The organism is Salinicola halimionae (assembly GCF_003206065.1).
Classification (GTDB): Bacteria; Pseudomonadota; Gammaproteobacteria; order Pseudomonadales; family Halomonadaceae; genus Salinicola; species Salinicola halimionae.
This window is the reverse complement of sequence record NZ_PZJQ01000001.1, coordinates 1-56,325: the sequence shown is the minus strand read 5'-3', so window position 1 is coordinate 56,325 and position 56,325 is coordinate 1. Positions and strand designations below refer to the sequence as shown.

The 56,325-nt window shown below is 60.2% G+C and carries 58 protein-coding genes and 4 tRNA genes (1 of these 62 only partly in view); 7 read left to right on the top strand and 55 right to left on the bottom strand.

Annotated features, from left to right (window positions below; genetic code table 11):
• The 3 genes in view from DOM27_RS00310 to DOM27_RS00300 are tightly spaced (each overlapping or abutting the next) and all read left to right on the top strand, a layout consistent with a single transcriptional unit that may run on beyond the window.
• Positions 1-1,027, top strand: the 3' portion of a protein-coding gene (locus tag DOM27_RS00310) for an NAD(P)/FAD-dependent oxidoreductase (RefSeq protein ID WP_425353277.1). Its footprint begins 302 nt before the window's first position; only the last 1,027 of its 1,329 coding nucleotides appear in the window; its start codon lies beyond the left edge, outside the window; it ends in the stop codon at positions 1,025-1,027.
• A complete protein-coding gene (locus DOM27_RS00305; protein ID WP_110654084.1) occupies positions 1,024-1,806 on the top strand; it encodes a DUF1365 domain-containing protein in 783 nt (260 codons plus the stop codon). Before DOM27_RS00310 ends, DOM27_RS00305 begins: the two co-directional genes overlap by 4 nt.
• Positions 1,803-3,080, top strand: coding sequence for an SAM-dependent methyltransferase (locus tag DOM27_RS00300; RefSeq protein WP_110654083.1), 1,278 nt, complete (start codon positions 1,803-1,805; stop codon positions 3,078-3,080). The genes DOM27_RS00305 and DOM27_RS00300 overlap by 4 nt, the downstream gene beginning before the upstream one ends.
• 43 nt (positions 3,081-3,123) lie before the next feature.
• Here DOM27_RS00300 and DOM27_RS00295 read toward each other — a convergent pair whose 3' ends face one another.
• Positions 3,124-4,959 carry a putative bifunctional diguanylate cyclase/phosphodiesterase gene (locus tag DOM27_RS00295; RefSeq protein ID WP_110654082.1) on the bottom strand — a complete coding sequence of 612 codons (1,836 nt, stop codon included), beginning with the start codon at positions 4,957-4,959 and terminating at the stop codon, positions 3,124-3,126.
• A 233-nt stretch (positions 4,960-5,192) separates the two neighbouring features.
• On the opposite strand from DOM27_RS00295, the gene fabA reads away from it, so the two are divergent.
• Together fabA and fabB are read left to right on the top strand one after the other, a co-directional pair.
• Positions 5,193-5,708, top strand: coding sequence for a 3-hydroxyacyl-[acyl-carrier-protein] dehydratase FabA (fabA, locus tag DOM27_RS00290; protein ID WP_110654081.1), 516 nt, complete (start codon positions 5,193-5,195; stop codon positions 5,706-5,708).
• A 13-nt stretch (positions 5,709-5,721) separates the two neighbouring features.
• Entirely contained in the window at positions 5,722-6,939 is a 1,218-nt protein-coding gene (fabB, locus tag DOM27_RS00285; RefSeq protein WP_110654080.1) for a beta-ketoacyl-ACP synthase I, read from the top strand.
• A 135-nt stretch (positions 6,940-7,074) separates the two neighbouring features.
• Here the strand turns inward: fabB and DOM27_RS00280 are convergent, their stop codons facing one another.
• Both DOM27_RS00280 and DOM27_RS00275 read right to left on the bottom strand, forming a co-directional pair.
• A complete protein-coding gene (locus DOM27_RS00280) occupies positions 7,075-7,833 on the bottom strand; it encodes a lysophospholipid acyltransferase family protein (protein WP_110654079.1) in 759 nt (252 codons plus the stop codon).
• On the bottom strand, positions 7,830-8,744 hold the full coding sequence (locus DOM27_RS00275) for a sugar nucleotide-binding protein (protein ID WP_110654078.1): 915 nt from the start codon (positions 8,742-8,744) through the stop codon (positions 7,830-7,832). The genes DOM27_RS00280 and DOM27_RS00275 overlap by 4 nt, the downstream gene beginning before the upstream one ends.
• Positions 8,745-8,935: 191 nt before the next feature.
• Between DOM27_RS00275 and DOM27_RS00270 the strand changes: the two genes are divergently transcribed.
• The gene (locus tag DOM27_RS00270) at positions 8,936-9,817 is read left to right on the top strand and encodes an SMP-30/gluconolactonase/LRE family protein (protein WP_110654077.1); all 882 of its coding nucleotides are present in this window, start codon (positions 8,936-8,938) and stop codon (positions 9,815-9,817) included.
• 11 nt (positions 9,818-9,828) lie between these two features.
• On the opposite strand, the gene DOM27_RS00265 is transcribed toward DOM27_RS00270, so the two are convergent.
• The 7 genes from DOM27_RS00265 to DOM27_RS00235 all read right to left on the bottom strand — a co-directional run bounded on the left by DOM27_RS00265 (position 9,829) and on the right by DOM27_RS00235 (position 20,744).
• Positions 9,829-11,979 (bottom strand): OPT family oligopeptide transporter, encoded by a 2,151-nt coding sequence (locus DOM27_RS00265; protein WP_110654076.1) that lies wholly within the window; start codon positions 11,977-11,979, stop codon positions 9,829-9,831.
• Positions 11,980-12,196: 217 nt separating this feature from the next.
• Positions 12,197-12,685: a poly-beta-1,6-N-acetyl-D-glucosamine biosynthesis protein PgaD gene (pgaD, locus tag DOM27_RS00260; RefSeq protein ID WP_110654075.1), complete on the bottom strand. Its 489-nt coding sequence runs from the start codon at positions 12,683-12,685 to the stop codon at positions 12,197-12,199.
• Between the two features lie 13 nt (positions 12,686-12,698).
• Positions 12,699-13,985: a poly-beta-1,6-N-acetyl-D-glucosamine synthase gene (gene pgaC, locus DOM27_RS00255; RefSeq protein WP_110654074.1), complete on the bottom strand. Its 1,287-nt coding sequence runs from the start codon at positions 13,983-13,985 to the stop codon at positions 12,699-12,701.
• Positions 13,982-16,207 (bottom strand): poly-beta-1,6-N-acetyl-D-glucosamine N-deacetylase PgaB, encoded by a 2,226-nt coding sequence (gene pgaB / locus DOM27_RS00250; RefSeq protein WP_110654073.1) that lies wholly within the window; start codon positions 16,205-16,207, stop codon positions 13,982-13,984. The genes pgaC and pgaB overlap by 4 nt, the downstream gene beginning before the upstream one ends.
• The gene (gene pgaA / locus DOM27_RS00245) at positions 16,207-18,300 is read right to left on the bottom strand and encodes a poly-beta-1,6 N-acetyl-D-glucosamine export porin PgaA (RefSeq protein WP_157956677.1); all 2,094 of its coding nucleotides are present in this window, start codon (positions 18,298-18,300) and stop codon (positions 16,207-16,209) included. Before pgaA ends, pgaB begins: the two co-directional genes overlap by 1 nt.
• Before the next feature lie 415 nt (positions 18,301-18,715).
• Positions 18,716-19,330: a single-stranded DNA-binding protein gene (locus tag DOM27_RS00240; protein ID WP_110654071.1), complete on the bottom strand. Its 615-nt coding sequence runs from the start codon at positions 19,328-19,330 to the stop codon at positions 18,716-18,718.
• A 34-nt stretch (positions 19,331-19,364) separates the two neighbouring features.
• A complete protein-coding gene (locus DOM27_RS00235) occupies positions 19,365-20,744 on the bottom strand; it encodes an MFS transporter (protein ID WP_188113660.1) in 1,380 nt (459 codons plus the stop codon).
• A 160-nt stretch (positions 20,745-20,904) separates the two neighbouring features.
• On the opposite strand from DOM27_RS00235, the gene uvrA reads away from it, so the two are divergent.
• The gene (uvrA, locus tag DOM27_RS00230; protein ID WP_110654069.1) at positions 20,905-23,757 is read left to right on the top strand and encodes an excinuclease ABC subunit UvrA; all 2,853 of its coding nucleotides are present in this window, start codon (positions 20,905-20,907) and stop codon (positions 23,755-23,757) included.
• A 164-nt stretch (positions 23,758-23,921) separates the two neighbouring features.
• Here uvrA and rplQ read toward each other — a convergent pair whose 3' ends face one another.
• The 45 genes from rplQ to DOM27_RS00005 form a co-directional block, all read right to left on the bottom strand.
• Positions 23,922-24,308, bottom strand: coding sequence for a 50S ribosomal protein L17 (gene rplQ, locus DOM27_RS00225; RefSeq protein ID WP_110654068.1), 387 nt, complete (start codon positions 24,306-24,308; stop codon positions 23,922-23,924).
• Positions 24,309-24,391: 83 nt separating this feature from the next.
• A complete protein-coding gene (locus tag DOM27_RS00220) occupies positions 24,392-25,390 on the bottom strand; it encodes a DNA-directed RNA polymerase subunit alpha (protein WP_110654067.1) in 999 nt (332 codons plus the stop codon).
• A 79-nt stretch (positions 25,391-25,469) separates the two neighbouring features.
• On the bottom strand, positions 25,470-26,090 hold the full coding sequence (gene rpsD, locus DOM27_RS00215) for a 30S ribosomal protein S4 (protein ID WP_110654066.1): 621 nt from the start codon (positions 26,088-26,090) through the stop codon (positions 25,470-25,472).
• A gap of 12 nt (positions 26,091-26,102) precedes the next feature.
• Positions 26,103-26,489, bottom strand: coding sequence for a 30S ribosomal protein S11 (rpsK, locus tag DOM27_RS00210; RefSeq protein WP_009723883.1), 387 nt, complete (start codon positions 26,487-26,489; stop codon positions 26,103-26,105).
• Between the two features lie 36 nt (positions 26,490-26,525).
• The gene (gene rpsM / locus DOM27_RS00205; protein ID WP_110654065.1) at positions 26,526-26,882 is read right to left on the bottom strand and encodes a 30S ribosomal protein S13; all 357 of its coding nucleotides are present in this window, start codon (positions 26,880-26,882) and stop codon (positions 26,526-26,528) included.
• A 130-nt stretch (positions 26,883-27,012) separates the two neighbouring features.
• On the bottom strand, positions 27,013-27,126 hold the full coding sequence (rpmJ, locus tag DOM27_RS00200) for a 50S ribosomal protein L36 (RefSeq protein WP_031384759.1): 114 nt from the start codon (positions 27,124-27,126) through the stop codon (positions 27,013-27,015).
• A gap of 30 nt (positions 27,127-27,156) precedes the next feature.
• Positions 27,157-28,491 carry a preprotein translocase subunit SecY gene (secY, locus tag DOM27_RS00195; RefSeq protein WP_075563667.1) on the bottom strand — a complete coding sequence of 445 codons (1,335 nt, stop codon included), beginning with the start codon at positions 28,489-28,491 and terminating at the stop codon, positions 27,157-27,159.
• Positions 28,492-28,926 carry a 50S ribosomal protein L15 gene (gene rplO, locus DOM27_RS00190; RefSeq protein ID WP_110654064.1) on the bottom strand — a complete coding sequence of 145 codons (435 nt, stop codon included), beginning with the start codon at positions 28,924-28,926 and terminating at the stop codon, positions 28,492-28,494.
• A 3-nt stretch (positions 28,927-28,929) separates the two neighbouring features.
• Positions 28,930-29,112, bottom strand: coding sequence for a 50S ribosomal protein L30 (gene rpmD / locus DOM27_RS00185; RefSeq protein WP_075563669.1), 183 nt, complete (start codon positions 29,110-29,112; stop codon positions 28,930-28,932).
• 6 nt (positions 29,113-29,118) lie between these two features.
• Positions 29,119-29,619: a 30S ribosomal protein S5 gene (rpsE, locus tag DOM27_RS00180; RefSeq protein WP_075563670.1), complete on the bottom strand. Its 501-nt coding sequence runs from the start codon at positions 29,617-29,619 to the stop codon at positions 29,119-29,121.
• An 11-nt stretch (positions 29,620-29,630) separates the two neighbouring features.
• On the bottom strand, positions 29,631-29,981 hold the full coding sequence (rplR, locus tag DOM27_RS00175) for a 50S ribosomal protein L18 (RefSeq protein WP_075571381.1): 351 nt from the start codon (positions 29,979-29,981) through the stop codon (positions 29,631-29,633).
• Positions 29,982-29,990: 9 nt separating this feature from the next.
• Positions 29,991-30,521, bottom strand: a complete 531-nt coding sequence (gene rplF, locus DOM27_RS00170) for a 50S ribosomal protein L6 (RefSeq protein ID WP_110654063.1) — start codon at positions 30,519-30,521, stop codon at positions 29,991-29,993.
• A gap of 9 nt (positions 30,522-30,530) precedes the next feature.
• Positions 30,531-30,923: a 30S ribosomal protein S8 gene (gene rpsH, locus DOM27_RS00165; protein WP_075563673.1), complete on the bottom strand. Its 393-nt coding sequence runs from the start codon at positions 30,921-30,923 to the stop codon at positions 30,531-30,533.
• A 31-nt stretch (positions 30,924-30,954) separates the two neighbouring features.
• Entirely contained in the window at positions 30,955-31,260 is a 306-nt protein-coding gene (gene rpsN, locus DOM27_RS00160) for a 30S ribosomal protein S14 (protein ID WP_075563674.1), read from the bottom strand.
• A 10-nt stretch (positions 31,261-31,270) separates the two neighbouring features.
• Complete coding sequence (gene rplE / locus DOM27_RS00155; RefSeq protein ID WP_075563675.1) at positions 31,271-31,810, bottom strand: 50S ribosomal protein L5; 540 nt, start codon at positions 31,808-31,810, stop codon at positions 31,271-31,273.
• Between the two features lie 18 nt (positions 31,811-31,828).
• A complete protein-coding gene (gene rplX, locus DOM27_RS00150; protein ID WP_075563676.1) occupies positions 31,829-32,146 on the bottom strand; it encodes a 50S ribosomal protein L24 in 318 nt (105 codons plus the stop codon).
• Positions 32,147-32,160: 14 nt separating this feature from the next.
• Entirely contained in the window at positions 32,161-32,532 is a 372-nt protein-coding gene (gene rplN / locus DOM27_RS00145; RefSeq protein WP_035470387.1) for a 50S ribosomal protein L14, read from the bottom strand.
• A 54-nt stretch (positions 32,533-32,586) separates the two neighbouring features.
• Entirely contained in the window at positions 32,587-32,847 is a 261-nt protein-coding gene (gene rpsQ / locus DOM27_RS00140; RefSeq protein ID WP_075563677.1) for a 30S ribosomal protein S17, read from the bottom strand.
• A complete protein-coding gene (gene rpmC / locus DOM27_RS00135) occupies positions 32,847-33,041 on the bottom strand; it encodes a 50S ribosomal protein L29 (protein WP_075563678.1) in 195 nt (64 codons plus the stop codon). Before rpmC ends, rpsQ begins: the two co-directional genes overlap by 1 nt.
• A complete protein-coding gene (gene rplP, locus DOM27_RS00130; protein WP_071230712.1) occupies positions 33,041-33,454 on the bottom strand; it encodes a 50S ribosomal protein L16 in 414 nt (137 codons plus the stop codon). The genes rpmC and rplP overlap by 1 nt, the downstream gene beginning before the upstream one ends.
• Positions 33,455-33,468: 14 nt before the next feature.
• Complete coding sequence (gene rpsC / locus DOM27_RS00125) at positions 33,469-34,170, bottom strand: 30S ribosomal protein S3 (protein ID WP_075563679.1); 702 nt, start codon at positions 34,168-34,170, stop codon at positions 33,469-33,471.
• A gap of 11 nt (positions 34,171-34,181) precedes the next feature.
• A complete protein-coding gene (rplV, locus tag DOM27_RS00120) occupies positions 34,182-34,514 on the bottom strand; it encodes a 50S ribosomal protein L22 (RefSeq protein WP_035470378.1) in 333 nt (110 codons plus the stop codon).
• Positions 34,515-34,531: 17 nt separating this feature from the next.
• On the bottom strand, positions 34,532-34,807 hold the full coding sequence (gene rpsS / locus DOM27_RS00115; RefSeq protein WP_075563680.1) for a 30S ribosomal protein S19: 276 nt from the start codon (positions 34,805-34,807) through the stop codon (positions 34,532-34,534).
• Between the two features lie 22 nt (positions 34,808-34,829).
• The gene (rplB, locus tag DOM27_RS00110; RefSeq protein ID WP_110654062.1) at positions 34,830-35,657 is read right to left on the bottom strand and encodes a 50S ribosomal protein L2; all 828 of its coding nucleotides are present in this window, start codon (positions 35,655-35,657) and stop codon (positions 34,830-34,832) included.
• 15 nt (positions 35,658-35,672) lie between these two features.
• Entirely contained in the window at positions 35,673-35,969 is a 297-nt protein-coding gene (gene rplW / locus DOM27_RS00105) for a 50S ribosomal protein L23 (RefSeq protein ID WP_075563682.1), read from the bottom strand.
• Positions 35,966-36,571 (bottom strand): 50S ribosomal protein L4, encoded by a 606-nt coding sequence (gene rplD / locus DOM27_RS00100; RefSeq protein ID WP_110654061.1) that lies wholly within the window; start codon positions 36,569-36,571, stop codon positions 35,966-35,968. The genes rplW and rplD overlap by 4 nt, the downstream gene beginning before the upstream one ends.
• 14 nt (positions 36,572-36,585) lie before the next feature.
• Positions 36,586-37,224 carry a 50S ribosomal protein L3 gene (gene rplC / locus DOM27_RS00095; protein WP_110654060.1) on the bottom strand — a complete coding sequence of 213 codons (639 nt, stop codon included), beginning with the start codon at positions 37,222-37,224 and terminating at the stop codon, positions 36,586-36,588.
• 137 nt (positions 37,225-37,361) lie between these two features.
• Positions 37,362-37,673 carry a 30S ribosomal protein S10 gene (gene rpsJ, locus DOM27_RS00090; RefSeq protein WP_035470365.1) on the bottom strand — a complete coding sequence of 104 codons (312 nt, stop codon included), beginning with the start codon at positions 37,671-37,673 and terminating at the stop codon, positions 37,362-37,364.
• Between the two features lie 173 nt (positions 37,674-37,846).
• Positions 37,847-39,040 carry an elongation factor Tu gene (tuf, locus tag DOM27_RS00085; protein ID WP_110654059.1) on the bottom strand — a complete coding sequence of 398 codons (1,194 nt, stop codon included), beginning with the start codon at positions 39,038-39,040 and terminating at the stop codon, positions 37,847-37,849.
• Positions 39,041-39,069: 29 nt separating this feature from the next.
• Entirely contained in the window at positions 39,070-41,190 is a 2,121-nt protein-coding gene (fusA, locus tag DOM27_RS00080; RefSeq protein ID WP_110654058.1) for an elongation factor G, read from the bottom strand.
• Positions 41,191-41,208: 18 nt separating this feature from the next.
• On the bottom strand, positions 41,209-41,679 hold the full coding sequence (rpsG, locus tag DOM27_RS00075; RefSeq protein ID WP_110654057.1) for a 30S ribosomal protein S7: 471 nt from the start codon (positions 41,677-41,679) through the stop codon (positions 41,209-41,211).
• 115 nt (positions 41,680-41,794) lie between these two features.
• A complete protein-coding gene (gene rpsL / locus DOM27_RS00070) occupies positions 41,795-42,169 on the bottom strand; it encodes a 30S ribosomal protein S12 (protein WP_075571396.1) in 375 nt (124 codons plus the stop codon).
• Positions 42,170-42,339: 170 nt separating this feature from the next.
• A complete protein-coding gene (gene rpoC, locus DOM27_RS00065) occupies positions 42,340-46,566 on the bottom strand; it encodes a DNA-directed RNA polymerase subunit beta' (RefSeq protein WP_110654056.1) in 4,227 nt (1,408 codons plus the stop codon).
• A gap of 90 nt (positions 46,567-46,656) precedes the next feature.
• A complete protein-coding gene (gene rpoB, locus DOM27_RS00060; protein WP_110654055.1) occupies positions 46,657-50,733 on the bottom strand; it encodes a DNA-directed RNA polymerase subunit beta in 4,077 nt (1,358 codons plus the stop codon).
• Positions 50,734-51,001: 268 nt separating this feature from the next.
• On the bottom strand, positions 51,002-51,373 hold the full coding sequence (gene rplL / locus DOM27_RS00055) for a 50S ribosomal protein L7/L12 (protein WP_110654054.1): 372 nt from the start codon (positions 51,371-51,373) through the stop codon (positions 51,002-51,004).
• A gap of 95 nt (positions 51,374-51,468) precedes the next feature.
• Entirely contained in the window at positions 51,469-51,972 is a 504-nt protein-coding gene (gene rplJ / locus DOM27_RS00050; protein WP_110654053.1) for a 50S ribosomal protein L10, read from the bottom strand.
• A gap of 283 nt (positions 51,973-52,255) precedes the next feature.
• Positions 52,256-52,948: a 50S ribosomal protein L1 gene (gene rplA / locus DOM27_RS00045; protein ID WP_110654052.1), complete on the bottom strand. Its 693-nt coding sequence runs from the start codon at positions 52,946-52,948 to the stop codon at positions 52,256-52,258.
• A gap of 2 nt (positions 52,949-52,950) precedes the next feature.
• A complete protein-coding gene (rplK, locus tag DOM27_RS00040) occupies positions 52,951-53,382 on the bottom strand; it encodes a 50S ribosomal protein L11 (RefSeq protein WP_110654051.1) in 432 nt (143 codons plus the stop codon).
• Between the two features lie 114 nt (positions 53,383-53,496).
• Positions 53,497-54,030, bottom strand: a complete 534-nt coding sequence (gene nusG / locus DOM27_RS00035; RefSeq protein WP_110654050.1) for a transcription termination/antitermination protein NusG — start codon at positions 54,028-54,030, stop codon at positions 53,497-53,499.
• 8 nt (positions 54,031-54,038) lie between these two features.
• Complete coding sequence (secE, locus tag DOM27_RS00030; protein ID WP_110654049.1) at positions 54,039-54,407, bottom strand: preprotein translocase subunit SecE; 369 nt, start codon at positions 54,405-54,407, stop codon at positions 54,039-54,041.
• A gap of 72 nt (positions 54,408-54,479) precedes the next feature.
• Positions 54,480-54,555: transfer RNA gene (locus tag DOM27_RS00025), tRNA-Trp, on the bottom strand.
• A gap of 152 nt (positions 54,556-54,707) precedes the next feature.
• A tRNA-Thr gene (locus tag DOM27_RS00020) sits at positions 54,708-54,782 on the bottom strand.
• A 20-nt stretch (positions 54,783-54,802) separates the two neighbouring features.
• Positions 54,803-54,876: transfer RNA gene (locus DOM27_RS00015), tRNA-Gly, on the bottom strand.
• Positions 54,877-54,933: 57 nt separating this feature from the next.
• A tRNA-Tyr gene (locus DOM27_RS00010) sits at positions 54,934-55,017 on the bottom strand.
• Between the two features lie 201 nt (positions 55,018-55,218).
• Positions 55,219-56,196: a biotin--[acetyl-CoA-carboxylase] ligase gene (locus tag DOM27_RS00005; protein WP_110654048.1), complete on the bottom strand. Its 978-nt coding sequence runs from the start codon at positions 56,194-56,196 to the stop codon at positions 55,219-55,221.
• Positions 56,197-56,325: the final 129 nt, after the last annotated feature.

Below are 56,325 nucleotides of genomic sequence, written 5' to 3'. Positions count from 1 at the left end.
CAACGGCCATACGCTCGCCAGCCTGTTCGCCCAGCGCCGTAATCTGCTGAGCCCCCGCTTCTACCGGCTGCTGAAGGACATCGTTCGTTTCAACCGCCGCGCCAGCCATGATTTCCAATCCGAGCGCCTGCCGGAAACACTCACGCTGGGTGACTATCTGGCCAGTGGCGGTTACGGCGAGGATTTTCACCGCCGCTATCTGCTTCCCATGGGCGGCGCGATCTGGTCCGCCAGCGAAGCCAGCATGCGCGATTTTCCGGCGCGGTTTTTTGTGCGCTTCTTTCATCATCATGGCTTGCTATCACTGACCGATCGCCCGCAGTGGCGCACGATCGCGGGCGGCTCCCGGACCTATATTGATCCGCTAGTCGCGCCCTATCGTGAGCGGGTTCATCTCGAAACGCCCGTCACGGGTCTTCACCGCGACGCCGAGGGCGTGACGCTCGCGACCGCTGCCGGCGAACGGCGCTTCGATCAGGTCGTGTTCGCCTGCCACAGCGATCAGGCTCTGCGCATTCTCGATGCGCAGGCCAGCGATACCGAGCGAGAAATCTTGAGTGCGATCGGTTATCGCCGGAACAGTGTCGTGCTGCACACCGATATCGCCATGCTCCCGCGACGGCGGAGAGCCTGGGCCAGCTGGAACTATCGTCTCGATGGCCGCAATGCCGATGCCTGCGTGCCAGTCACCTACAACATGAACATCCTCCAACAGCTGAACAGCGACACCACCTTCTGCGTGACGCTCAACGATGACGACAGCATCGATCCCGCTCATGTGCTAGGTCGATTCGAATATGCACACCCCCAGTTCACCTTTGCTGCGCAGCAGGCGCAGGCTCGCCACGACGAGATATCCCGAAGCGCCCGGCGCACCCACTTCTGCGGCGCTTACTGGCGCAACGGTTTTCATGAAGACGGCGTCTGGAGCGCCCTGCGCGTGGTCGAATCCATCGACGGCAACACGCCACAGGCGGCGTCGGCCACCTCGGCTGCAACGGCCGAGCGCCAAGGTGAAACCGCATGAGCAACCCCTGTTTCCATAGCCGGCTCGCGGTAGGACATCTGCGGCATCGGCGGTTCCTGCCTCGTTGGCACGCCTTTGATTACCGCGTGTGGATGCTGTGGCTGGATCTCGATGAATTGCCGGCGCTGCTGACTCGCACCCCAGGATTCGGCACCCGGCGCAGCGCACCGGCCCGCTTCCGGCGCGAGGATTATCTGGCGCCCCATGAGCTGCCGTTGGCCGACGCCGTACGCGCCCGCCTGAGCGCCGAGCTGGGCAGCGCACCGGACGGACCGATTCGCATGCTGAGCCAGATCCGCCTGTTCGGCATGCTGTTCAACCCGTTGACGCTGTATTACGCCTACGATCGGCAAGACAGACTGCAGGCCATTCTAGGCGAAGTCACCAACACGCCCTGGCGCGAACGCCAGGTCTACGCCTGCTGGGTCGATCCCGATCGACATTCGCAGCAGGCCACTTTCGACAAGCGTCTGCATGTCTCGCCGTTCAATCCGATGGAGATGCGCTATTACTGGCGTTTCAACACGCCGCGCTCCCACACGCCGAATAGTCGGCTGATGATGCACATGGAAACGTGGCACGCAGAGGCGCGCCACTTCGACGCCACCCTGACCCTGACACTCAAGCCGGCGACACGCCGTGCGCTGGTGACAGAGCTGATCAAGCATCCCGGCATGACGCTCAAGACCATCGTCACCATTCACTGGCAAGCGCTCAGGCTCTGGCTGAAGCGCACGCCGATTCACGACCATCCCGGACGGGAGACACCTTCGTCATGACGACCGCCCGCTCTTCGGCCGCTCAACGTAATCCGGAAGCGCCACGCCTGTCGCGCTGGCTTCGTCCCCGTCTGATCAAGGCGCTCGATGCGCTCGAAGGTGGCCGGCTCACATTGCGTGAGGGCAACGAGATCCTCGAGCTGGGCCAGCCGACACCCGATACTCCTGCGATCCAGGCCGAGATCATCATTCACGATGCCGACGTCTGGCGCCGCTTCGCCTTCGGCGGCACAGTGGGCGTTGCCGAGGCCTACATGGACGGCGCTTGGGAAGTCGATGATCTGGTCGGACTGATTCGGCTGTTCGCACGCAATGTCGAACGGGTCAATGACCGCATGGAGAACGGCACCGCCCGGCTCAGCCGTTGGGCACTGGCCGCTCTCTACACGCTGCAGCGCAACACCACCCGACGCTCGAAACGCCACATCGCAGCGCACTACGACCTGGGAAACGCGCTATTCGCCACGTTCCTGGATCGCGAACACTGGATGTATTCGAGCGCCCTGTTTCCCCATCCGCAGGCCTCGCTGGAGGAGGCGTCGACGCACAAGCTCGACGTCATTCTCGACAAACTCGCACTCGAGCCTCATCACCACCTATTGGAGATCGGCACCGGCTGGGGAGGATTGGCGATTCATGCTGCGAGGACCCGAGGCTGTCGCGTCACCACCACGACCATCTCCGAAGAGCAGTATGCCTATACCGCGGCCCGCGTGCGCGAGGCCGGGCTCGAAGACCGGATCACGCTGCTCAAGGACGATTACCGAAATCTCGAAGGACGCTTCGATCGGCTGGTCTCGGTCGAAATGGTCGAGGCCGTGGGCCATCAGTACCTGGGCACCTATCTGAGCTGCGTCGACCGGTTGCTGACGCCGGACGGCCTGGCGCTACTCCAGTGCATCACCATTCGCGACCAACGCTTTGAGGCAGCCAAGCGCGAGATGGATTTCATCAAACGCCATATCTTCCCCGGCGGCTTTCTGCCTTCCCACACCGCCCTGCTCAATGGCTTGAGTCGAAATACCCAACTCAATCTGCTCGATCTCGACGAGATCGGTCTGCACTATGCGCGCACGTTGCGCGAATGGCGCCTGCGTTTCGAGTCCAGTCTCGAGCAGGTCCGGAAGCTGGGCTATGACGAGCGTTTCATTCGCATGTGGCGTTACTATCTCTGCTACTGCGAGGGCGGCTTTCTGGAGCGCGCGATCGGTACCTGCCACCTGTTGCTGGCCAAACCCGGCGCCCGCCGTGCCCCCTTGACCGGTGGCGTGTGACCGCGACTGATGGGCTGGGATCCGCTTACTGCCGATTACCCGGTCAGGAGTAGACGCTTTCCACTGCCTGTCGAAGCCGGTTCTCCACCTCGCCAGCCGGTTGCGGTCGCGCGTAGAGGTAGCCCTGTACGTGGCGGCACCCTCTTGCCAGCAGAAAGTCCCGTTGTTCGATGGTTTCTACGCCTTCGGCGATCACATCGAGATGCAGACCCTGGGCCATCGCCAACACCGCCGAGGTGATCGCGGCATCGGCATGGTCGTGCGGCAGCGCGCGAATGAATTCCCGGTCGAGCTTCAGCTTGTCGATCGGCAGGCGCTTGAGATAAGCCATCGACGAGTAACCGGTACCGAAATCGTCGATCGCGATTTGCAATCCCTGCCGCCGTAGCGCTTCGAGGCGCAACGAGATATCGCCGGCGCGCTCGTCGAGTAGTACCGATTCGGTCAGCTCCAGGCCCAGCAGCCGCGCCGGCACTCGATACTGATTCAATGTCGAGATCAGGTGGGATTCCAGGTCGCCTTGAATCAACTGTAGTGCCGATAGATTGACCCAGATGGGGACCACTTCGAGCCCCTGACCTCGCCAGGTCGCTAGCTGTGCCACGGCCTGGTCGATGACCCAGCTTCCCAACGCTGGCATCAACCCATGGCGTTCCGCCAGCGGAATGAACTCGCTGGGCAGAATCAGCCCGTGTTCGGGGTGATGCCAACGCAGCAGTGCTTCCATACCCACCATTCCGCCATCGTCGAGACGATGCTGGGTCTGATAATAGACCTCCAGCTGGGAGCCCTGGGCCAGGGCCTGGCGTAGTTCGTTGAGGATGGTCAGTTGGCGGTCGGCTTCGATTTCCAGCGAAGGGCGAAAGCGTCGATCATGATTCCGACCGTGGCGCTTGGCACTATAAAGCGCGGATTCGAGCCTCTGAAACAGCACGTTGGGGTCGTTACCATCTTCGGGTGCCCGACAACTGCCGATGGTCAAGCCCAGGTGTAACGAGCTCTCGTCGATTTCGAAGGGTTCGCTCAAGTGGTCGCGCAGGCTGGCCACCCACTTTTCGTGATCGTCGTAGGTCGTGGTACGAATGACCATGAATTCGTCGCCGCCCAGACGCCCGACGATGCCACCGGCCACCTGAGCTGCCAGGCGCTGACCGAAGCGAGACAGCAGGCGATCCCCGCTATCGAAGCCCAGATTATCGTTGATCGCCTTGAAGGCGTCGATGTCGATCAGTGCCAGGTCCAGCCCTTCTCCTGCACGCAGATGGCGAAGCCGTGAGGCCAGCAGATCATGCAGACGCCGCCGGTTGGGCAGGCCAGTCAACGGATCCTCGAAACCGATGCGGCGTAGATCCTGCTCCCGAGCCTTGTGTCGGCTGATGTCGGTGAATATCCCCACATAATGGGAAATCTTCCCCTTTCCATCGCGACAGGCCTGGATCCGCACCCACTCGGGGTACTGGTCGCCGTGCTTGCGCTGGTTCCAGATTTCGCCTTCCCAGTGGCCAGTGGTTTTCAGCGTCTGCCAGTAGCGATCGTAGAACGCCTTGTCATGGCGGCCCGCAGAGAGCGCGGACGGATCGAGTCCCCGAATTTCGTCGAGGGTATAGCCGGTGATCTGAGTGAAGGCGGGGTTGATGGTCACGATACGATTAGCCGCATTGGTGATCATCACTCCCTCCTGGGAGAGCTCGAGGGCCTGCTCGCTCAAGCGCCTCAGCTGATGTTCGCGTCGGATCTGGCGCCAGCCATCGGCCACGCCAACGGCCACGACCGCCACTGCAGCCAGCCGGAGGGTGAGCAGTGGCAATACACTAGCGGCAGCCAGCGCCGCTACTGCCAACCAGATCAGCGGTCGATTCAGCGTAAAGTAAGGCCACATAGCTCGTCGTTTATCGTCGTTATCGTTTGCCTGGCGGCTGTTGCGGAGATCCCTGTCCCGTTTGGCATCATGCCCCGGAGACATTCGCTAGAGCAAGCGTGACACGGATCATTGCGCCGTAGGTCGCACACGACTAGGCTGCAGCCGACGTGCAATCAATGCCCGCAGCCATTAGACTGGCCGCGCCTCGGAAGCCACGAGGTAAACTCTTTTTCGATTCTCGGAATGCGCCAGTGACCAGACAGCACTCTTTCAGCCAAGACGATCTGCTGAAATGCAGCCGGGGGGAACTGTTCGGCCCCGGTAACGCTCAGTTGCCCGCTCCCAACATGCTGATGCTCGATCGCATCACGCGGATCAATGAGGATGGCGGCAAACACCACAAGGGCGAAATTATCGCCGAACTGGATATCCACCCTGACCTGTGGTTCTTCCAGTGCCATTTCCCCGGCGATCCGGTCATGCCCGGCTGCCTCGGACTGGATGCCATGTGGCAGTTGGTCGGCTTTCATCTGGGCTGGCTGGGCAATCCTGGCCGCGGACGCGCGCTGGGCTGCGGCGAGGTCAAGTTTTCCGGGCAGATCCTGCCAACCGCCGGTCAGGTTTCGTACCATATCCAGATCAAGCGCGTGATCACTCGAAGTCTCGTGCTGGGCATCGCCGACGGTACGCTGTCGGTCGACGGCCAGGACATCTATCAGGCCAATGATCTGCGTGTTGGCCTGTTCACCAATACTGAGAAATTCTGAGCGGGAGGCTTCCATGAAACGAGTGGTAGTCACCGGCCTGGGAATCGTTTCCTGCCTGGGCAACGACGCCCAACAGGTGCTCGATTCTCTGCGCCAGGGGCGCTCCGGTATTCGCTTCAAACCGGAATATGCCGAACTCGGTTTTCGTAGTCAGGTCGCCGGTGTGGTCGATATCGATATCGAGGCCCTGGTCGACCGCAAGCAGCTGCGCTTCATGGGCGATGCGGCGGCCTACGCCTATATCGCCATGCAGCAGGCGATCGATGATGCCGGCCTCGAAGCCAGCGACGTCTCCAATCCGCGGACCGGCCTGATTGCGGGCTCCGGCGGTGCGTCCAGCGCCAACCAGGTCGAAGCGGCCGATGTCATGCGCGAGAAAGGCCTGCGTCGCGTCGGCCCTTACCGGGTGACCCGAACCATGGGCAGCACGGTATCGGCCTGCCTGGCGACGCCGTTCAAGATCAAGGGCATCAACTACTCCATCTCATCCGCCTGCGCTACGTCGGCCCACTGCATCGGTAGTGCCGTCGAACAGATCCAGCTCGGCAAGCAGGATGTGGTTTTCGCCGGCGGCGGCGAGGAAGAGCACTGGACGCTGTCGTGCCTGTTCGACGCGATGGGGGCGCTGACCACCCACTACAACGACACCCCGGAAAAGGCCTCGCGTCCTTACGACGTGGATCGTGACGGCTTCATCATCGCCGGCGGTGGCGGCATGCTGGTGGTCGAAGAGCTCGAACATGCCAAGGCTCGCGGTGCCAAGATCTATGCCGAGATCACCGGCTATGGTGCCACGTCCGACGGCCACGACATGGTTGCTCCTTCCGGCGAAGGCGCGGCGCGCTGCATGCGTCAGGCGCTCGCCGGATTGGAAGGCAAGGTCGACTACGTCAACACCCACGGCACCTCGACGCCGGTGGGCGACGTGGCCGAGCTCAAGGCCATTCGCGAAGTGTTCGGCAACAGCACGCCGGCAATGAGTTCGACCAAGTCGCTGACCGGACATTCGCTGGGCGCCACCGGCGTGCAGGAAGCGGTCTACTCATTGTTGATGATGCAGAACCGGTTCGTCTGCGCGTCGGCCAATATCGATACGCTCGACGAGCAGGCCAACGGCTTCGATATCGTCCGCCAGCGGCGCGACGATGTCGACATCAGACGGGTGCTTTCCAACAGCTTCGGCTTCGGTGGCACCAATGCCTGTCTGGTGCTGGATCGCTTCGAGGACTGAGGGCGAGGCACTGTCGTTATCGATAGGACTGTCGTTGCCAATAAAAAAGGCGCCCCGCGGGGCGCCTTTTTCGTGACTCTCTCATGCGCACCTCATCATGCACACCACGTCATGCACACCTCGCGTCCTATCGTCTCAGGAAGGCAGCTCGGCCGGCGCGGCCTTTTCCGGCAAGGGCGGACGCGGGACTTCGGATATCTCGTCCAGCGTGCGCTCGATCCAGGCTTCCATCTCGGCCATCACCTCTTCCGGCCTGCGGCCGATAGTGGCGATCGGCTCACCCACGACCACATTGAGCACGCCGGGCTGTTTGACCCAATGGCGCCCCCAGCGCTCGCCAGCATTGTGGGCGACGGGCAGAACCGGCACTCCCGTACGACAAGCGATCACCGCGCCGCTCTTGTTGAAACGACGGCGCTGTCCCGGCGGTACCCGCGTACCCTCAGGGAAGATCAGAACCGACAGCCCCTCCTCCAGACGCTGCCTGCCGTGAGAAAGCACCTGACGCATCGCGGCCGAGGGCTTCGAGCGATCCAGAGGAATCGGCTTCAGCAAACGCACGCCCCAACCGAATAGAGGGATGCTGAGCAGCTCCTTCTTGAGCACGGTACAGATCGGTGTCTTCAGCAACTGCAGGTAGACGGTCTCCCATTCGCTCTGATGGTTGGCCAATACCACGCAGGGGCCTTCGGGCACCCGTTCGCGCCCCTGCACGTGATAGCGAACGCCGCAGGTCAGAGCTAGCCAACCGACGATAAACCGATTGTGCCAATTGAATAGCTGGAATCGCGCGCGTACCGGCAGGGCGAAGCCAATGGGCAGCATCAATAGGCCGGAAACCAGAATCGCCAGAAAATAACCGATGTAGAAGATCACACTGCGAAGGACTTTCATGCGCGGACCGTTTCTCCCCTGCTGCTGTCTCGACTGCCATCATCGGAATCATCGTGCTCAGGATAGTGCTGCTGACACCAGGCATCGAGCATCAAGCCAAGCTCCAGTCGCCAGGATTTCTGGTGAATACCGAAGACATCGAGCAGTCGCCGACAATTGAGCACTCGCCGCAATGGCGTATCGTGGTGCTGATTGAGCGCCTGCAGCTTGCCAAGCTCCATGGACGCTCCCACACCTTCGAGGCGCGTTTCCAACTGAGTCCGGACGACGGAGCAGAAAGTAAATACGCTGACCGGTTCCGTGCCGCAGAGATGATAGGTACCCCAGGTAACCGCGCCACTCTCGAGTTGCAGCAGCACGCCTGTCAGCGCGCGCGCAACGGCCATGACCGAGGTCGGACAGACCACCAGATCCTGAGGCGCTCGAACCGACTCGCCGCGCATCAGCGCCTCCATCAAGTCACTCAACCAGGCATCTTCGCCTTCGCGGCCAAACAGTGGACCCAGACGCAATATCAGATGCAGGGGATGACGGCGCACTCGCTCGCCAACAGCGACCAGGCGGCGCATTGCCGTGTCGCGCGGCCGCGGCAGAATATCCTCGTCGATCGGGCCTTCCGCGCCATCCTCGTATAGCGCGTCCGAGACGCACCAGACCAGCGGAATCTGTAGCGCTTGGCACGCTTCGAGCAGCGCTTCGACCTGATCGGCATGGCGATACACTACCGCCGGCTCGCAGCGACCAGGGTCCGCCAGCGGTGGCACGATCACCGCATCCGGCGGCATCGCCGCCAGATCCTCGATATCGATTATCTCGGGCGCCGGCACATAGGCGATATCACTACGCTGCGCCGCGGTGTCGCGCAGCGCCAGATTCAGGCAGTGCTCCGCTTGCAACACCAGACACTTCACGATGGCACCTCGACACGCCTCATCGCTTTGGAATCCTTACTCATTGAGAACGATATTCCCATTGCCGACACCCGCACTATGATAGTGAAGGCGGTGACAACGGAAGCATTGAACATCACAGCCTCGATCGTGACAGAGATCGATACCGGCAGACACCACCGACACTTCGCTAGCCCATGGAGAGAGCCATCATGCACAAGGACGCCACCGTTGCCTGGAAGATTGGCGCCGAACTCGGCGAGGGCCCCATCTGGTCCGACAGCCTTCACGCCCTGCTGTTCGTCGACATTCGACAAGCCAGACTGCACGCCTATCATCCCGACGACGGCGAACGTCAGAGCTGGGACCTCGATGAGGCCTGCTGCTGGCTGCTGCCGCGTGAGGGCGGCGGCTTCGTTGCCGGCCTGCTTTCCGGCGTGGTCGAGCTCGAATTCGACGAAGACGGCCCCCGCGTCGGTAAACGCCTGACGCCGATCGAATGGCTCCCGGCCGGCGATCGCCTCAACGACGCCGGAAGTGATACCCACGGTCGGCTATGGTTCGGCTCCATGGACGACGCCGAGACCGAGGTTCGCGGTCATCTGTTCCGCCTCGATAGCCGCGGCCTGATCGAGATGGACAGCGAATACCACGTCACCAACGGCCCCGCCATCAGCCCCGACGGTGGCACACTTTATCATAACGACAGCGCGCGCCAGATCGTGTTCGCCTTCGATCTCGACGCCGAGGGCGAACTCTCGAATCGACGCGAGCACATTCGATTGGCGCCAGGCGCCGGCTATCCGGATGGCATGACCTGCGACCGCGAAGGCGGGCTATGGGTCGCGCTATGGGATGGCGGTCGGATCGCGCGCTATCACGCCGATGGCTCGCTCGACCGCGAGGTCGAGTTACCCGTCTCCCGACCCACGTCCTGCATTTTCGGCGGCAAGGCAATCGATCGCCTGTTCGTCACCTCGGCGGCAACCGGCTGCGACGACGAGCCGCTGGCCGGGGCGCTGTTCGAGGTCGACGTCGAGATCGGCGGCATGGCCACCACGCCGGTGGTCATGCCTAATGACTCTACCCTATAGCGCGGGCCGGATCAGCCGGCCTTCGGCGCCGCCAGCACGCGCCGGTAGAAACCGAAGCAAACGGCGACGAACACCGCCAAACCCAGCCACTGGGCGATAGTGGCGAAGTCGTCACCGACCAGCGCCAGCGGTGCTGGTGCTCCGCTCAGCCCAATGATGCCGGCAAGTAGCACGCCGACCAGACTCTCGCCGACGATCAGCCCAGAGGCGAGCAGCACACCGCGGCGGCGCGGTAGCTCCGAGGCACGCTCGACATCGTCGCCTCGCGCCAGCGCACGGGCTCGCAGTCGGCGGTCGATCAGCCAGCCCAGCACAGCCCCGATCACCAGCGGCATGTTGATGCTCGGCGGGAGATAGATACCGATGCCCACGGCCAGCACCGGCAAACGCGCAATGCCGCCCCGCTTGCGCAGCCACTCGTCGACGCCGATCAAAACGGCACCGATCGCCAGACCGATGACGATCATCGTCCATTCGAGATCGTGGGAAAACACTCCGCGCACGATGGCCGTCATCAGTGACGCCTGTGGCGCCGCCAACGCCTGGCCGGGTTCCATTCCCTCGCGCGGCATGGCTCCGACAAAGCCATAGGCGTTGTAGAGCAGCGACAGCACCGGCGGAACTACCATGGCACCGATCAGACAGCCGATGATCAACGCAACCTGCTGACGCCAAGGCGTGGCGCCGACCAGATAACCCGTCTTGAGATCCTGCAAATTGTCATTGGAAATCGCCGCCACGGCGAGAATGACCGAGGTCACGAACAGCGCCAACGCCGTGGGGAGCATACGTGCGACCGCCGGATCCAACGCATCGAAAGCATCGCTGACGGCGGTGAAGCCCAGCAACAGCAGCGACACCAGAATGACCGCGACGATGCCGATTCCCGAAATGGGACTGCTCGACGAACCGACCAGTCCGGCCATGTAACCGCAGGCAGCCGCAATCAGAAAACCGAACACGCCGGCGAACGCCACGCTGCCCAGCGTCAATGCCCAGAATGCGCCGCCGCCCAGTTGCGGCGCTGCCTCATGCAGAAAAATCGCGAACACACCGGTCAATAGCACCAGCAGCACTCCGGTCAGGGCCAGAATGATGCCGGCCGGCAGATCACGCTCGGTGCGCGCCTGCTCATGGAACGTACCTTGATCACCGCGCATCGCCCCGAGCGACGTGCGAATGCCGATCAGCATCGGCTTGAACAGCGTCGCCAGGGTCCATACCGCGGCAATACCGATGGTGCCGGCACCGATGAAACGGACCTTGTCCGACCATAGCGCCATCCCGGCATCGGCCAGCGACTGCCCTGCTTCCAATGGCGTGATGCTGGTCAGCCACGGCACGGCGATTCCCCAGGCGATCAGCGTGCCGATCAACATCGCCATGCCGCCGACGATGCCGACCAGGTAGCCCGCGCCGACCAGCGCCAACGAAAAGCCGGTGGAAAGCTGAAAGGCCGCACGCCCGGCCGAGAACCACACGCTGACACTTTCCGCCAGCACGCGTAGACCGCCGCTGGCGATCGAAAACGCCGCCGCGACGACGCCCCCCAGCAGAATCTCTCGGGCACCAGGCTCCCCTGCCGCCGGGCTTTCATCGTCACTGGCCCGCTCTTCGCCAGCCCTGTCCCGGCGCTGGCTTTCATCGACCGGACTGCCGTCGGTCGGTTTGCTACCGGCGGAGTCTTGCCCGGCCGACACACGTGAATCACGGCTGCCCACCTCGAGGATTTCCGCCGCCGCGATTCCTTCCGGATAGGGAAGATCGCTCTGCACCACCATCACCCGGCGTAGCGGAATGGTATAGAGCACCCCCAGAATGCCGCCAATGGCACAGATCGCCGTGGTCTGCCAGAACGGGAAACCCTGCCAGTAGCCGATCATCAACAGCCCCGGTAACACGAAGATGATCGCCGAGAGCGTCCCCGCCGCAGACGCCTGAGTCTGGACCATGTTGTTCTCGAGCTTGTTGGCTCCCTTCATGCGACGCAGGACGGCCATCGAAATGACGGCGGCAGGGATCGCCGAAGCAAAGGTCAACCCGACCTTGAGCCCGAGATAGACGTTGGAGGCAGTGAACAACAGCGTGATGACGGCACCGAGAATGACGCCCCGCAGCGTCAGCTCGGGCAGGCGAGCTTCATCGGGAATGCGTTGCGGCATGGAAACACTCTTGACGTAAAGGAGCTGACATAAAGGGATTGGCGTAAGGGCACGACGAAAGCACAGCGCGCCTTCACCCAGGAGGGAGAAGGCGCGAGGCATCGGATTTGGCAATACACGCAAATCATTAGAGGCCTATCGAGAGCGTTATTCTAGAATCCGCGGGCTTCCGCGTCGAGACCATCGGCGCGGTGGCCGCGCCTCGTGCCCTGATGCGTCAAACGACTTCACCTCTCGACGTTCCGACGATGTTGCCTTGCGCATCGTGCTCGAGCGTCACGCTGCGGCTGCGCTGCAGCTCGGCGACCTGGGTCGAATTCATGCCGAACGAGAGCGCCAGCCGTTCGGAGGTCAATGGAGAGGCTGGTTGTCGACGATCGGCATGCCGAAACCGGCGGTAGTTGTAGAACGCCCAGATCAGCAATGCGATCCCCGCCAGCGCGATGGTGATCGCGTAGATCGTCAGCGAGGCCCAGCTATGGCCATGGTTGTCGATGACATAGGCATCGAACCGATGCACGCCGAAGATCCAACTGCCGATCGTGGCCAAGGGCAGAAACAGATAGAGCCACAGCATCCAGCCGACGCCCGCTATCAGTGCGAGAACGCTCCGCTGTCCCCGCGACTGCAGATCGGGACGGTGAATGATGCGAGGCAGCCTGACGGCGCCTCGCTGACGATGAAGGTCGTGATGGGGCTCTTGCATGGCAAAGATCCTGTCAGGGTTGAATGCCGCGATCCGGGCTTTTCCAGCGGGCCCGCTGACGGCGCGACGCCAGCAGCGTCTTGGGCACGGCGACGACCGCGGTCAGCGTCGATAGTGTCCAGTAGAGCAGCGGATACCAGATCACCCAGAAATAGTGACGTAGAAACCCGGCCCGTTCGTAGCGCTGATCGATGCTCAGGCTGACCAGAAACTGAATCAGACAGGTAGCCCCCAACAGCAGGCCATTCCACTGCGGCAACAGCGTCGCCACCTGCCACCGCGGGGGCAGCGGCACGAACCAGCCGACACAGAACAGCACCGCGATGGCCAACATGACGTACGCCCACACCAGGCTAGTGAGATACTCGAGGGCAACGCCCCAGAACCGTCGCTGGCGCCAGGACAGCAGCCGACGCCCGTAGCGCAGCATCACCTCGACGCCACCCTGGGCCCAGCGCAGGCGCTGCTGCCACAGCCCTTTCAGGGTTTCCGGCATGTAGATGTAGCAGAGCGCTTCAGGCTCGAAACGGATGTCCCAGTGGTTGACCTGCAGCCGCCAGGAGACATCGATGTCCTCGGTCACCATGTCCGCGCGCCAGTAACCGATGCTGTCCAGCGCCGCGCGATTGAAGCCCGTGATGACGCCGGAGACGGTGAAGATGCGGCCATAGGTACGCTGCGCCCGCTTGATCAGGCCGATGATCGAGGAGAACTCGCCCACCTGGATCTTGCCCAGCAGCGTCGAGCGATTGAGAATGCGCGGATTGCCGGTGACCGCCCCGACACGCGGCCCGCCGGTAAGGTGCTGCATCATCCAGTAGACCGCGAACGGGTGCAGCAGCGCATCACCATCGATACACACCAGGTAGTCCGAAGGCGCGGCCAGCGCCCCGGCTCGCAGCGCCACCGCCTTGCCCTGATTAGTGGCAAAATGGATCACCCGTAGCCGTTCATACTGTTCGGCCAGACGGTCGAGGATGACCCCGGTCTCATCCTGGCTGCCATCGTTGACGGCGATGACATCGAAATACGGGTAGCGTGTGGCCAAGGCATAGCGGATCGTCTGCTCGACCTGATCCGCCTCGTCGTAGCAGGGCACGATGATACTGACGTGAGGGGCTTCGGGGCCCAGCGCCTCAAGCCGCGGCGTCATATCCTTGCCGCGCTCGCGACGCAGGTAGAACCATAGCCCGCCGGTGATCCACATCCAGGCCATGAATATCGGGTAATAGAACGCGAAACCGAACATCACGTCCCGCCAGTCGATAGCCCCGATCCAGGCTTCGATATCGGCGATCATGGCTGACTCCGGAGGTGGGAGGTTGAGTAGGGAAATTCGTTGAGGCTCATGCCCTCGAACGTTGGCTGAAATGACGGCTTGCCGGTGATGAAATCATCCGGGTAGTAGGCCAGATTCAGCCCACCCCTGCGCACCAGCTGCTGCATCCATCCCTTGAAACGCTGGGGCTCGATCCAGCGCTCGCGCGCCCAGTCATACGACTGCAGCTCGAACACCGTCTTGTCCAACCCCTCGGGGTGACGCATCACCCGATCGATCAGCGTATCCAGCCAGCGGCTGGCCGTGTCGCCGTCCCGGGCCATGCCCGCATCATCGAGATAGGGCATCGCCATCAACGCCACTTCGTCGTAACTTTCGAGGAACGGCCCCAGCGCCTGTGCGAAACGCGACTCGGCATCGGGATCGAGCACCACTCGCGCGTAGAGATTGCGTGCCACCCGAAAGCGGTTGCTGAGATTGACGTACTCGCGGGCGCCAGCGATCGCCTGCTGACTGAAATCGATCAGCGCCCGGGTCTTGTCGCGAGCGCTCAAATCGCAGTCAGTGAGTACCCGCTGACTGCCCGGCCAGCGTGCCTCGGGCGAACAGGCTTGAGCGTCTTCGTCGTCGGCCAAATAGGCATCGTCGTGAATCAGAATGCCGTTGATACCCGACGTATTACGCGCCAGATCGGCATAGATACCGCTCACGATCGACAGTACCGCGGGACGGAACGGGCTCAGCCGGCGATAGTCACGATCCGCGCTCTGACTATTGCCGTCGGCGCCATGTGCCCGCACCGCCAACCGCTGCTGCCGTGCGCCATCCGGCAGATCGAAGGCAAGCAGCGGCAGCCATGCGTAGACATCGACCCCGGCTCGGGTCTTGAGCTGCCAGGCGACACGATTGAACAGATCGGCGCGCATCGGCAGGTAGTCATTGGGGAAGTAGAGCGAAGAAGCGGTACCGTCGCCATCCGGATCGGCGAAGGCCTGCAGATAGACCGTACGCACCTGCATGGCCTTGATCCGGTCCAGCAGCGCACTGAGGTTGGCATTGATCTGTTCGGGATCTGGGTCGTAAAGCATGTCGATATCCACCTGCACGGCACGCTGAATCCGCTTGGGCGGATCGACCGTCTGGGCGATCTGGGACTCGATGGCAACCGGGTCGGGGTCGTCCATGACCAGGAAGCGGCCGAAATCGGGCCCGCTCGCCGGCGTCGACAGGCGCTGATCGCCGAGACTGAACGTGAATCGATAGCCCGTGTTCCTCGCTATCGCCTCGGTGGCGGTATTGGTGGCGCCATAGGGCCAGACCAGTGTGCGCGGACGAATGCCGGTGTTGTCCTCGATGAGGTCTGCACTGCGCACCAGATCCTCGTGAATTCGCTGGCGATAGTCGGCATCGCTTTCGTATTGGCCGCTGGCTTCGTCGTATTGCCGCGTCAGCGCCGCAGGTTCGACGTTACCCTGCGGATTGGCCAGAATTCCGCGGTGAAGGCCGTCGGTATGCGAGGCGACTTCCACCAGACCGGAGGCCTGCATCTCGCGCACCTGCTGCCAGTCGACGAAGCCCGCACTCCCCCGTTCGCGACCGTTGTAGCGCACCGCATTCGCCGTGTCGCTTCCGCCATCACCACGGATGACGGCGCCGTCGTCGAGCTGCGATGCCACCGGATCGGTATCGGCTGTCGTCACGATGTCGCCGCGGCTGACTCGCGTGATCCAGCCGGTTTCCACTGCGAACAGGGCCGGGTAGTCAAACGCCTGCAGCAGCGGAAAAACTCGGGTATAGAAGCTTTCCAGGCCGTCGTCGAAGCTCAGCAGTACCGCGTTGTGCGGCAACGATCGTTCGCCGTTCCGGGCAGCCTGGACGTCGTCCAGCGAGATGGGATGCCAATCATTGGCCGCCAGCCAGTCGAAGAGCGCAGCCAGCCGTTCGGTGCTGACCGCGTACGGATCGTGATCTACCGCGGGCCGAGTGCCGTCGCGCACGTCGTGGAAACCTAACGTGACGAAATGACCGGCGGGGATCTGCAGCGTCCCCGTGAGATGTCCCGGCGCTTCGCTGCGGCCAGTCGCCCGGGCATTGGCCAGAGTTGCAACCGAAGCAGCGCCATGAATGACGGAAGACGCTTCCGCCTGCGTGTCGGCCAGCGCGGGGGGTTGCGCCAACGCCTGCGGCACCGGTCCGCCCAGCAGCGACGCCATCAGCATGAAACGGGTGATGAGCGATCGCATCACAGAACTCCTTCGAAACCGAACTGACCTAACCAGCGCTGCTCGCGCTCGCCCTCGTAATCATGCTGTCCCCAACCGACGCCGTAGTTGATCGACCAGGTACGGGTCAATTGCCAGGTGTGGCCATAGGTGACGTCATAGCCTGGCGCACTGCCGTAGCCGGTCTCCCATTCGGAAGCCGCTCCCAACGACAGGTTCTGGGTGAGGGAGCGATTGTAGCGACGCCAGGTGAGCCAATCGTGCTCGAGCGTCAGCCCCACCGAGTGGGTATCCTCGGGGTTGTAGTAGTCGCTATCGAGCTGGCTGTTGTGTTCGGCGGAGAGCGAGCCGATCAAGCGCGTCTGATGATGCGCGCTGGCCTGAATGCGCTGGGTCAGATCGGCCGCCGCGTCGCTGCGCAGGTTGCCGTCGCTGATATCCAGTGCGCCCAGCGTCAGCGTGGCTTCTCGAGATTCATTCTGACGCCAGATCAGTTGGGCCTGATAGAGACGTCCGTCCAGATCGTCACGCTCGGCACGTAGCGGCGTTTCGGGAGACTGCGTCTGGGTGCGCAACTGATACTGCCAATGATCATCGAGCCACTGCGACCAGCCGAGCTCGAGCCCGAGATCGTCACTGACATGCTCGCCGCTCAGCCCCGCCCACCAGTGCCGACGCAGCCATTGACGCTCGACGCCGACACCTTCGCGGTCATGACGCTCGGCGCCCTCTTCGTAATCGCCCCAGCGATAGGACTGCTCGACATAGGCTCGATAGCCACCCTCGATCCAGGGCGAGTTCAAGCGAAGTTGGTACTCACCATCCTGACTACCGTTGACGGCGTTGCCGCCGTGAGAGCGGCCGAAACTGCCTTGCCCCTCGACGGAAAAGTGTTGTCGATCCTGCCACTCGAGGCGGTTCCGCCGAATCGCGCTATCGGTTGGAAATTGTGCGGCCAACGGCTCGATGGTGTGTTGCCACCGTGGAAAATTCTCGAGGTCTTGCGCATTTTCGGCAATGTTCAGCCGGGTTGCCTGATCGCTGGGCGCGTAGGCAGCCGCCAGCTCGGCGGTCGACTGAGCGTCTTCGTACCACCCTCTCGATCGCTGAGCGGTGGACAGACCGTTGATCACGTCGGTGTTGCGTGGCGCTTGCCGATAGAGGTCTCTGGCCTGCTTCAGAGCGTCCTCTTCGTGGTGGCGGTAAGTGGCATCGAGGACCAACAGGCGATCGACCTCGCTGCGTTCCCAGTTCGGCACCGGCGAGGCTTGATTCGGTCGGGAACGCCAGACCGGCGTATTGGCATCCAACTGCCGGAGTACCTCGGCCGCGCCCGCATAATCTTCGCTTTCGATCAACGCATAGTAGTAACCGGTGCGCACCGCCAGAGGTGCCCGAGGGTTGGCACCGATCACCTCGCGATAGAGGCCCGCCGCGATTTCCGGCTGACGATGCGCCAGATAGGCATCGGCAACGGGGCCCTTGGCATAGGTCGGCACGCTGACCGACTCACGCTGCAAGGCTTGATAGTCATCGATCACCGCCTCGAAGCGGTTCAGTTGACGCAACACCACCAGCCGATCGAAGCGCGTCCGATGGCTGGCTTCGCTACCCGGCGGGAAGCGAGCAAGATTGGCATTCAGTGATTCGAGCGATCCAGCCAACTCGACATCGCTCGTTGCATAGTGCTGGCGCCGCTCGAGTCGGGTCTGTTCCTGCGTGCCGTCACGGATCGCCACCGTCGCGACATCGGCCTCGAATCGGTTCTGCGTAGCCTGCGGCCAGTCGGGGTGATGCTGCTCACGCAGTTGCTCGGCACGGCGATGAGCGCCCAGATTGGCCAGGCTGGAAATACGGGTCTGGATGGCTTGAGGATGGTCCGGCGCATACACCAGAACGCGCTGGGCAAGGCGAAGCGCGGTCGCGGGATGCCCCTGCTGGCGCTGGTGTTCCGCAATACCGGCCAGATCATCGGCATTGGGTTGCCCTGCAGGCCCGGCACGAACGTCATCGCCATAGGCAGATGCCGGCGCGTCGGCAGCCGGCAAGTGACCATCAGGGAAGCGTTCGGCCGCCTGGACCGAGGACGTCAGCAGAGATAATAGACACAGCACAAACGGGACGTGATGAAAGCAGCCGCGAGCTCGGCCTGAGCCGGTCCGACCAGCCATCGAAAAGTCACGGTCTTCGACGGCCTTCGCGGACCGACCGCGGAAGCAGGATATTCGCATTACAGGATAGAACCACCGTTATTTCCGTTAACACTCTGTTGCGAGAGCACTCAATTCCTTTGAGTGAGGCGCTAAAAAGCTAGGTCAACTTAGAGGCAAAACAGCAGATTTACAAATTAGTAAATATTGATGTATTTATGTGTATCGATCCTCACCAAGCGCACCGGACACATGGCGGTGAAACGGTGCAGAGCCGCCAACGCCCGCCGAACGGATACAAAAAACGCCTCGCGTGGCGAGGCGTTGAAGTGATGTCGACAGACGTGGTCTCTGTCTAGCGGTCTACCCAGGTAAAACCCTAGAACGGGATTTCGTCATCGAAATCATCGAAGCTGCCCGGGTTCGGTGCGCCGTAGTTGGGATTCTGATTGGGTTGCGGCGCCGGTTGGCCCTGCTGTGGTGGGCGCTGCCCTTGAGCCGGACGCTGCTGCTGGGGCGGCTGTTGGGGCGGCGCGTTACCACCGTGATTACCTTGCTGTGGCTGCTGGTCATAGCCACCTTGTTGATCATAGCCACCCTGAGCGCCTCCGTATTGACCCTGAGGCTGGGCGTAGTCGCCACCGGCCTGGCCGCCAGCGCGGGAATCCAGCATCTGCATGTCGTTACCGACGATCTCGGTCGAGTAGCGATCCTGACCGTCCTGACCCTGCCATTTACGGGTTTGAAGGCGACCTTCGATATAGATCCTCGAACCTTTCTTGACGTACTGCTGAGCGATCTCCGCCAGCTTGTTGAACAGCACGACACTGTGCCATTCCGTGCGCTCCTGACGCTGACCGCTCTGACGGTCGGTCCAGCTATCGGTCGTGGCGATGCGCAGGTTGCACACCGGATTTCCCGAGGGCAGGAAACGGACTTCCGGATCCTGTCCCAGGTTGCCGATCAGGATGACTTTGTTTACACCTCGGGCCATCGTTGTCTCCTCGCATTCCTGCGTTGCGACGCCTTCAGGCGTCGGTTCGTTGCCATTGATTGCCTGCAATACCGGCCAGCGCCTCGACATCCAGGCGCTGACGGTCGACCTTGAGATAGGCGACCCGCTCTTCGGGTACGACCATGACGTCCTCGACACCGGTCACCGAGGCAAAGCGCTCGAGTAGTGTATCGAGCCTGTCCATGGATTGCGCGTCGAGCGCGATGATCTCGCTGGAGAGATGACGCGGCGTCGGCATTTTCCACACCACCGCCAGCCAGATCGCACCGACGACCGCCGCCCCCAGGAAGACACTCTGTACGCCGAAACCTTGCGATAGCGCACCGCCCAGCGTTCCGCCAAGGAAAGCCCCGAAGAACTGACTGGTCGAGTAGACGCCCATCGCCGTACCCTTGGCGCCGGCCGGCGCCAATTTACTGATCATCGAGGGCAGAGTTGCCTCCAACAGATTGAAGACGACGAAAAAGCCCCAAAGTAGAGTGATCAAAGTGACTCGGTTGTTCGCCAGCTCCCCGAAGCCCAGCAGAATCAATGTCATCGCCGCGACGGCACCGACAAAAATGGGCTTCATCTTGCGATACTTCTCGGCCACGATGACCAGCGGAATCATGCCGAGAAACGCCAGCGCCATGACCGGGAGATAGACCCAGCCGTGATCGGCCGGCGCAAATCCCAAGGCTTCCAGGCGAAATGGCAAAGCCGTGAAGCAGGCCGTCAGAATCAGATGCAGGGCGAAGATCGAGAAATCCAGCCTTAGCAGATCGCTCTGGCCCAGCGTGGCGCGCAGTTGACGTCGGTCGATGCCGACATCCTGATGCATGCGCTGTGGCGCCTTCGGCACCAGTTTCCACAGAATCAGCAGGCCGCAGGTAGACAGCACAGCGGTAAACCAGAATACGCCGGCGAGCCCGCCGATATTGGCCACTAGCGGGCCCACGACCATGGCAATGGCGAAAGCGACGCCGATGGAAAGACCGATGGTGGCCATCGCCGCAGTGCGAATCTCTTCCCGGGTCTGATCGGCAAGCAGCGCCATGATGGCACCCGCGACAGCACCACTGCCCTGCAGGCAGCGACCGATGATGATACCGGTGATGGAAGTGGCGCTGGCGGCAACGATACTGCCGATAATGAAAAGGACCAGGCCCCCGCCGATGACCGTTTTGCGGCCGATACGGTCGGAGAGCAGACCGAAAGGAATCTGAAGGATGGCCTGGGTCAGGCCGTAGCCGCCCAGGGCCATACCGATGAGCAACGGCGTGGCGCCATCGAGATGATCGGCATAGAGCGCCAGCACCGGCAGGACCATGAACAGCCCCAGCATGCGCGAGGCATAGAGGCTGGCCAGCCCGACGATGGCACGTCGTTCGGTAACGAGAAAACGAGAAGTCATGGAGGTCACAGCGTTGGGTGAACTCGGCCAGGCCGAGGATGGTTCGGAATGAGCGACGCATTTTACCGCTCGCCTTCCATCAGTGAAAGCAACCGGCTTTGCCGGGCATTTGATCCGCGACCTATAATGGTCGTTTCCCGCGTCGCAGCACGAGGTAGTCATGGACAGCATTCTGGTCAGGGGCGCACGAACCCATAACCTGAAGAACATTGATGTCGAACTGCCGCGCGACAAGTTGATCGTGGTAACCGGTCTATCCGGTTCGGGTAAGTCTTCACTCGCATTCGACACGCTTTACGCCGAAGGGCAACGACGTTACGTCGAGTCCCTGTCGACCTACGCCCGCCAGTTCCTGTCGATGATGGAAAAGCCCGACGTCGACCATATCGAAGGACTGTCGCCGGCCATCTCCATCGAACAGAAATCGACCTCGCACAACCCGCGCTCCACCGTGGGTACGATCACCGAGATCTACGACTATCTGCGCCTGCTGTTCGCACGGGCCGGCACGCCACGATGCCCGGACCACGACGAGGAACTCGAGGCTCAGACGGTTTCACAGATGGTCGACCAGGTGCTCACATTGCCGGAGGGCAGCCGCCTGATGCTGCTGGCACCGGTGGTCAAGGGCCGCAAGGGCGAGCATCAACAATTGATCAGCGAGCTACGGGCCCAAGGGTTCGTGCGCGCGGTGATCGACGGCCATACTGTCGAGCTCGACGACGTGCCGGATCTCGACAAGAAGCGCAAACACGACATCAGCGTCGTAGTCGACCGTATCAAGGTACGCCCGGACCTGCAGCAGCGCCTGGCTGAATCCTTCGAGACCGCGCTCAACCTGGCGGATGGCACGGCGATCATCCACTTCATGGATGGCGAGCAGGAAAATCTGGCGTTCTCGTCGCGTTTCGCCTGTCCTATCTGCGGCTATTCGCTTTCCGAACTGGAGCCGCGGCTCTTCTCGTTCAACAATCCGGCCGGTGCCTGCCCGACCTGCGACGGCCTCGGCGTGCGCCAGTTTTTCGATCCCGACAAATTGATCAGCCATCCGGAGCTCTCGTTGGCCGAAGGAGCGATCAAGGGCTGGGATCGTCGCAGCATCTACTATTTCAGCCAGTTGCAGGCCGTCGCCGAGCACTACCGTTTTACGCTGGACACGCCGTGGAACGAGCTGGCCCGGCACGAGCGTGATCTGGTGCTCAACGGCAGCGGGAAGGACGAAGTCGCGTTCAGCTATGTCAACGACCGCGGCCGCAAGGTCACACGTGAGCATTCGTTCGAGGGCGTACTACCCAATCTCGAGCGGCGCTACCGTGAGACCGAGTCATCGATGGTGCGCGACGATCTTTCCAAATATCTGGCGGTGCGTCCTTGTCCGACCTGCGACGGCACTCGTCTCAAGCGCGAAGCCCGTCACGTCTTCATCGACGGCAACAGCCTGCCGACTCTGACCCGGATGCCAGTGGGCGAGGCCTGGGAGTATTTCCGCCAGGTCACTCTACCCGGCCGCAAAGGCGAAATTGCGGTCAAGATCGTTCATGAAATTCACGCTCGCCTGGAATTTCTGGTCAACGTAGGTCTCGACTATCTGACCCTGGAGCGCAGCGCCGACACGCTCTCGGGCGGCGAGGCTCAGCGTATCCGCCTGGCCAGTCAGATCGGCGCCGGCCTGGTCGGGGTGATGTACATCCTCGATGAGCCGTCGATTGGCCTTCACCAGCGCGACAACGAGCGCCTGCTGCAGACGCTGGTTCGATTGCGCGATCTGGGTAACACGGTGATCGTGGTCGAGCACGACGAGGACGCCATCCGCGCTGCCGACCATGTACTGGATATCGGTCCGGGTGCCGGCGTTCATGGCGGCCAGATCGTTGCCCAAGGCACGCCGCACGAGATCGAGACGGCGCCAGACTCGTTGACCGGACAGTACCTGTCCGGGAAGCGTTGTATCGAAGTACCGCCTTATCGAATTCCGGGCAATCCGGAAAAGCAGCTTCATCTGCGCGGCGCCAGCGGCAACAACCTGCAGAACGTCGATCTGGCGCTTCCGCTGGGCCTGTTCGTCTGCGTGACCGGCGTATCCGGCTCCGGCAAGTCGACGCTGATCAATTCGACGCTGATGCCGATCGCGGCGCGTGAGCTCAATCGTGCGACAACGCTGACGGCTGCGCCATATCGCAGCATCGAGGGCCTCGATCAGCTCGACAAGATCATCGATATCGACCAGAGCCCGATCGGCCGCACACCGCGCTCCAATCCGGCCACCTATACCGGAATATTTACCCCGATCCGCGAGCTGTTTTCCGGCACCCAGGAAGCCCGCGCACGCGGCTACAAGCCGGGGCGCTTCAGTTTCAACGTCAAGGGTGGCCGCTGCGAGGCGTGTCAGGGCGAAGGCATGATCAAGGTGGAGATGCATTTTCTGCCTGACATCTACGTACCCTGCGATGTCTGCAAGGGTAAACGCTACAACCGCGAGACGCTCGAGATTCACTACAAGGGCAAGAGCATCCACGAAGTGCTCGAGATGACCATCGAGGAAGCGCTGGAGTTCTTCAGCCCGGTGCCGGCGATCGCCCGCCGCTTGCAGACATTGATGGACGTGGGGCTCTCCTACGTCCGTTTAGGCCAGAGCGCCACGACGCTTTCCGGCGGCGAGGCACAACGCGTCAAGCTTGCCCGCGAACTGGCCAAGCGCGATACCGGACAGACGCTCTATATCCTGGATGAACCAACGACGGGCCTGCATTTCGAGGATATCCGACAGCTGCTGGGTGTGCTCCACCGCCTGCGCGATCATGGCAACACCGTAGTTGTGATCGAACATAATCTGGACGTGATCAAGACCGCGGACTGGGTCATCGACCTGGGTCCGGAAGGAGGCTCAGGCGGCGGGAAAATCATCGCGGAAGGAACGCCCGAGCAGGTGGCTGCGCTCGAACACTCTCATACGGGCCGCTTTCTGGCACCGCTGCTGCCCGAACCCAAGGTCCGCAAGGCAAAACGCGCCTGAGGCCCAGACGCGGCGCCATTCGGCGCCGCTATCGATCGCCTGGGTTCCGCCCCCGGTGCTGCAAAGTTTCGTTGAGCAGATCCGGCATTCAGCAAAACCCTAGCCAAAAGAAAACCGGCTGCCCANNTGGGCAGCCGGTTTTTGTCGTGCTGAAAGCTGTGGGGTTATTCTTCCCCGGCAGCTTCTTCGACGACCGGACGATCGACCAGCTCGATGTAAGCCATCGGGGCGTTGTCGCCGGTGCGGAAACCGCACTTCAGCACACGGACGTAACCGCCCGGGCGATTGACGTAACGCGGACCAAGCTCGTTGAAGAGCTTGCCAACAGCTTCCTTGGAGCGGGTGCGGCTGAACGCCAGACGGCGATTTGCCACGCTATCCTGCTTGGCCAGGGTGATCAGCGGCTCGATATGACGACGCAGTTCCTTGGCTTTAGGCAGGGTAGTCTTGATCACTTCATGCTCGACCAGCGAGATGCACATGTTCTTGAACATGGCGTGCCGATGCGAGCTGGTCCGATTCAGATGACGACCACTCTTACGATGACGCATGATTGCTATTCCTTACCAAACTGGTGATTCGAGTCGGCACGCTGGAAGACGGCGCCAGAGTCTGAACCCCGACGCTATCGTTCTTAGGCTGAAGCCTTGTCGTCTTTCAGACTCGCGGGCGGCCAGCTTTCCAGCCGCATACCCAGCGAAAGACCGCGCGAAGCCAACACGTCCTTGATCTCGTTCAAGGACTTCTTGCCAAGGTTCGGCGTCTTGAGCAGCTCGACTTCCGTGCGCTGAATCAAATCGCCAATGTAGTAAATATTCTCGGCCTTCAAGCAGTTGGCGCTGCGAACCGTGAGTTCGAGATCATCCACGGGGCGCAGAAGAATCGGATCGATCTGATCTTCTTCCTCTTCGATTTCCTGCTCTCTGTCAGCTTCGAGGTCGACGAAGGCGCCCAGCTGTTCCTGAAGGATGGTCGCACTACGGCGAATCGCTTCTTCGGGGTCCAGGGTGCCGTCAGTTTCGAGATCGATGACCAGCTTATCGAGGTCGGTGCGCTGTTCGACACGGGCCGCTTCCACCGCATAGGACACGCGGCGAACGGGGCTGAAAGTCGCATCCAGCTGCAGACGACCGATGGCGCGAGATTCGTCCTCGTCGGAGAGCCGCGCATCCGCGGGCTCGTAACCACGCCCCTGAACGATCTTCAGCTGCATTTTCAGCTCGCTGCCATCGTTGAGGTGAGCGATTACATGCTCCGGATTGACGATCTCGACGTCATGACCGACGGCAATGTCACCTGCGGTCATTACACCGGGGCCCTGCTTGTTCAAGGTAAGAACGGCTTCGTCGCGACCGTGCATCTTGATGGCCACGTCCTTGAGATTCAGTAGAATCTCGATGACGTCTTCCTGAACACCTTCGATGGCGCTGTACTCGTGCAACACGCCTTCGATTTCAGCTTCGACAATGGCACAGCCAGGCATCGAAGAGAGCAGGATGCGACGCAGCGCATTCCCCAGGGTATGCCCGAAACCACGTTCGAAGGGTTCCAGCACGATCTTTGCGTGATGTGCACTGACCTCTTCGACCTTGATGTCGCGGGGACGGAGAAACTCTGTCACTGAACGCTGCATATGAACACCTTCCCAGGCTGCCAAACGAAATTCGGTACTCCAGGCTGGAGTCGGGCCGACGGGCGGCCCGATTCCAGACTTACTTGGAATACAGCTCGACGATCAGGTTTTCGTTGATGTCGGCAGACAGGTCACCGCGTTCCGGGACAGCCTTGAAAGTGCCTTCCATCTTCTTCGAATCGATGTCGATCCACGTCACGTCGCCGCGGTTGGCAGCGATGGACAGGGCCTGCTGGATACGGGCCTGATTCTTGGCCTTCTCGCGAACAGACACGACGTCGCCGGGACGCACCTGATAGGACGCCACGTTGACGGTACGGCCATTGACCGTAATCGCCTTGTGGCTGACCAACTGGCGCGATTCATTACGCGTAGAGCCGAAGCCCATGCGATAAACCACGTTGTCCAGTCGGCATTCCAGCAGCTGCAGCAGGGATTCACCGGTCGCACCTTTCAGGCGAGCGGCTTCCTTGTAGTAGTTGCGGAACTGTTTTTCGAGTACGCCGTAGATACGACGTACTTTCTGCTTCTCGCGAAGCTGCAAGCCGTAGTCGGAAAGACGCTGACGGCGCTGGCCGTGCACACCCGGGATCTGCTCGGATTTGCACTTCTTTTCGAAGGGAGTGACACCGCTCTTGAGAAAGAGGTCGGTACCCTCACGACGAGAAAGTTTACACTTGGGACCTAGATAACGAGCCATGAGTCAGTCTCCTTAGACGCGGCGTTTCTTCGGCGGACGGCAACCGTTGTGCGGGATCGGCGTCGCGTCAGTAATGCTCTGTACACGGAAGCCGGCGGCATTCAGTGCTCGCACGGCAGACTCACGGCCAGGACCTGGGCCCTTGACCAGCACGTCGACGTTTTTCACACCATACTCGGCTGCAGCAGTCGCTGCACGTTCACTCGCCACTTGAGCTGCGAACGGGGTGCTCTTGCGAGAACCACGAAAACCCGAACCACCGGCTGTTGCCCAGGAAAGCGCATTGCCCTGGCGGTCTGTGATCGTCACGATCGTATTGTTAAAAGAGGCGTGGATGTGCGCAACGGCGTCCACAACCTGCTTTTTAACCTTTTTACGGTTACTACGCGGGTTAGCCATGTTGATGTATCCTGATCTTAAACGCCGGAACGTTAATTACTTACGAATCGGTTTACGCGGTCCCTTACGGGTACGCGCATTGGTCTTGGTACGCTGACCACGCAGCGGTAGACCACGACGATGGCGCAGACCACGGTAACAACCCAGATCCATGAGACGCTTGATATTCAGCGTCGTATCACGGCGAAGGTCGCCTTCTACGGTGTACTTGCCCACTTCGGTACGTAGGACGTCGAGCTCTTCGCCAGACAGTTCCTGGACCTTGGTGGTCGGTGCGATGCCGGCAGCGACGCAAACTGCTTCTGCGCGCGTGCGGCCAATCCCGTAGATGTAGGTCAGCGAGATCGCCGCATGCTTGTTGTCCGGGATATTGACGCCTGCAATACGGGCCATCAGCTTACTCCGAATGTTGAGCGGCTTGCTCGTTAGTCTTCCACAAAGGGCGCAATAGCATACACCCTGACCTCTCTCAAGGCAAGGGGTATGCCATGGCCCGCTTTTTACTCACAGCGTTAGGATCGAATCAACCCTGACGCTGCTTGTGACGAGGTTCGGTGCAAATTACACGAACCGCGCCATTGCGCCGAATGATCTTGCAGTTACGGCACATTTTCTTTACAGAAGCTCGAACTTTCATCGTTCTCTCCAAATGCTCTCTGGCGGAGGCTCAGCGCGTCAGGCCGCCGCTACCGTAGCCCTTCAGGTTCGATTTCTTCATCACCGACTCATACTGGTGAGACATCAGGTGAGACTGAACCTGGGCCATGAAGTCCATGATTACCACGACCACGATCAGCAGCGAAGTGCCCCCGAAGTAGAACGGCACCTGCCAAGCCACCATCAGGAACTGCGGCATCAACGAGACCAGTGTGATGTAGAGCGCCCCGAAAAGGGTCAGACGCGTCATCACCTTGTCGACGTAGCGAGCGGTCTGCTCTCCCGGACGGATCCCCGGCAGAAAAGCACCGGACTTCTTCAAGTTGTCAGCGACATCCTTCGGATTGAACACCAACGCCGTATAGAAGAAGCAGAAAAACAGCACTGCCGCCGCGAACAGGATGATGTACAGCGGCGCCCCCGGAGCGAGCTGCTGTGAGGCTACCTGCAGCCACTCGAAGCCATCGCTCTGGCCTAGCCACTGACCGATCGAGCCAGGAAACAGCAGAATACTGGACGCGAAGATCGGCGGAATGACGCCCGCCATATTGACCTTCAGCGGCAGATAGCTGCTCTGACCGGCATACATCTTGTTGCCAACCTGACGACGCGGATAGTTCACCGTGATGCGGCGTTGACCGCGTTCGATGAACACCACGAAGGCGATCGTGGCGATACCTAGAATCGCCAACGCCAGCAGCGGCAGAACGTTCCAGGCACCATCATTACGCGCCAACTCGAACGACTGACCGATCGCATTGGGTAGGCCTGCCACGATCCCGGAAAAGATGATCAACGAGATACCGTTGCCGATCCCTTTTTCGGTGATCTGCTCGCCCAGCCACATCAGGAATACTGCACCGGCCACGAAGGTGACGACGGCAGTGAAATAGAAACTGATGTCACCAGAGTAAGCAACGCCCTGACTGACTAGACCAACTGACATTCCGGTTGCCTGGATCAGCGCCAGTAACACCGTGCCGTAGCGGGTGTACTGGTTGATCTTGCGACGCCCGGCTTCGCCCTCTTTCTTCAGCGCTTCGAGCTGAGGCGATACCGCGGTCAGAAGCTGCATGATGATCGACGCGGAGATGTACGGCATGATCCCCAGTGCGAAGATACTCATGCGCTGCAGCGCACCCCCCGAGAACATGTTGAACATGCCCAGGATGGTGCCCTGGTTCTCCCGAAACAGGGCAGCCAGCTGGTCAGGATCGATGCCGGGGACGGGGATGTGGGCACCAATGCGGTACACCACGATCGCGATAAAGACGAAACGCAGGCGTGCCCACAGCTCGCTGAGACCACTACCCTTGTTCGCCGGCATGTTTCCTGACTTAGCCATTTAGTCCTCTACTTTGCCACCGGCCGCTTCAATCGCAGCACGCGCACCTTTGGTGACCTTGAGGCCACGCACGGTAACCGCCTTGCTCAACTCGCCGGAAAGAACAACCTTGGCGTACTCGGTAGCGTTCTTGAGCACGTTGGCTTTCTTCAGGCTAGCGAGATCAGCGACGTCGCCATCGACCTTGCCGAGTTCGGCAAGGCGGACTTCTTCGGACACCAGCGACTTGCGCGAAGTGAAACCGAATTTCGGCAGACGGCGCTGCAAAGGCATCTGACCGCCCTCGAAGCCCGGCTTGACCGAACCCCCGGAGCGCGATTTCAGGCCTTTGTGACCGCGACCACCGGTCTTGCCCAGGCCAGAACCGATACCGCGACCAAGGCGCTTTTCGGCGTGCTTGGAACCCGGAGCCGGGCTTAAGCTATTGAGTTTCATGGATTACTCTCCCTCGATTCGAACAAGGTAGTTGACCTTGTTGATCATGCCGCGAACGGCGGGGGTGTCTTCCAGCTCGACCGAGTGCCCAATGCGACGCAGACCGAGACCGGTCATTGTCGCCCTGTGCTTCTGCAGGACACCGATGGTGCTGCGGGTCTGGGTGATTTTGATCGTCTGTGCCATGGTCACTTACCCCGCCAACTCTTCGACAGACAGGCCACGCTTGGCGGCGATGTCATCCCGAGATTGCATGGATTCGAGCCCCTTGATCGTGGCACGAACCACGTTCACCGGATTGGTGGACCCGTAGCACTTGGCCAGAACGTCATGCACACCGGCCAGTTCTAGCACGGAACGCATGGCGCCACCGGCGATGATGCCGGTACCTTCGGAAGCTGGCTGCATGTAGACCTTGGACGCACCGTGACGGGAGCGCACCGGGTACTGCAGTGTGCTGCCGCTGAGGCTGACCTTGACCATGTTGCGGCGAGCCTGGTCCATGGCTTTCTGGATCGCGACAGGCACTTCACGTGCCTTGCCGCGACCGAAGCCGACCCGGCCGTTGCCATCGCCAACGACGGTCAGCGCGGTGAAACCGAAGATACGGCCACCCTTGACCACCTTGGCGACGCGGTTGACCTGCACCAACTTCTCTTGCAGATCTCCGCCCTTCTGTTCGTTATTCGCCATCGTTAAACCCTTTAGAATTGCAGACCGCCTTCGCGTGCGGCATCAGCCAATGCTTTGACACGCCCGTGGTACTGGAACCCGGCGCGGTCAAAGGCAACCTTAGAGATGCCAGCATCCTTGGCACGCTCGGCGATCAGAGCGCCCACTTTGGCAGCCGCGTCAGCGTTGCCCGTGGCACCTTCGCGCAAATTCTTGTCCAGCGTGGAAGCGCTGGCCAGGACCTTGCCGCCGTCCGGTGAGATGATCTGCGCATAGATGTGTCGCGGGGTGCGATTGACGCACAAGCGAAACACACCCAAATCGCGGATCTTGGCACGGGCGCGGCGGGCACGACGGAGACGAGATTCTTTCTTCGCGTTCATAACCCTGCCTTACTTCTTCTTGGCTTCTTTGCGGCGGACACGTTCGTCGCTGTACCGAACCCCTTTGCCCTTGTAGGGCTCCGGCGGACGGAACGCGCGAATTTCCGCTGCCACCTGACCGAGCTTCTGCTTGTCCGCGCTTTTCAGCACGATCACGGTGTTCTTGGGCGTTTCCGCCGTGACACCTTCGGGCAGCGTATAGTCGATCGGATGTGAGAAACCGAGTGTTAGGTTCAGCGTCTTGCCACTAGCCTGGGCACGATAGCCGACGCCATTGATTTCCAGCGACCGAGTGAAACCCTCGGAAGCGCCGGTGACCATGTTCTGGACCAGGGCACGAGTCGTGCCGACCATGGCCCATGTTTTCGCCTGTTCGCTCGGGGCGAAAACCAACTGGCCGTCTTCCTGAGTGATCTTCACGTCGGGATGTACGGTCAGTTCAAGCGTGCCCTGGCTGCCCTTGACGGACAGCTGGTCGTCGTCGAGCTTCGCTTCGACGCCGCTGGGCAGTTTAACCGGATACTTGGCTACGCGAGACATTACTCACTCCTAGAATACGGTGCAGATGACTTCACCACCGACACCCGCCTGGCGTGCGGCACGATCGGTCATGACACCCTGAGAGGTGGTGACGATCGCCACACCCAGACCGTCCGCGATCTTGGGCAGTTCACTCTTGCCCTTGTAGATCCGCAGTGACGGCTTGGACATACGCTGGAGGTGCTCGATGACCGGCTTGCCCTCGAAGTACTTGAGGGTCACGGTCAATTCGGGCTTGGCGCCTTCAGTGACCGTAGCGTCGGTGATGTAGCCTTCCTGCTTGAGTACGCGGGCCACTTCAACCTTGAGCTTGGAAGACGGCATGGTAACCGTCTCCTTGGTGGCCATCTGCGCATTGCGAATACGAGTACACATATCCGCCAGAGTATCTTGCATGCTCATTACATTGCGCTCCTGAATTCCTCGACGTGGCTTACCAGCTGGACTTCTTCAGTCCAGGGACATCGCCACGCATGGCAGCTTCGCGCAGCTTGTTACGGGCCAGTCCGAACTTGTTGTAGTAACCGTGCGGACGACCAGTAATGCGGCAGCGGTTGCGCTGACGGACCTGACTGGAGTCCCGCGGCAACTGTTGCAGCTTCAGCTGAGCGTCGAAGCGCTCTTCGTCAGAAGCGTTGACGTCATAAATGACGGTTTTCAGCGCGGTACGCTTGGCGGCGTATTTGTCGACCAGCTTCGCGCGCTTGAGCTCACGCTCAATCATGCTTTTCTTTGCCATGAATCCACCCTTATTGCTTGAACGGGAAGTTCAGCGCGCTAAGCAGCGCACGACCTTCTTCGTCGGTGATGGCGCTGGTCGTGATGGTGACATCCAGACCACGAATCCGGTCGATCTTATCATATTCGATCTCCGGAAAGATGATCTGCTCCCGTACGCCCATGGAGTAGTTGCCACGACCGTCGAAGGATTTCGGGTTCAGACCGCGAAAGTCACGTACGCGAGGAATCGCGATGTTGACCAGACGGTCCAGAAATTCCCACATCCTTTCGCGGCGTAGCGTCACCTTGACGCCAATCGGCCAGCCTTCGCGGACTTTGAAGCCTGCGATGGACTTGCGCGCCTTGGTCACCACCGGCTTCTGACCGGAGAGTTTCTCCAGGTCGCCGACAGCGTTGTCGATCAGCTTTTTATCGCTGGTCGCTTCGCCGATGCCCATGTTCAGGGTCACTTTGGTGATCCGGGGCACCTGCATAACGTTGGCATAGCTGAACTGCTCTTTGAGCTGAGCCATGACTTCGTTTTGATAACGTTCTTTCAAGTTCGCCATTTTGCTACCCGACTCGCGTTAGGCGTCGATCTGCTTCTGCGTCGACTTGTAGATACGTACCTTGGTACCGTCTTCCTGCAGCTGGAAGCCGACGCGATCCGCCTTGCCGGTCTCCGCATTGAAGATCGCCACGTTAGACGCATGGATCGGAGCCTCTCGCTCGACGATACCCCCCGGGTTGCCAACCATAGGATTGGGCTTGGTGTGGCGCTTGATCATGTTCACGCCCGAAACGACATAACGGTCGTTTTCGAGGACGCGTTTGATCGTGCCACGCTTGCCCTTGTCCTTGCCGGCGATGACGATAACTTCGTCGTCACGTTTGATCTTGTGCATATCCGCCTCGCTCCTTACAGCACTTCGGGCGCCAAGGAAATGATCTTCATGAACTTTTCGTTACGCAGTTCACGAGTTACCGGTCCGAAGATACGGGTGCCGATCGGCTGTTCGTTGGTGTTATTCAACAGAACCGCCGCATTTCCGTCGAAGCGGATCAGCGAACCGTCGTTACGACGGACACCGCTGCGCGTACGCACCACCACCGCCTTGAGGACCTGGCCTTTTTTGACCTTGCCCCGCGGGATGGCTTCTTTGACCGTCACTTTGATGACGTCGCCAACGCGAGCGTAGCGGCGGTGTGAACCGCCCAGCACCTTGATGCACTGCACCCGGCGCGCGCCGCTGTTGTCCGCGACATCCAGCATTGTCTGCGTCTGAATCATTGGTTTTCTCCAAACCTAATCTGACTGCACTGGTTCAGAAGGCGCCTATCGGGCTCAGCCCTTGGCCTGCTCGACCACCTCGACCAACGCCCAGGCCTTCTTCTTGGACAGCGGACGGCATTCCTGAATGGAAACCAGATCGCCGGCCTTGGCCTGATTCGTCTCGTCGTGGGCGTGCAGCTTGGTGGAGCGCTTCATGTACTTGCCATAGATCGGATGGCGCTCACGGCGCTCGATCAATACGACAATCGATTTTTCCATCTTGTCGCTCACCACCCTGCCGGTGAGCGTACGAGCTTTGCTTGCTTCAGCCATCATTGGTCACCTGACTTCTGGTTGAGCACAGTCTTGACGCGAGCAATGTCGCGACGAACCTGCTTCAGCAGATGCGTCTGGCTCAGCTGGCCGGTGGCCTTCTGCATGCGCAGGTTGAACTGCTCGCGGAGCAGTTCGAAGAGCTGCTCCTGCAGCGCATCGACTGACTTTTCACGCATTTCGTTGGCTTTCATCACATCACCGTCCGTTTCACAAAGGTGGTGGAGATGGGCATTTTCTGGGCCGCCAGGGAGAAGGCTTCACGCGCCAGCTCCTCGGAGACACCTTCGATCTCGTAAAGCACCCTGCCCGGCTGAATCTGGGCCACCCAGTACTCGACGGAACCCTTACCTTTACCCATACGAACCTCGAGAGGCTTGTTGGTAATCGGCTTGTCCGGGAATACACGGATCCAGATCTTGCCACCACGCTTGACGTGACGGGTAATGGCACGACGACCCGCTTCGATCTGACGTGCAGTGATACGGCCGCGATCGGTAGCTTTGAGACCGAAGTCCCCGAAGCTCACCTTGCTGCCGCGATGCGCCAGGCCGCGGTTACGACCTTTCTGCACCTTGCGGAACTTTGTACGCTTGGGTTGCAACATCGATCAGTCTCCCCTTACCTGGAACCTTTCTTCTTCGATGCGGGTGCCTGAGCCTGTTGCTTCTGCTTGGCACGCACCTCTTCGATGCCCCCGAGGATTTCGCCCTTGAAGACCCAGACCTTGACGCCGATGACGCCGTAGGTGGTGTGGGCTTCATAAGTGGCGTAATCGATATCGGCACGCAGCGTATGAAGCGGCACGCGACCTTCGCGATACCATTCGGTACGTGCGATTTCGGCACCACCCAGACGACCGGAGAGCTGTACCTTGAAACCGCCGGCACCCAGACGCATGGCGTTCTGAACGGCGCGCTTCATGGCACGGCGGAACATCACGCGACGCTCGAGCTGACCGGCGATGTTCTGCGCGACCAGAGCGGCATCGAGTTCCGGCTTGCGGACTTCTTCGATGTTGACGTGTACCGGCACACCCATCATGCGGGTGACTTCCTGGCGCAGCCGATCGACGTCCTCGCCTTTCTTGCCAATCACGATGCCCGGACGGGCGGTGTGAATGGTAATACGGGCGTTGTTGGCCGGACGCTCGATGGTAATGCGGCTCACGGAAGCGTTCTTCAAACGCTCCTCGAGATAGCGACGCACTTCCAGATCGCTGTTCAGCTTGTCGGCATAGGCGCCACGCTCGGCATACCATACCGAGGTGTGATCCTTGACGATGCCCAGTCGGATTCCGACTGGATTGACTTTCTGACCCATCTGGTCGACTCCTACTTCTCGGCTACCTTGACGGTGATGTGGCAGGTGCGCTTCAGAATGCGATCCGCACGGCCTTTGGCGCGCGGTTGAATGCGCTTGAGCGTCATGCCCTCATCGACACAGATGGTCGAGACACGCAGCTCGTCGATGTCCATGCCGTTGTTTTCTTCCGCATTGGCAATCGCGGACTGCAACACCTTCTTGACCAACTTGGCGGCCTTCTTCGGTGAGAAGGTCAGCACGTCGAGCGCTTCGGCGACCGGCTTACCGCGCACCTGGTCAGCCACCAAACGGGCCTTCTGGGCGGATAAGCTCGCGCCACGCAACTTAGCAGCGACTTCCATCTCTTATTCCTCTTGGCTTACCGTTTGGCTTTCTTGTCTGCCGCATGACCGCGATAAGTGCGGGTAGCAGCAAACTCGCCCAACTTGTGGCCGACCATCTCCTCGGAAACATGCACCGGGACATGCTGGCGACCGTTATGTACCGCAATGGTGAGCCCGACCATATTCGGCAGGATCATCGAACGACGCGACCAGGTCTTGATCGGTTTGCGATCGTTCTTTTCCGTTGCGACGTCGACCTTCTTCAACAGATGAAGGTCAATAAAGGGACCTTTCTTCAGTGAACGTGGCACAGCCGTTACCTCTTAATGTCTGTTACTTGGACTTGCGGCGACGAACGATGAGCTTGTCGGTACGCTTGTTCTTGCGGGTCTTGTGGCCCTTGGTGGGGATACCCCACGGGCTGACCGGGTGACGACCGCCACTGGTGCGGCCTTCACCGCCACCGTGCGGGTGGTCCACCGGGTTCATTGCGACACCGCGAACAGTCGGGCGCACCCCTCTCCAACGTTTCGCACCGGCCTTGCCCAATTGACGCAGGCTGTGCTCAGAGTTACCGACTTCGCCCAATGTCGCGCGGCACTCGGACAATACGCGACGCATCTCGCCGGAGCGAAGACGCAGCGTTGCATAATTGCCTTCACGCGCGACCAGCTGAGCGCTAGCACCGGCACTGCGAGCGATCTGCGCACCCTTGCCCGGCTTCAGTTCGATGCAATGCACCGTAGAACCGACCGGGATGTTACGCAGCGGCAGCGCGTTGCCGCGCTTGATGGCGGCGTTGACACCGGACTCCACCACGTCGCCGACCTTGATGGTCTTGGGCGCGATGATGTAACGACGTTCGCCGTCCATGTACTTCAGCAGCGCAATGTTGGCGCTACGGTTCGGATCGTATTCGATGCGCTCAACGGCGGCCTTGATGCCATCCTTGACGCGCTTGAAATCGATCAGACGATAATGCTGACGATGACCACCACCCACGTGACGTGTGGTGATACGGCCATTGTTGTTACGCCCACCCGACTTCGACTGCTTCTCGACAAGCGCGCCATAAGCGCGGCCCTTGAAGAGCTCGTCGTTGACGACTTTGACGACGTGACGACGACCGGCGGATGTGGGTTTTGTCTTGACTACTGCCATGATCCGTACTCCTGCCTACTCGGCGCCAGAGAAGTCTTCGAGCGTTTCGCCCGCAGCCAGGGTCACGTACGCCTTGCGGTAACCCTTGCGCAGACCAGTGCCGAAGCGAGTGCGTTTGGTCTTGCCCTTGACATTGAGCACCTGGACGCCGGCAACCTTCTTGCCGAACAACGCCTCGACGGCTTTCTTGATCTCAGGCTTGGTCGCGTCCTGGGCCACCCGGAACACGTACTGATTGTTCTCGGCGGCAAGCGCGGCCTTCTCGGTCATGTGAGGTCCGAGCAGAACCTTATATACGCGTTCCTGGTTCATCCCAGCTTCTCCTCGAATTTACGCAGAGCGGAGACGGTCATCAGCACCTTGTCGAAGGCGATCAGGCTGACCGGATCGGCGGCCGCAGCATCGACGACATCGACGTTGGGGATGTTGCGGGCAGCAAGATAGAGCTTCTCGTCGATCTCTTCAGTGACGATCAGCGCCTTCTCGAGCTCCAGCTCCTTGAGCTTACCCACCAGCTCTTTGGTTCTGGGTGCTTCGACGGCGAACTCTTCGACCAACACCAGACGGTCCTGACGGATCAGCTCGGAGAGGATAGAACGCATGGCCGCACGATACATCTTGCGGTTGACCTTCTGCGTGTAATCCTGCGGACGAGCAGCGAAGGTCACGCCACCGCTACGCCAGATCGGCGAACGGATGGTGCCGGCACGCGCACGGCCAGTGCCTTTCTGGCGCCACGGCTTCTTGCCGCCGCCACGCACGTCGGAGCGGTTTTTCTGAGCACGGGTACCTTGACGACCAGCCGCCAGATAGGCGGTGACGACCTGGTGCACCAATGCTTCGTTGAAGTCTTTGCCGAAGGTCGCTTCGGACACTTCGACGGTGCCAGCGGCACCTACGAGATTCAGATTCATCGGTCTCAGTCCCCTCAGCGAGCTTTCACGGCACTGCGCACAACGACATCGCTGCCGGGTGCACCTGGCACGGCGCCCTTGATCAACAGAAGATTGCGCTCGGTATCGATACGCACCACTTCCAGCGTCTGGACGGTGACACGCTCGTTACCCATCTGACCGGCCATCTTCTTGCCTTTGAAAACGCGACCTGGGGTCTGGCACTGACCGATGGAACCTGGCGCACGGTGAGAAAGCGAGTTGCCGTGGGTATTGTCCTGGGTACGGAAATTCCAGCGCTTAACGGCGCCCTGAAATCCTTTACCCTTGGAGGTACCGGTCACATCGACTTTCTGACCAGCTTCAAAGAGGGATACGGTGAAGGAACCACCCACTTCCGGAGTCTCGTCGTCTTCTGCAAGACGGAACTCCATCAGCGAACGGCCAGCCTCGATACCTGCCTTGGCGTATTGACCAGCAATCGCCTTGGTGAGGTGTTTGGCTTTGCGGGAGCCGGTCGTGACCTGCACCGCACGATAGCCGTCAGACTCGATAGTCTTGACGCTGGCGATGCGGTTGGGCTCAACCTCGATAACGGTTACGGGCACGGAGGCGCCATCTTCGGTGAAAACACGGGTCATACCCGCCTTTTTACCGACTAAACCGATAGTCATGTTCAGTCTCCTATAGTGTACGGGGCTATCACCCGCTATGGCTGCCCTTTCCAGAGCATTCCACTAGCACATTGTATGGCGTCTCACGACGCGGCGGTGCTGTTGAACTCAGCGCCCGCTAGTGACTAGTGTTGGTTTCAGTCGAGTTTAATCTGCACGTCTACACCAGCGGCGAGATCGAGCTTCATCAGCGCATCGACGGTTTTTTCCGTCGGCTCGACGATGTCGAGCACGCGCTTGTGCGTGCGAATCTCATACTGATCACGCGCATCCTTGTTGACGTGCGGTGAGATCAGGATGGTGTAACGCTCGCGATTAGTCGGCAGCGGGATCGGTCCACGCACCTGAGCGCCAGTGCGCTTGGCCGTATCAACGATCTCCTGAGCCGACTGGTCGATCAGCCGATGGTCAAACGCTTTCAGCCGAATGCGAATCTTCTGGTTCTGCATTTACCTTATGCTCCACTGGATGCTGACGGCGCGAGCCGTCGACCCACGCGTTCAAAGGACGCGCATTATAGGAGAGCCCCGATTGAGTGTCAATCACACTATCCATCGGGGCTATCGAACCCATACAGAAAAGGGGCGCGTGAGCGCCCCTTCTTTAACCATCATCGAAACGCTTACTCGATGATCTTGGCTACCACGCCGGCGCCAACGGTACGGCCGCCTTCGCGAATCGCGAAGCGCAGGCCGTCTTCCATGGCGATCGGCGCGATCAGCGTCACGACCATCTGGACGTTGTCGCCCGGCATGACCATCTCGACGCCTTCCGGCAGTTCACAGGTACCGGTAACGTCGGTGGTACGGAAGTAGAACTGCGGACGATAGCCCTTGAAGAACGGGGTATGACGACCACCTTCTTCCTTGGACAGCACGTAGACTTCGGCTTCGAACTTGGTATGCGGCTTGATGGTGCCCGGTTTGGCCAGAACCTGGCCGCGCTCGACGTCATCACGCTTGGTACCACGCAGCAGCGCGCCCACGTTCTCGCCAGCACGACCTTCGTCGAGCAACTTGCGGAACATTTCGACGCCGGTGACGATCGTCTTGGTAGTGTCGTGAATACCGACGATTTCGACTTCATCGCCAGTCTTGACGATGCCGCGCTCGACACGACCGGTCACAACGGTGCCGCGACCTGAGATGGAGAACACGTCTTCGATCGGCATCAGGAACGGCTGATCGATAGCGCGCTCCGGCTCCGGAATGTACTCGTCCAGAGACTTGATCAGGTTGGCAACGGCAGTGGTACCCATGCCGTTGTCATCCTTGCCTTCCAGCGCCATCAGCGCGGAGCCGATGATGATCGGGGTGTCGTCACCCGGGAAGTCGTACTCGGCCAGAAGCTCACGCACTTCCATCTCGACCAGCTCGAGCAGCTCTTCGTCATCGACCATGTCCGCCTTATTCAGGAACACGACGATGTACGGAACGCCGACCTGACGAGACAGCAGGATGTGCTCGCGAGTCTGCGGCATCGGGCCGTCGGCAGCGGAACAGACCAGGATCGCGCCGTCCATCTGGGCAGCACCGGTGATCATGTTCTTGACGTAGTCAGCGTGTCCCGGGCAGTCGACGTGCGCGTAATGGCGAACTTCGGACTGATACTCGACGTGAGCGGTGGCGATGGTGATACCGCGCTCACGCTCTTCCGGAGCATTGTCGATAGAATCGAACTGGCGCCACTCGCCGCCGAAGACTTCGGCAGAGACACGAGTCAGGGCTGCTGTCAGGGTCGTCTTGCCGTGGTCGACGTGACCGATGGTGCCGACGTTGACATGCGGTTTGGAGCGTTCAAATTTTGCCTTAGCCACTGCTATAACCTCTTTACGTTAGCTAACGGTTAACCGTTCTGATTGATGACGGCATCAACTACGCTGGATGGCGCCTCTTCGTAATTCGCAAACTCCATGGTGTAGCTTGCGCGTCCCTGGGTCTGAGAACGCAGATCGGTCGCATAACCGAACATCTCAGCCAACGGAACCGTGGCGCGAATGACCTTGCCAGAAGAGGAGTCATCCATGCCCTGCACAAGGCCACGTCGGCGGTTGAGGTCACCCATCACATCACCCATGAAATCTTCAGGGGTAACGACTTCGACCTTCATCACCGGCTCGAGCAACACGGCCTTAGCCTTACGAGCACCTTCTTTGATCGCCATGGAAGAGGCGACCTTGAACGCAGTCTCGTTGGAGTCCACGTCATGGTAGGAACCATCGAACAGCGTCACCTTGACGTCGATCATCGGGTAACCCGCGATCACGCCGTTCTTGAGCTGTTCGTAAGCCCCTTTTTCGACGGCCGGCACGTACTCTTTCGGTACCGCACCACCGACGATGGCGGACGCGAACTTGAAGGTCATCTCCTCGTCCTCGCCCTTGTCTTCGGCCGTCAGCGGCTCGATGCGCAACCAGACGTGACCATATTGGCCGCGACCGCCTGACTGACGAACGAACTTGCCTTCCTGCTCCACCGACTGGCGAATCGTCTCACGGTAAGCCACCTGCGGCTTGCCGATGTTGGCTTCGACCTTGAACTCGCGACGCATACGATCGACGAGGATGTCGAGGTGCAACTCGCCCATGCCCGAGATGATGGTCTGACCGGTCTCTTCGTCAGTCTGGACACGGAAAGACGGATCTTCCTGCGCCAACTTGCCAAGAGCCACACCCATCTTCTCCTGGTCAGGCTTGGACTTCGGCTCGACGGCGACGGAGATAACCGGCTCCGGAAACTCCATGCGCTCGAGAACGATCTTGTCGTTCAGGTCGCACAGCGTGTCGCCGGTCGTGACGTCTTTCAAGCCGATACACGCCGCGATGTCGCCAGCGTAGACTTCCTTGATCTCTTCACGCGAGTTGGCATGCATCTGAACGATACGGCCGACACGTTCCTTCTTCGACTTCACCGAGTTGAAGATGCTGTCGCCGGACTTCAGGACGCCCGAGTAGACGCGCATGAACGTCAGGGTACCCACGAACGGATCGGTTGCGATCTTGAACGCCAACGCCGAGAACGGCGCGCTGTCGTCAGCTTCACGAGTCGCGACGGTGCCGTCCTTGTCGTCGAGCTCACCTTCGATGGCCTTGACCTCGGTCGGCGACGGCAAGTACTCGATGACGCAATCCAGGACGGCCTGAACACCCTTGTTCTTGAATGCCGAACCACAGGTCACGAGAACGATCTCGTTGGCCAGGGTACGCGCACGCAGACCCGCCTTGATTTCCACCTCGGAGAGCTCTACCCCTTCGAGGTATTTGTCCATCAGCTCTTCGTTGGCTTCAGCTGCCGCTTCGACCATCTGCTCACGGTACTTCTCGGCAGTTTCCTGCAGGTCGGCCGGGATGTCGACCAACTCGTAGTTCATACCGAAGTTGTCTTCGTCCCAGAGGATGGCCTTCATCTTGATGAGATCGACCACGCCCTTGAATTCGTCTTCCGCGCCCCAGTTGATCTGGATCGGAACGACGTTGGCGCCCAGGCGATCCTTGAGCTGGTCGATGACCATGAAGTAATCGGCGCCGGCACGGTCCATCTTGTTGACGAACACCATGCGCGGGACTTCGTACTTGTTGGCCTGACGCCAGACGGTCTCGGTCTGCGGCTGCACACCGGACGAGCCGCACAGCACGACGACCGCACCATCCAGTACGCGCAATGAACGCTCGACTTCGATCGTGAAGTCGACGTGTCCCGGCGTATCGATGATGTTGATACGGTGCTCGTCGAACTGCTTGCTCATGCCCTGCCAGAAGCAGGTGGTGGCAGCAGAGGTGATCGTGATGCCACGTTCCTGCTCCTGCTCCATCCAGTCCATGACGGCAGCGCCTTCATGAACCTCACCGACCTTGTGGGACAGGCCGGTATAGAACAGGACACGCTCGGTAGTCGTAGTCTTACCAGCGTCGACGTGGGCAACGATACCGATATTGCGATAACGCTTGAGTGGTGTCTTTCGTGCCACGATGGAAGTCCCCGTTGATTAGAAGCGGTAGTGGGAGAAGGCCTTGTTGGCATCTGCCATGCGGTGCACGTCTTCACGCTTCTTCACAGCAGAACCCTTGCCTTCGGCGGCGTCCAGCATTTCGCCGGCAAGACGTTGAACCATGGTCTTTTCACCGCGGCTACGGGCCGCATCGGCCAGCCAACGCATGGCCAGTGCCTGACGGCGTGACGGACGAACTTCCACCGGCACCTGGTAAGTCGCGCCGCCAACACGGCGAGATTTGACCTCGACCATCGGCTGAATCGCTTCCAGCGCTTTGTCAAAGATGTCCAGCGGCGCCTCGCTACTACGCTCGGCAACCCTGTCCAACGCACCATAGACGATGCGCTCAGCTACGGACTTCTTGCCGCTGATCATCAGATGGTTCATAAACTTGGCCAGGCGCTCGCTTCCGAATTTGGGATCGGGAAGGATCTCGCGCTTAGCGGCGACTCTTCTTCTTGGCATGATAAGCCCTCTCGTTAAGGGTCGTTCAGGTAAACCCGGCATGCGCTCGCCAACTGGCGAAAGCGGCCGACCTTACTCTTATCTGACCGATGATAAATGGTAGAAGCGTCCGAACTCAGGACTTGGGACGCTTGGTGCCGTATTTGGAACGGCCTTGTCGACGATTCTGAACACCGGAAGTGTCGAGGGCGCCGCGGACGGTGTGATAACGCACACCCGGCAAATCCTTGACGCGGCCGCCACGAATCAGGACCACAGAGTGTTCCTGCAGGTTGTGGCCTTCACCGCCGATGTAAGAACTGACTTCAAAACCGTTGGTCAGACGCACACGACACACCTTACGCAGCGCCGAGTTCGGCTTCTTGGGCGTAGTGGTGTAGACGCGGGTACAGACCCCACGGCGTTGCGGGCAGGCCTGCAGCGCCGGCACGTCGCTTGTCTCGACGGGGCGCTTGCGCGGCTTGCGCACGAGCTGGTTGATCGTTGCCATAGTCTTTAGCTGACTCCAATGGGTTGCCTTGCCTCATGCCGGGGCCGATGTGCATGGACCTTTGCGTAGGCCGGTTGCACCTCCCCTGCATAAAGGCTGCGCATTCTAATCAGTTGTCATGAGACCCGTCAAGACCGCTCGCCCGTAGGCGAGCGGTCCCAGGTCATGACTTAGAGATCGTCGTCATCGGCATCGAGCGCGGTGAGCTGAGCACCCAGCTCCTGCTCGACATCGAACGCCGACGGCTGCAGCGTGCGCCCGGATTCCTCGCGCTTGCGACGCCGCTCGTCGTGGTGAGCCAGACCCGTACCCGCCGGAATCAGACGCCCCACCACCACGTTTTCCTTCAGGCCGCGCAGATAATCGCGCTTGCCGGTTACCGCAGCCTCGGTCAAGACCCGTGTCGTCTCCTGGAACGATGCCGCGGAGATGAACGACTCGGTCGCCAACGAGGCCTTGGTGATACCCAGCAGCAGACGCTCGTACTTGGCCGGGAACTTCTCTGTCGTCTCGAGGCGCGCGTTCTCTTCGAGGACACGTACCAGCTCGACCTGATCGCCGGGAATGAAGGTAGAGTCGCCGGAATCGGTGATCTCGACCTTGCGCAGCATCTGACGCACGATGACTTCGATGTGCTTGTCGTTGATGCTGACGCCCTGCAGGCGGTAGACGTCCTGAATTTCGACGGTGATGTACTTGGCCAGCTCCGCCACGCCCAGCAGACGAAGAATGTCATGCGGGTTGCTCGGACCATCGGAGATGACCTCGCCCTTCTCGACCGTCTCGCCTTCGAACACCCCGATCTGACGCCATTTCGGGATCAGCATCTCCAACGGATCACCTTCTTTCGGCGTGATCGTCAGACGACGCTTGCCCTTGGTCTCCTTGCCGAAGCTGATCGTACCGTTGATCTCGGCGAGGATGGACGGCTCTTTCGGCTTACGCGCCTCGAACAGGTCGGCGACACGCGGCAGACCACCGGTGATGTCCTTGTTACCGGACGCTTCCAGCGGAATACGCGCAATCACCTCACCCACGCCAATCTCGGTACCGTTCTCCGCGGCGACGATAGCGCGACCCGGCAGCAGATACTGTACCGGCGTGTTGGAACCCGGCAGCGTCACGTGCTCGCCGTCTTCCCCCACCAGCATGATCATCGGACGCTTGTCGCGACCGGAGGCCGGGCGAGCTGCGGCCTCGATCACCTCGATGTTAGACAGGCCGGTCATTTCATCGACCGTGCGCGTCATGGTCAGACCTTCGGTCATGTCCGTGAACTGCGCCTTGCCATGCACCTCGGCGACGACCGGGTGAGTGTGCGGATCCCACTTGGCGACGATCTGACCACCTTCGACATGGTCGCCGTCCTTGACCGACAGCTCGGCGCCGTAGGGCAGCTTGTAGTACTCACGCTCGCGACCGTGATCGTCGGCCACCGCCATTGCGCTGGAACGAGATACCACGATCAGTTTGCCATCGGCGCGCTCGACCGACTTGATGTTGTGCAGGCGCACGCTACCGCCATGCTTGACCTGAACACTATCGACCGCTGAAGCACGTGACGCCGCACCACCGATGTGGAATGTACGCATGGTCAACTGGGTACCCGGCTCACCGATGGACTGGGCAGCAATGACGCCGACCGCTTCACCGATGTTGACCTGGTGCCCGCGGGCCAGATCGCGGCCGTAGCAGGACGAGCAGACGCCGTGAGACGTCTCGCAGCTGATCGGGCTGCGCACGATGATCTCGTCGACACCCATGGTGTCGAGCTCTTCGCACCAGGCTTCGTCGAGCAATGTGCCGCGAGCGATCAACACGTCTTCGGTCTGCGGGTCGATGACGTCCTGCGCCACGACCCGGCCCAGCACACGCTGTGCCAGTGACACGATGACGTCGCCGCCTTCGATCACCGGATGCAGGGTCAGCCCCCGGTCGGTGCCGCAGTCGACTTCGGTGATCACCAGATCCTGTGCCACGTCGACCAGACGACGGGTCAGATAACCAGAGTTGGCGGTCTTGAGTGCCGTATCCGCCAGACCCTTACGCGCGCCATGGGTCGAAATGAAGTACTGGAGTACGTTCAGACCTTCACGGAAGTTGGCAGTGATCGGCGTCTCGATGATCGAGCCGTCCGGCTTGGCCATCAGGCCACGCATACCGGCCAGCTGACGAATCTGAGCCGCACTACCCCGGGCACCGGAATCGGCCATGATGAAGACGCTGTTGAACGAATCCTGTTCGACTTCGTTACCGTCTCGATCGGTCACCGTCTCTTTCGAGATCACGGCCATCATCGCCTTGGCCACCTTGTCGTTGGCCTTGGACCAGATATCGATGACCTTGTTGTACTTCTCGCCCGCGGTCACCAGACCGGAGGAGAACTGGTCTTCGATTTCCTTGACCTCGTCCTCGGCCGCATCGACGATCTCGGCCTTGGCATCCGGGATGACGAAATCGTTGACGCCGATGGAGGCGCCAGACCAGGTTGCCAGGCGGAAGCCGGTGTACATCAACTGGTCGGCAAAGATGACCGCGTCCTTGAGACCGGTACGCCGGTAGACCTCGTTGATCAGCCCGGAGATCGCTTTCTTCTTCATCGGACGGTCGACGAGCTCGAACGGCATCCCCTTCGGCAGGATGCGGAACAGCAACGCACGGCCGACGGTAGTGTCCTTGATCGACGTGGTCTCGGTCAGTTCGGTGACCTCGCCATCCTTCTCGTCGGACAGCCACTCGGTCAGACGCACCTTGACCCGAGCATGCATCGAGACATTGTGAGTTGCGAAAGCGCGATCCAGCTCGTTGAGGTTGGCAAATGCCTTGCCTTCGCCCTTGGCGTTGATGCGTTCGCGCGTCATGTAATAGAGGCCGAGCACGACGTCCTGGGACGGCACGATGATCGGCTCGCCGTTGGCCGGCGACAGCACGTTGTTGGTCGACATCATCAGCGCGCGCGCTTCGAGCTGGGATTCCAGCGTCAAAGGCACGTGAACGGCCATCTGGTCACCGTCGAAGTCGGCGTTGTAGGCCGCACAGACCAGCGGGTGCAGCTGGATAGCCTTGCCCTCGATCAGCAGCGGCTCGAACGCCTGGATGCCGAGACGATGCAGCGTCGGTGCACGGTTGAGCAGGACCGGATGCTCGCGGATGACGTCGGCGAGAATGTCCCACACTTCCGGCAGCTCGCGCTCGACCATCTTCTTGGCGGCCTTGATCGTGGACGCCTGCCCGCTGCCTTGCAGCTTGGAGTAGATGAACGGCTTGAACAGCTCAAGCGCCATCTTCTTGGGCAGACCACACTGATGCAGGCGCAGGGTCGGACCGACGGTGATGACGGAACGGCCGGAGTAATCGACGCGCTTGCCCAGCAGGTTCTGACGGAAACGCCCCTGCTTGCCCTTGATCATGTCGGCGAGCGACTTCAACGGACGCTTGTTGGAGCCCGTGATGGCACGGCCGCGACGACCGTTGTCGAGCAGCGCATCGACCGATTCCTGCAACATGCGCTTCTCGTTGCGCACGATGATGTCCGGCGCATTGAGGTCGAGCAGTCGCTTCAGGCGATTGTTGCGGTTGATCACGCGACGGTACAGATCATTGAGATCCGAAGTCGCGAAGCGGCCACCGTCCAGCGGGACCAGCGGACGCAGATCCGGCGGCAGAACCGGCAGCACTTCCATGACCATCCAGGCCGGCGCATTGCCGGACTTGTAGAAGGCTTCCAGCAGCTTGAGGCGCTTGGAAAGCTTCTTGATCTTGGTCTCGGAGTTGGTCTGCGGAATCTCTTCACGCAGGCGATCGATCTCTTCTTCCAGATCGATGTCCTTGAGCAACGCCTGAACGGCTTCGGCGCCCATGCGCGCATCGAAGTCGTCGCCGAACTCTTCCAGCGCCTCGAAATACTGCTCGTCGTTGAGCAGTTGACCGCGCTCGAGCGTGGTCATGCCCGGATCGATCACGACAAACGATTCGAAGTAGAGCACGCGCTCGATGTCGCGCAGGGTCATGTCCAGGAACATGCCGATGCGTGACGGCAGCGATTTCAGAAACCAGATGTGCGCGACCGGCGAGGCCAGCTCGATGTGGCCCATGCGCTCGCGGCGAACCGCTGCCTTGGTCACTTCGACGCCGCACTTCTCGCAGATGATGCCGCGATGCTTCATGCGCTTGTACTTGCCGCACAGGCACTCGTAATCCTTGACCGGCCCGAAGATCTTGGCGCAGAAAAGCCCGTCGCGTTCAGGCTTGAACGTACGGTAGTTGATGGTCTCCGGCTTCTTGACTTCGCCGTATGACCAGGAGCGAATCATTTCCGGCGACGCGAGCGTAATCTTGATCGCCTCGAACTCGTCAGATTGCGCCTGTGACTTGAGGACTTTCACCAAATCTTTCATGGGATCGCTCCGTTGCGGAGTTGTCATGAGCGGGGCCGCGAATCACTCGCTCGCCCCGCAAACCGTCGCTATCGATCGACTGTGCCGGTCTTAGCTTTCCAATTCGATATCGATACCCAGCGAGCGGATTTCCTTCACCAGCACATTGAAGGATTCCGGCATACCGGCCTGCATGGTGTGGTCGCCGTCCACGATGCTCTTGTACATCTTGGTACGACCTTCGACATCATCCGACTTGACGGTGAGCATTTCCTGCAGGGTGTAGGCGGCGCCATACGCCTCGAGCGCCCACACTTCCATCTCACCGAAACGCTGTCCACCGAACTGCGCCTTACCACCCAGAGGCTGCTGCGTGACCAGCGAGTAAGAACCGGTGGAACGCGCATGCATCTTGTCGTCGACCAGGTGGTTGAGCTTCAACATGTACATGTAGCCCACGGTCACCGGACGATCGAACGACTCACCGGTACGCCCGTCGTACAGCGTCATCTGGCCGGAATCCGGCAGATCGGCAAGCTTCAGCAGGTGCTTGATCTCGTGCTCCTTGGCACCGTCGAAAACCGGTGTCGCAATCGGCACGCCACCGCGCAGGTTCTTGGCCAAGGTGATGATTTCGTCATCGGTCAGGGAGTCGATATCCTCCTGACGCGCGCCCTCGGTGTTGTAGACCTGCTTGAGGAAATCGCGGATCTCACCGACCTGCTGTTCGCGGGCATCGCGCAACATGCGGTCGATCTTGACGCCGAGACCATGAGCCGCCATGCCCAGGTGGGTCTCGAGAATCTGACCGACGTTCATGCGTGACGGTACACCCAACGGATTGAGCACGACGTCGACCGGCTGGCCGTTGTCATCGAACGGCATATCCTCGATCGGCATGATCGCGGAGATGACACCCTTGTTACCGTGACGGCCGGCCATCTTGTCGCCCGGCTGGATGCGACGCTTGACCGCCAAATAGACCTTGACGATCTTGAGCACGCCCGGCGCCAGATCATCACCCTGGGTCAACTTGCGCTTCTTGTCTTCGAAACGCTCGTCCATCTCCTTGCGGCGATTTTCCAGCTGTTCATCGGCCTGGGCCAGCAGCTCGTTGAGGGTCTCGTTCTGCATGCGCAGCTTGAACCACTGCTGACGCGGCAGCTCATCGAGATACTCCCCGCTCAGCACATCGCCTTTCTTCAGCGACGGGCCGCCGTGGACCGCCTCGCCTTCCAGCGTGCGCTGGAGGCGCTCGAACGTGGCGTCTTCGGCGATACGATAGGTTTCCTGAAGATCCTTGCGCACTTCGTCGAGCTGTTGCTGCTCGATGGAAAGCGCACGCGAATCCTTCTCGACGCCGTCGCGAGTGAAGACCTGCACGTCGATGACGGTACCGCGCATGCCGGTCGGTGCACGCAGCGAGGTGTCCTTAACGTCTGACGCCTTCTCGCCGAAGATCGCACGCAGGAGCTTTTCCTCCGGCGTCAACTGGGTCTCGCCCTTGGGCGTGACCTTGCCGACCAGAATGTCGCCGGCGCCGACTTCGGCACCGATATAGACGACGCCTGCCTCATCCAGCTTGCCCAGTGCCGACTCACCGACGTTGGGGATATCGGAAGAGATCTCCTCCGCACCCAGCTTGGTGTCGCGAGAGACACAGGTCAGTTCCTGGATATGGATCGTGGTGAAACGATCGTCCTCGACCACACGCTCGGAAACGAGGATGGAATCCTCGAAGTTGTAGCCGTTCCACGGCATGAACGCGAGACGCATGTTCTGGCCCAAGGCCAGGTCACCCATATCGACGGACGGGCCGTCGGCCAGAATATCGCCACGCGAGACGACATCACCCGGGCGCACGATCGGGCGCTGGTTCTGGCAGGTGTTCTGGTTGGAACGCACATACTTGGTCAGGTTGTAGATATCGACACCCGCTTCACCGCCGATGATCTCGTCTTCCTGGACACGAACCACGACGCGCTTGGCATCGACGGAGTCGATCACGCCGCCACGACGAGCCACGGCGCAGACACCGGAGTCACGGGCGACGAAACGCTCCATGCCGGTACCCACGAGCGGCTTGTCGGCACGCAGAGTCGGTACTGCCTGACGCTGCATGTTCGAGCCCATCAGGGCACGGTTGGCGTCATCATGCTCGAGGAACGGAATCAACGCGGCAGCCACGGAGACTACCTGACGCGGAGACACGTCCATCAGGGTGACCTTGTCCGGCGCCATGAAGGTGGTTTCACCCTTGTGGCGAACCTGGACCAGGTCGTCGATCAGCTTGTTGCCCTCGTCGACCGTCGCCGAGGCCTGGGCGATGATGAAGTCACCTTCCTCGATTGCCGACAGGTGCACGATCTCGTCGGTCAACTGACGATCCACGACCTTGCGATACGGCGTCTCGAGGAAACCGTAGCTGTTGGTCTTGGAATAGGTCGCCAGCGAGTTGATCAGACCAATGTTCGGACCTTCCGGCGTTTCGATCGGACATAGACGGCCGTAGTGAGTGGCGTGAACGTCACGCACTTCGAAACCGGCACGTTCGCGGGTCAAGCCACCCGGCCCAAGCGCGGAGACACGACGCTTGTGCGTCACCTCGGAGAGCGGGTTGTTCTGGTCCATGAACTGGGACAGCTGCGAAGAACCGAAGAACTCTTTGACTGCCGCTGCCACCGGCTTGGCGTTGATCAGATCCTGCGGCATCAGGCCTTCGCTCTCCGCCATGGAGAGACGTTCCTTGACCGCACGCTCGACGCGCACCAGACCCACGCGGAACTGATTCTCGGCCATCTCGCCGACACAACGAATGCGGCGGTTGCCCAGGTGATCGATATCGTCGACTTCACCGAAGCCGTTACGGATGCTGATCAGCTCTTTCAGGACATCGAGAATGTCCTGATTGTCGAGTACGCCGGACCCGGTATCGCCTTCACGACGCAGACGGCGATTGAACTTCATCCGGCCAACGCCCGACAGGTCGTAGCGGTCTTCGCTGAAGAACAGATTGTGGAACAACGTCTCGGCCGCTTCCTTGGTCGGCGGCTCGCCGGGACGCATCATGCGGTAGATCTCGACCAGCGCTTCCAGACCGGAACGCGTGGTGTCCACCTTCAAGGTATCGGAGATGAACGAGCCGGCGTCGAGATCGTTGGTATAGAGTGTTTCCAGCTGAGTGACACCACCCTGCCCCAGCTTCTCCAGCAGTTCCGGCGTCAGTTCAGTGTTGCACTCGCAGATCAGCTCGCCAGTCTTGGCGTCGACCTGATCCTTGGCCAGCGTCTTGCCGAACAGGTAGTCCATCGGCACCTGAAGACGCTCTAGCCCGGCTTTTTCAAGTTGGCGAATATGCTTCTGGGTAACACGACGACCTTCCTCGACGATGACGTTACCGTCGCCGTCCTTGATTTCGAAAGTCGCGGTCTCACCACGCAGGCGAGACGGCACCAGCTCGACGAAAATACCGTCGTTTTCGATATGGAAAGTGCTGGTCTCAAAAAAGGTCTCGAGGATCTGCTCGGCATTCATGCCGAGCGCGCGCATCAAGACAGTGGCCGGCAATTTGCGGCGACGGTCGATACGTACGAAGACGTTGTCTTTCGGATCGAACTCGAAATCCAGCCAGGAGCCGCGGTAAGGAATGATACGCGCGGAATAGAGCAGCTTGCCGGAAGAGTGGCTCTTGCCCTTGTCGTGATCGAAGAACACGCCCGGCGAGCGATGGAGCTGGGAGACGATGACGCGCTCGGTACCGTTGACGACGAAGGTACCGTTTTCGGTCATCAGGGGGATTTCCCCCATGTAGACTTCCTGCTCCTTGATGTCCTTGATGGCCTTGTTCGACGACTCTTTGTCGTAGATGATCAGGCGCACCTTGACGCGCAGCGGTGCCGAATAGGTCACCCCGCGAAGCTGGCACTCCTTGACGTCGAAGCCCGGTGTGCCAAAGCGATAACTGACATACTCGAGCGCCGCATTGCCTGAAAAACTCTCGATCGGAAATACGGACTTGAAAGCCGCATTGAGACCGGTCTCGAGACGCTCTTCCGGCGCCCGGTCCTGCTGGAGAAAGTCGTAATAGGAATCAAGCTGGATGGCCAGCAGGTAGGGCACATCCATTACTTGAGGCAGTTTGCCGAAATCCTTGCGGATGCGTTTTTTCTCAGTATATGAGTAAGCCATCTGTATTCCCCAGCTTGTTCACCATGGGTGACCGGTGCGTGTTCGGCGCTCCCTAACGCGGGCTGCCCCCGTTAGGCGCTGACGGCAAGCCTCCCGAATGAGGGAGCTCGCCGTCGGAATTCGTCTAGTGGCTACAATCCTGACTGAGGGGCGAACCCTCGATCAGGCGTACTAACGCCAGGCTAGCAAAAACAGAAAAAGGCCGGCAGCGGGCATGCCCGCCGCCAGCCGTGGCGCTTACACAGCGCGTGAAGCCGTGAGCACGGAGTTACTTGAGCTCCACAGAAGCGCCAGCTTCTTCCAGCTTCTTCTTGGCTTCTTCAGCGTCGTCCTTGGACAGGCCTTCCTTGATAGTCGCCGGCGCGCCGTCGACGGCACCCTTGGCTTCTTTCAGGCCCAGACCAGTGATCTCGCGAACGACCTTGATGACGTTGACTTTCTTGTCACCGGCAGCGGTCAGAACCAGGGAGAACTCAGTCTGTTCTTCGGCTTCCGCCGCGTCACCGCCACCCGGGCCAGCGACGACAGCAGCAGCAGCAGAAACGCCGAACTTCTCTTCCATTGCAGAAACCAGCTCTGCAACTTCCATCACGGACATTTCGGCAACAGCGTTGATGATGTCTTCTTGAGAAAGTGCCATGTTTCAGATTCCTAAACTTTGCGGAGCCCCAGCCGGCGTCGGCCAAGTGCTCGTTGATTCAATAGTCGACTCAGTCTGCGCGAGCAGGCCACCTATCAGGCGGCTTCTTCCTGCTTTTGATCGCGAACAGCTGCAAGAGTACGAACCAGCTTGCCGGCAGAAGCTTCCTTCATGACGGACATCAGCTTGGCGATCGCTTCATCGTAAGTCGGCAGCGTGGCCAGACGGTCGATATCAGCAGCCGGGATCATCTCCCCTTCGTAAGCCAGCGCCTTGACTTCAAATTCCTTCTGCGACTTGCCAAACTCCTTGAACAGCCGCGCCGCAGCGCCGGGATGTTCGTAGGAGAAGGCCAGCAGCGTGGGGCCTGAGAAAGTCTCGTTCAGGCACTCCCATGAAGTCCCTGACAGCGCACGACGTGCCAGCGTGTTGCGAACAACACGAATCTGGACGCCATTCTCGCGAGCCTGTTTGCGCAGATCGGTCATTGCGCTAACGGTCACACCACGAGAATCGGCAACTACGACGGAAAGAGCGTCCTTAGCGGCTTCACTGACCTCGGCAACAATTGCTTTCTTGCCTTCGAGTGCTAGTGGCACAGTGGTTACTCCTTCGTGCCGGGGCGACAATGTCGCGACCCGGTGGTTACCATCTCTTCCACCTTGCTTCAGTGGAAGTCTTGGACGATGGCTGCACACCTCAATCGGCGAGCAACACCATCTGCGCAGGCATCCCTTGAGGACGAACCCCAGGAAGATTAAGCCGGCCCCATGGCCAACACCTGCGGTCTTTGACGGTGCCCCGCCCCACTCCTTCGAACCAGCGCCTGGGCTGTTACGAAGGTGCACGGGGACCGCAAAGTCATTGCCTGGTTGTTGCCGATCAAGCGAAAGCGCTGTGATCGACGGTCAGACCCGGGCCCATGGTGCTGGACAGGGTCAGTTTCTTGAGATAAATGCCTTTGGAAGTACTCGGCTTGAGGCGCTTGAGGTCACTGACCAGCGCTTCGAGATTGCCCTTGAGTGCTTCTGCCGGGAAATCCACCTTACCGATAGAGGCATGGATGATACCGTTCTTATCAGTACGGAAACGGACCTGACCCGCCTTGGCGTTCTTGACCGCGGTTGCCACGTCAGGCGTCACGGTGCCGACTTTCGGGTTCGGCATCAGGCCTCGCGGACCCAGAATCTGACCCAACTGACCGACCACGCGCATGGCGTCCGGAGCCGCAACGACAACATCGAAGTTCATGTTGCCTTTTTTGACGTCATCGGCCAGGTCTTCCATGCCAACGATATCGGCACCGGCTTCCTTGGCGGCGTCTGCTGCAGCGCCTTGGGCGAATACCGCAACGCGAACATCGCGGCCCGTGCCGTTCGGCAACACGGTAGCGCCACGCACGACCTGATCGGATTTACGCGGGTCAACGCCCAAGTTGATAGAGACCTCAACAGCCTCCTTGAACTTGACGGTAGACACTTCGGACAGCAGCGCGACGGCTTCTTCCAGCGAATAAACTTTACCCGGCTCGACCTTCTCGCGAATCATCTGAGCGCGCTTTGTCAATTTTGCCATGATCAGAGACCCTCCACGTTGAGGCCCATGCTGCGGGCGCTGCCAGCAATGGTACGAACGGCGGCGTCGAGATCGGCAGCCGTCAGATCCGGCTCTTTGGTCTTGGCAATCTCTTCGAGCTGCTCACGCGTCACGGTACCGACCTTGGTCTTGTTCGGCACGCCAGAACCGGATTTGATACCGGCGGCTTTCTTCAGCAGCACGGCTGCCGGCGGCGTCTTGGTGACGAAGGTAAAGCTGCGATCGCTGTAAACCGTGATCACGACCGGCGTCGGCAGGCCCGGCTCGATCTCTTGAGTCGCGGCATTGAACGACTTGCAGAATTCCATGATGTTGACGCCGTGCTGACCCAGCGCCGGGCCTACGGGCGGACTCGGATTGGCCTTACCGGCTGCAACTTGCAGCTTGATGTAGGCCTGAACTTTCTTAGCCATGCTTTACTCCCATCGGGTACGAACGCCTCGCGGCTCCCCGGTTTGGTCGGCGTATTGCCAACGTTAACATCGCGACGACTCTAGACATCGCGGTGACTCAATTCTCGACGACGCTCAGTCCTTGACGACCTGGACGAACTCCAGCTCGACCGGCGTCGAACGCCCGAAGATCAGCACACTGACCTGCAAGCGACTCTTTTCGTAATTGACTTCTTCCACTACACCGTTGAAATCGGCGAACGGGCCGTCGACGACTCGAACGGCCTCGCCTGGCTCGAAGAGAGTCTTGGGGCGGGGCTTGTCGGTACCATCCTGAACCCGACGCAAGATCGCATCGGCTTCCTTCTGGGTGATCGCGGCTGGCTTTTCGGGTGTCCCGCCGATGAACCCCATCACGCGGGGGGTTTCTTTGACCAGGTGCCAAGTCTGTTCGTTCATTTCCATCTCGACCAGCACATAGCCGGGATAGAACTTGCGCTCGCTTTTGCGACGCTTGCCGTCACGCATTTCGACGACTTCTTCGGTCGGAACCAAGATGTCACCAAACTGATCTTCGACACCGTATAGCTTGACGCGCTCGAGCAAAGAGCGCATCACCTGCTTTTCAAAGCCGGAATAAGCGTGAACGACATACCAACGCTTGGACATGAAAACTCCTAGCCAATGATTCCGGACATCGCCCAACCGAGGACGGTATCGATAAGCCACAGCAACAGACCCACCACCAGAACGGCCGCCAACACGATCAGCGTCGTTTGAATGGTTTCTTGTCGAGTCGGCCAGACGACGCGCTGAATTTCACGCTTGGATCCACGCGCGAGCTCCATCAACGCCTGCCCTTTCGCTGTGGTCAAGGCGATGGCAGCAGCAATACCGCAGAGAACGACGACGCCCAGCACGCGATACAGCAGAGCCTGATCCGCAAACCAGGCGTTACCGCCAACCGCGACTGCCAGCAGCAACACCACGACGATCCACTTGGGGGTATCGTAGCGTGGCTCCTGCACCTCGGCGTTGTGCTTCATGAAAACTCCTCAACTCAAGGCGCGATAACCGAACAAGACAAGATATCAACTACAAGCCAGCCTGGGGAAGACTGGCAGGCCAGGAGGGAATCGAACCCCCAACCTGCGGTTTTGGAGACCGCTGCTCTGCCAATTGAGCTACTGGCCTGCAACTACACATCCGAGAAACACCCGGAAATTAGGAGGGCGCTATGATAGCGAAGAGATACCGGAAAAACAATGCCATCCCGGATTTTTCTTTTACCACCAAAAAAGCGAGCCAACGCTCGCTTTTCACGCATCAGACTCGATGACTGAAAATGGAGCTCATGGACGGAATTGAACCGTCGACCTCACCCTTACCAAGGGTGTGCTCTACCCCTGAGCTACATGAGCCAAATCATCATCAACATCGATGGAGCGGGTAGTGGGAATCGAACCCACACCATCAGCTTGGAAGGCTGAGGTTCTACCATTGAACTATACCCGCCTACCCGCTCTGACTCCGGCTTGCCGAGACAGACCGGCAAAACTCTTTACGAAAATCTGGTGGAGAGGGAAGGATTCGAACCTTCGAAGCTTTCGCGGCAGATTTACAGTCTGCTCCCTTTGGCCACTCGGGAACCTCTCCGTACCGGCGGCAGATTCTACACTGCCACACATTGATGTCAAGCCTCTGTTTTTACTGCACTAACAGAACTTCAAACCAATGGCCTTGCGCTCAAAGCGGGGCGCATTGTTTCAAAGCAGGCCGGCAAATGCAAGCATGAAAACAGCATTTCCGACACGCCAGGGCGAGACATCTTCATTCGCGCTCCCGCCAGTATGGCCTTTATGCCGGACGAATACTGATTTCGCCACCTGTCAATGCTCGCTCGCCGCTTTCGGTCTCCACTCTCAGATTACCGTTCTCGTCGACGTCGCTCGCCTTGGCGGCATAAGAAATACTACCTTGATGAATACGAACAGTTCGCCCGGCGTAAGCGTGCCTGGCATTCCATCGATCCCGCCAGGCACTGAAGCCGTGCTGTTCGAACAGAGGCAGCATGATCAGCAGGGATTCGATCAAAGAAGCTGCCAACGCGTTGCGGGAAGGGTGCTCGACGGCCTCCGAGAGCGCTGCGACCGGCTGACCGGCGGCATGACGAACGGCATCATCGAGAGAGACATTCACGCCAATCCCAATGACCACCTCGCAGGGTCCGTCGACATCTCCCGTCACCTCTAGCAGAATGCCTGCGAGTTTACGCCAGTCGCCTTCGACCGCAAGTAGCACGTCATTAGGCCACTTCAGCGCGATTTCGCCGCCCAGGGTCTCGATAACCTCAGCCAGAACTACGCCAACGGCGAGACTCAAGCCCTCGAGAGCGACCACTCCAGCCTCGAAGCGCCAGCCCAGAGAGAGGATGAGACTTCCGCCCCAGCTGGTGCTCCAGATCTTGCCTCGTCGGCCTCGCCCTGCTGTCTGGCTTTCGGCCAAGCACACCTCTCCGTGCCCCGCACCGTGGCGGAAACGGTCGCGCAGGAAGGTATTGGTGGAGTCGAGCACATCCTCGACGTAAAGACGCTTGAGGTGATGCCGGGACCCAGCGGAGAGCCGGGAGACGATATCGGCCCCATCCAGGGACTCCAGCGAATTGACCAGCCGATAACCACGCCCCTTAACCGCCTCAAGGGGCAGGCCCATCGCTTCCAGCTTCTTGAGCTGCTTCCAGACAGCCGTACGCGTTACCCCCAGGTGCTGGCCCAACTGTTGACCGGAGTGGTAATTGCCGTCGCCGAGCAAACGAATCAAGTCACCGATACTCATCTAGGAACGCCTGCCAATAAAAGCCACATTCTAGCGAAATTCCTTCTTCCTCGATAACTTCGCGGCTACCGCACCGCTCGGCGACCAGTACCGCCACATCCTAGCTCGACGTTGCGGCTTTTCCATCGC

Bases quoted from the DNA above. Each gene is read 5' to 3' on its own strand.
- DOM27_RS00305 (WP_110654084.1), top strand. From the start codon at position 1,024: ATGAGCAACCCCTGTTTCCATAGCCGGCTCGCGGTAGGACATCTGCGG.
- DOM27_RS00300 (WP_110654083.1), top strand. From the start codon at position 1,803: ATGACGACCGCCCGCTCTTCGGCCGCTCAACGTAATCCGGAAGCGCCA.
- DOM27_RS00295 (WP_110654082.1), bottom strand. From the start codon at position 4,959: ATGTGGCCTTACTTTACGCTGAATCGACCGCTGATCTGGTTGGCAGTA.
- fabB (WP_110654080.1), top strand. From the start codon at position 5,722: ATGAAACGAGTGGTAGTCACCGGCCTGGGAATCGTTTCCTGCCTGGGC.
- DOM27_RS00280 (WP_110654079.1), bottom strand. From the start codon at position 7,833: ATGAAAGTCCTTCGCAGTGTGATCTTCTACATCGGTTATTTTCTGGCG.
- DOM27_RS00270 (WP_110654077.1), top strand. From the start codon at position 8,936: ATGCACAAGGACGCCACCGTTGCCTGGAAGATTGGCGCCGAACTCGGC.
- DOM27_RS00265 (WP_110654076.1), bottom strand. From the start codon at position 11,979: ATGCCGCAACGCATTCCCGATGAAGCTCGCCTGCCCGAGCTGACGCTG.
- pgaD (WP_110654075.1), bottom strand. From the start codon at position 12,685: ATGCAAGAGCCCCATCACGACCTTCATCGTCAGCGAGGCGCCGTCAGG.
- pgaC (WP_110654074.1), bottom strand. From the start codon at position 13,985: ATGATCGCCGATATCGAAGCCTGGATCGGGGCTATCGACTGGCGGGAC.
- pgaB (WP_110654073.1), bottom strand. From the start codon at position 16,207: ATGCGATCGCTCATCACCCGTTTCATGCTGATGGCGTCGCTGCTGGGC.
- DOM27_RS00240 (WP_110654071.1), bottom strand. From the start codon at position 19,330: ATGGCCCGAGGTGTAAACAAAGTCATCCTGATCGGCAACCTGGGACAG.
- DOM27_RS00235 (WP_188113660.1), bottom strand. From the start codon at position 20,744: ATGACTTCTCGTTTTCTCGTTACCGAACGACGTGCCATCGTCGGGCTG.
- uvrA (WP_110654069.1), top strand. From the start codon at position 20,905: ATGGACAGCATTCTGGTCAGGGGCGCACGAACCCATAACCTGAAGAAC.
- rplQ (WP_110654068.1), bottom strand. From the start codon at position 24,308: ATGCGTCATCGTAAGAGTGGTCGTCATCTGAATCGGACCAGCTCGCAT.
- DOM27_RS00220 (WP_110654067.1), bottom strand. From the start codon at position 25,390: ATGCAGCGTTCAGTGACAGAGTTTCTCCGTCCCCGCGACATCAAGGTC.
- rpsD (WP_110654066.1), bottom strand. From the start codon at position 26,090: ATGGCTCGTTATCTAGGTCCCAAGTGTAAACTTTCTCGTCGTGAGGGT.
- rpsK (WP_009723883.1), bottom strand. From the start codon at position 26,489: ATGGCTAACCCGCGTAGTAACCGTAAAAAGGTTAAAAAGCAGGTTGTG.
- rpsM (WP_110654065.1), bottom strand. From the start codon at position 26,882: ATGGCCCGTATTGCAGGCGTCAATATCCCGGACAACAAGCATGCGGCG.
- rpmJ (WP_031384759.1), bottom strand. From the start codon at position 27,126: ATGAAAGTTCGAGCTTCTGTAAAGAAAATGTGCCGTAACTGCAAGATC.
- secY (WP_075563667.1), bottom strand. From the start codon at position 28,491: ATGGCTAAGTCAGGAAACATGCCGGCGAACAAGGGTAGTGGTCTCAGC.
- rplO (WP_110654064.1), bottom strand. From the start codon at position 28,926: ATGAAACTCAATAGCTTAAGCCCGGCTCCGGGTTCCAAGCACGCCGAA.
- rpmD (WP_075563669.1), bottom strand. From the start codon at position 29,112: ATGGCACAGACGATCAAAATCACCCAGACCCGCAGCACCATCGGTGTC.
- rpsE (WP_075563670.1), bottom strand. From the start codon at position 29,619: ATGGCGAATAACGAACAGAAGGGCGGAGATCTGCAAGAGAAGTTGGTG.
- rplR (WP_075571381.1), bottom strand. From the start codon at position 29,981: ATGAACGCGAAGAAAGAATCTCGTCTCCGTCGTGCCCGCCGCGCCCGT.
- rplF (WP_110654063.1), bottom strand. From the start codon at position 30,521: ATGTCTCGCGTAGCCAAGTATCCGGTTAAACTGCCCAGCGGCGTCGAA.
- rpsH (WP_075563673.1), bottom strand. From the start codon at position 30,923: ATGAGCATGCAAGATACTCTGGCGGATATGTGTACTCGTATTCGCAAT.
- rpsN (WP_075563674.1), bottom strand. From the start codon at position 31,260: ATGGCAAAGAAAAGCATGATTGAGCGTGAGCTCAAGCGCGCGAAGCTG.
- rplE (WP_075563675.1), bottom strand. From the start codon at position 31,810: ATGGCGAACTTGAAAGAACGTTATCAAAACGAAGTCATGGCTCAGCTC.
- rplX (WP_075563676.1), bottom strand. From the start codon at position 32,146: ATGCACAAGATCAAACGTGACGACGAAGTTATCGTCATCGCCGGCAAG.
- rplN (WP_035470387.1), bottom strand. From the start codon at position 32,532: ATGATTCAGACGCAGACAATGCTGGATGTCGCGGACAACAGCGGCGCG.
- rpsQ (WP_075563677.1), bottom strand. From the start codon at position 32,847: ATGGCTGAAGCAAGCAAAGCTCGTACGCTCACCGGCAGGGTGGTGAGC.
- rpmC (WP_075563678.1), bottom strand. From the start codon at position 33,041: ATGAAAGCCAACGAAATGCGTGAAAAGTCAGTCGATGCGCTGCAGGAG.
- rplP (WP_071230712.1), bottom strand. From the start codon at position 33,454: ATGTTGCAACCCAAGCGTACAAAGTTCCGCAAGGTGCAGAAAGGTCGT.
- rpsC (WP_075563679.1), bottom strand. From the start codon at position 34,170: ATGGGTCAGAAAGTCAATCCAGTCGGAATCCGACTGGGCATCGTCAAG.
- rplV (WP_035470378.1), bottom strand. From the start codon at position 34,514: ATGGAAGTCGCTGCTAAGTTGCGTGGCGCGAGCTTATCCGCCCAGAAG.
- rplB (WP_110654062.1), bottom strand. From the start codon at position 35,657: ATGGCAGTAGTCAAGACAAAACCCACATCCGCCGGTCGTCGTCACGTC.
- rplW (WP_075563682.1), bottom strand. From the start codon at position 35,969: ATGAACCAGGAACGCGTATATAAGGTTCTGCTCGGACCTCACATGACC.
- rplD (WP_110654061.1), bottom strand. From the start codon at position 36,571: ATGAATCTGAATCTCGTAGGTGCCGCTGGCACCGTCGAAGTGTCCGAA.
- rplC (WP_110654060.1), bottom strand. From the start codon at position 37,224: ATGACTATCGGTTTAGTCGGTAAAAAGGCGGGTATGACCCGTGTTTTC.
- rpsJ (WP_035470365.1), bottom strand. From the start codon at position 37,673: ATGCAGAACCAGAAGATTCGCATTCGGCTGAAAGCGTTTGACCATCGG.
- rpsG (WP_110654057.1), bottom strand. From the start codon at position 41,679: ATGCCAAGAAGAAGAGTCGCCGCTAAGCGCGAGATCCTTCCCGATCCC.
- rpsL (WP_075571396.1), bottom strand. From the start codon at position 42,169: ATGGCAACGATCAACCAGCTCGTGCGCAAGCCGCGCAAGCGCCCCGTC.
- rpoC (WP_110654056.1), bottom strand. From the start codon at position 46,566: ATGAAAGATTTGGTGAAAGTCCTCAAGTCACAGGCGCAATCTGACGAG.
- rpoB (WP_110654055.1), bottom strand. From the start codon at position 50,733: ATGGCTTACTCATATACTGAGAAAAAACGCATCCGCAAGGATTTCGGC.
- rplL (WP_110654054.1), bottom strand. From the start codon at position 51,373: ATGGCACTTTCTCAAGAAGACATCATCAACGCTGTTGCCGAAATGTCC.
- rplA (WP_110654052.1), bottom strand. From the start codon at position 52,948: ATGGCAAAATTGACAAAGCGCGCTCAGATGATTCGCGAGAAGGTCGAG.
- rplK (WP_110654051.1), bottom strand. From the start codon at position 53,382: ATGGCTAAGAAAGTTCAGGCCTACATCAAGCTGCAAGTTGCAGCCGGT.
- nusG (WP_110654050.1), bottom strand. From the start codon at position 54,030: ATGTCCAAGCGTTGGTATGTCGTTCACGCTTATTCCGGCTTTGAAAAG.
- secE (WP_110654049.1), bottom strand. From the start codon at position 54,407: ATGAAGCACAACGCCGAGGTGCAGGAGCCACGCTACGATACCCCCAAG.
- DOM27_RS00005 (WP_110654048.1), bottom strand. From the start codon at position 56,196: ATGAGTATCGGTGACTTGATTCGTTTGCTCGGCGACGGCAATTACCAC.